At 67.3% G+C, this 53,686-nt stretch carries 59 protein-coding genes (2 of these 59 cut by a window edge); 17 read left to right on the forward strand and 42 right to left on the reverse strand.

Annotated features, from left to right (window positions below; all coding sequences use genetic code 11):
* Positions 1-647 carry the 5' portion of an efflux RND transporter permease subunit gene (locus ACSFB7_RS23795; protein ID WP_435474557.1) on the reverse strand. Its footprint begins 2,473 nt before the window's first position, so 647 of the gene's 3,120 nt are visible here — the first part of the coding sequence; the start codon lies at positions 645-647; its stop codon lies off the left edge, out of view.
* A gap of 24 nt (positions 648-671) precedes the next feature.
* On the reverse strand, positions 672-2,225 hold the full coding sequence (locus ACSFB7_RS23800) for an efflux RND transporter periplasmic adaptor subunit (protein WP_435474558.1): 1,554 nt from the start codon (positions 2,223-2,225) through the stop codon (positions 672-674).
* Between the two features lie 272 nt (positions 2,226-2,497).
* Here ACSFB7_RS23800 and ACSFB7_RS23805 point away from each other — a divergent pair, with 272 nt between their 5' ends.
* The 6 genes from ACSFB7_RS23805 to ACSFB7_RS23830 are packed head-to-tail and all read left to right on the forward strand — an operon-like array spanning position 2,498 to position 7,302.
* The gene (locus ACSFB7_RS23805) at positions 2,498-3,019 is read left to right on the forward strand and encodes a DUF6622 family protein (RefSeq protein WP_435474560.1); all 522 of its coding nucleotides are present in this window, start codon (positions 2,498-2,500) and stop codon (positions 3,017-3,019) included.
* Positions 3,020-3,053: 34 nt separating this feature from the next.
* A complete protein-coding gene (locus ACSFB7_RS23810) occupies positions 3,054-4,013 on the forward strand; it encodes a sterol desaturase family protein (protein WP_435474561.1) in 960 nt (319 codons plus the stop codon).
* A 13-nt stretch (positions 4,014-4,026) separates the two neighbouring features.
* Positions 4,027-5,025, forward strand: coding sequence for an alpha/beta hydrolase (locus ACSFB7_RS23815; protein ID WP_435474562.1), 999 nt, complete (start codon positions 4,027-4,029; stop codon positions 5,023-5,025).
* Between the two features lie 46 nt (positions 5,026-5,071).
* The gene (locus ACSFB7_RS23820; RefSeq protein WP_435474563.1) at positions 5,072-5,371 is read left to right on the forward strand and encodes a 2TM domain-containing protein; all 300 of its coding nucleotides are present in this window, start codon (positions 5,072-5,074) and stop codon (positions 5,369-5,371) included.
* A gap of 59 nt (positions 5,372-5,430) precedes the next feature.
* Entirely contained in the window at positions 5,431-6,444 is a 1,014-nt protein-coding gene (locus ACSFB7_RS23825; protein WP_435474564.1) for a sensor histidine kinase, read from the forward strand.
* A 21-nt stretch (positions 6,445-6,465) separates the two neighbouring features.
* The gene (locus tag ACSFB7_RS23830) at positions 6,466-7,302 is read left to right on the forward strand and encodes a LytR/AlgR family response regulator transcription factor (RefSeq protein ID WP_435474566.1); all 837 of its coding nucleotides are present in this window, start codon (positions 6,466-6,468) and stop codon (positions 7,300-7,302) included.
* An 81-nt stretch (positions 7,303-7,383) separates the two neighbouring features.
* Here ACSFB7_RS23830 and ACSFB7_RS23835 read toward each other — a convergent pair whose 3' ends face one another.
* Positions 7,384-7,734: a hypothetical protein gene (locus tag ACSFB7_RS23835; RefSeq protein ID WP_435474567.1), complete on the reverse strand. Its 351-nt coding sequence runs from the start codon at positions 7,732-7,734 to the stop codon at positions 7,384-7,386.
* A 148-nt stretch (positions 7,735-7,882) separates the two neighbouring features.
* Here ACSFB7_RS23835 and ACSFB7_RS23840 point away from each other — a divergent pair, with 148 nt between their 5' ends.
* Positions 7,883-9,697, forward strand: a complete 1,815-nt coding sequence (locus ACSFB7_RS23840) for a glutamine--tRNA ligase/YqeY domain fusion protein (protein WP_435474568.1) — start codon at positions 7,883-7,885, stop codon at positions 9,695-9,697.
* A gap of 50 nt (positions 9,698-9,747) precedes the next feature.
* On the opposite strand, the gene ACSFB7_RS23845 is transcribed toward ACSFB7_RS23840, so the two are convergent.
* On the reverse strand, positions 9,748-10,050 hold the full coding sequence (locus tag ACSFB7_RS23845) for a hypothetical protein (RefSeq protein WP_435474569.1): 303 nt from the start codon (positions 10,048-10,050) through the stop codon (positions 9,748-9,750).
* A 156-nt stretch (positions 10,051-10,206) separates the two neighbouring features.
* Here ACSFB7_RS23845 and ACSFB7_RS23850 point away from each other — a divergent pair, with 156 nt between their 5' ends.
* On the forward strand, positions 10,207-10,758 hold the full coding sequence (locus tag ACSFB7_RS23850) for a pseudouridine synthase (RefSeq protein ID WP_435474570.1): 552 nt from the start codon (positions 10,207-10,209) through the stop codon (positions 10,756-10,758).
* A 72-nt stretch (positions 10,759-10,830) separates the two neighbouring features.
* Complete coding sequence (locus ACSFB7_RS23855; RefSeq protein ID WP_435474571.1) at positions 10,831-11,760, forward strand: peptidoglycan DD-metalloendopeptidase family protein; 930 nt, start codon at positions 10,831-10,833, stop codon at positions 11,758-11,760.
* Between the two features lie 99 nt (positions 11,761-11,859).
* Here ACSFB7_RS23855 and ACSFB7_RS23860 read toward each other — a convergent pair whose 3' ends face one another.
* The 4 genes from ACSFB7_RS23860 to ACSFB7_RS23875 all read right to left on the reverse strand — a co-directional run bounded on the left by ACSFB7_RS23860 (position 11,860) and on the right by ACSFB7_RS23875 (position 15,645).
* Entirely contained in the window at positions 11,860-12,258 is a 399-nt protein-coding gene (locus tag ACSFB7_RS23860) for a DoxX family protein (RefSeq protein WP_435474572.1), read from the reverse strand.
* 13 nt (positions 12,259-12,271) lie between these two features.
* The gene (locus tag ACSFB7_RS23865) at positions 12,272-13,207 is read right to left on the reverse strand and encodes a M14 family metallopeptidase (protein ID WP_435474574.1); all 936 of its coding nucleotides are present in this window, start codon (positions 13,205-13,207) and stop codon (positions 12,272-12,274) included.
* Between the two features lie 121 nt (positions 13,208-13,328).
* A complete protein-coding gene (locus ACSFB7_RS23870; protein ID WP_435474575.1) occupies positions 13,329-14,531 on the reverse strand; it encodes an ammonium transporter in 1,203 nt (400 codons plus the stop codon).
* Positions 14,532-14,709: 178 nt separating this feature from the next.
* The gene (locus ACSFB7_RS23875) at positions 14,710-15,645 is read right to left on the reverse strand and encodes a LytTR family DNA-binding domain-containing protein (protein WP_435474577.1); all 936 of its coding nucleotides are present in this window, start codon (positions 15,643-15,645) and stop codon (positions 14,710-14,712) included.
* A gap of 155 nt (positions 15,646-15,800) precedes the next feature.
* Here ACSFB7_RS23875 and ACSFB7_RS23880 point away from each other — a divergent pair, with 155 nt between their 5' ends.
* Positions 15,801-17,051, forward strand: coding sequence for an acyltransferase family protein (locus ACSFB7_RS23880; protein WP_435474578.1), 1,251 nt, complete (start codon positions 15,801-15,803; stop codon positions 17,049-17,051).
* Here ACSFB7_RS23880 and ACSFB7_RS23885 read toward each other — a convergent pair.
* Positions 16,972-17,415 carry a PaaI family thioesterase gene (locus ACSFB7_RS23885; RefSeq protein WP_435474580.1) on the reverse strand — a complete coding sequence of 148 codons (444 nt, stop codon included), beginning with the start codon at positions 17,413-17,415 and terminating at the stop codon, positions 16,972-16,974. The genes ACSFB7_RS23880 and ACSFB7_RS23885 overlap by 80 nt on opposite strands.
* 240 nt (positions 17,416-17,655) lie before the next feature.
* Between ACSFB7_RS23885 and ACSFB7_RS23890 the strand changes: the two genes are divergently transcribed.
* Positions 17,656-19,293 carry a DUF4139 domain-containing protein gene (locus ACSFB7_RS23890; RefSeq protein ID WP_435474582.1) on the forward strand — a complete coding sequence of 546 codons (1,638 nt, stop codon included), beginning with the start codon at positions 17,656-17,658 and terminating at the stop codon, positions 19,291-19,293.
* A gap of 318 nt (positions 19,294-19,611) precedes the next feature.
* Here ACSFB7_RS23890 and ACSFB7_RS23895 read toward each other — a convergent pair whose 3' ends face one another.
* From ACSFB7_RS23895 to ACSFB7_RS23920, 6 genes are all read right to left on the reverse strand, one after another.
* Positions 19,612-21,795, reverse strand: a complete 2,184-nt coding sequence (locus ACSFB7_RS23895) for a TonB-dependent receptor (protein ID WP_435474584.1) — start codon at positions 21,793-21,795, stop codon at positions 19,612-19,614.
* A gap of 41 nt (positions 21,796-21,836) precedes the next feature.
* On the reverse strand, positions 21,837-23,330 hold the full coding sequence (locus ACSFB7_RS23900; RefSeq protein WP_435474586.1) for an ABC transporter permease subunit: 1,494 nt from the start codon (positions 23,328-23,330) through the stop codon (positions 21,837-21,839).
* Between the two features lie 14 nt (positions 23,331-23,344).
* Complete coding sequence (locus tag ACSFB7_RS23905) at positions 23,345-24,745, reverse strand: DUF3526 domain-containing protein (RefSeq protein WP_435474588.1); 1,401 nt, start codon at positions 24,743-24,745, stop codon at positions 23,345-23,347.
* Positions 24,746-25,109: 364 nt separating this feature from the next.
* The gene (locus ACSFB7_RS23910; protein WP_435474589.1) at positions 25,110-25,817 is read right to left on the reverse strand and encodes an ABC transporter ATP-binding protein; all 708 of its coding nucleotides are present in this window, start codon (positions 25,815-25,817) and stop codon (positions 25,110-25,112) included.
* Positions 25,818-25,997: 180 nt separating this feature from the next.
* A complete protein-coding gene (ykgO, locus tag ACSFB7_RS23915) occupies positions 25,998-26,147 on the reverse strand; it encodes a type B 50S ribosomal protein L36 (protein WP_013542562.1) in 150 nt (49 codons plus the stop codon).
* Positions 26,148-26,259: 112 nt separating this feature from the next.
* A complete protein-coding gene (locus ACSFB7_RS23920) occupies positions 26,260-26,718 on the reverse strand; it encodes a Fur family transcriptional regulator (protein WP_435474592.1) in 459 nt (152 codons plus the stop codon).
* Positions 26,719-26,902: 184 nt separating this feature from the next.
* On the opposite strand from ACSFB7_RS23920, the gene ACSFB7_RS23925 reads away from it, so the two are divergent.
* Entirely contained in the window at positions 26,903-27,742 is an 840-nt protein-coding gene (locus ACSFB7_RS23925) for a hypothetical protein (RefSeq protein WP_435474594.1), read from the forward strand.
* Positions 27,743-27,763: 21 nt separating this feature from the next.
* Here ACSFB7_RS23925 and ACSFB7_RS23930 read toward each other — a convergent pair whose 3' ends face one another.
* Both ACSFB7_RS23930 and ylqF read right to left on the reverse strand, forming a co-directional pair.
* On the reverse strand, positions 27,764-28,231 hold the full coding sequence (locus ACSFB7_RS23930; protein ID WP_435474595.1) for a hypothetical protein: 468 nt from the start codon (positions 28,229-28,231) through the stop codon (positions 27,764-27,766).
* Positions 28,231-29,208, reverse strand: coding sequence for a ribosome biogenesis GTPase YlqF (ylqF, locus tag ACSFB7_RS23935; RefSeq protein WP_435474597.1), 978 nt, complete (start codon positions 29,206-29,208; stop codon positions 28,231-28,233). The genes ACSFB7_RS23930 and ylqF overlap by 1 nt, the downstream gene beginning before the upstream one ends.
* Positions 29,209-29,633: 425 nt before the next feature.
* On the opposite strand from ylqF, the gene ACSFB7_RS23940 reads away from it, so the two are divergent.
* Complete coding sequence (locus tag ACSFB7_RS23940; RefSeq protein WP_435474599.1) at positions 29,634-30,062, forward strand: CBS domain-containing protein; 429 nt, start codon at positions 29,634-29,636, stop codon at positions 30,060-30,062.
* A 117-nt stretch (positions 30,063-30,179) separates the two neighbouring features.
* Positions 30,180-30,539 (forward strand): HPF/RaiA family ribosome-associated protein, encoded by a 360-nt coding sequence (locus ACSFB7_RS23945; RefSeq protein WP_435474601.1) that lies wholly within the window; start codon positions 30,180-30,182, stop codon positions 30,537-30,539.
* On the opposite strand, the gene ACSFB7_RS23950 is transcribed toward ACSFB7_RS23945, so the two are convergent.
* The 8 genes from ACSFB7_RS23950 to ACSFB7_RS23985 all read right to left on the reverse strand — a co-directional run bounded on the left by ACSFB7_RS23950 (position 30,526) and on the right by ACSFB7_RS23985 (position 36,988).
* The gene (locus ACSFB7_RS23950) at positions 30,526-31,668 is read right to left on the reverse strand and encodes an alpha/beta hydrolase (RefSeq protein WP_435474603.1); all 1,143 of its coding nucleotides are present in this window, start codon (positions 31,666-31,668) and stop codon (positions 30,526-30,528) included. The genes ACSFB7_RS23945 and ACSFB7_RS23950 overlap by 14 nt on opposite strands.
* On the reverse strand, positions 31,665-32,147 hold the full coding sequence (locus ACSFB7_RS23955; RefSeq protein ID WP_435474735.1) for a MerR family transcriptional regulator: 483 nt from the start codon (positions 32,145-32,147) through the stop codon (positions 31,665-31,667). The genes ACSFB7_RS23950 and ACSFB7_RS23955 overlap by 4 nt, the downstream gene beginning before the upstream one ends.
* On the reverse strand, positions 32,134-32,562 hold the full coding sequence (locus ACSFB7_RS23960; protein WP_435474605.1) for a nuclear transport factor 2 family protein: 429 nt from the start codon (positions 32,560-32,562) through the stop codon (positions 32,134-32,136). Before ACSFB7_RS23960 ends, ACSFB7_RS23955 begins: the two co-directional genes overlap by 14 nt.
* 102 nt (positions 32,563-32,664) lie before the next feature.
* Positions 32,665-33,600: an SDR family NAD(P)-dependent oxidoreductase gene (locus tag ACSFB7_RS23965; protein WP_435474607.1), complete on the reverse strand. Its 936-nt coding sequence runs from the start codon at positions 33,598-33,600 to the stop codon at positions 32,665-32,667.
* 114 nt (positions 33,601-33,714) lie between these two features.
* Positions 33,715-34,095 carry a response regulator gene (locus ACSFB7_RS23970; protein ID WP_435474609.1) on the reverse strand — a complete coding sequence of 127 codons (381 nt, stop codon included), beginning with the start codon at positions 34,093-34,095 and terminating at the stop codon, positions 33,715-33,717.
* A gap of 146 nt (positions 34,096-34,241) precedes the next feature.
* Complete coding sequence (gshA, locus tag ACSFB7_RS23975; RefSeq protein ID WP_435474611.1) at positions 34,242-35,798, reverse strand: glutamate--cysteine ligase; 1,557 nt, start codon at positions 35,796-35,798, stop codon at positions 34,242-34,244.
* A 164-nt stretch (positions 35,799-35,962) separates the two neighbouring features.
* Positions 35,963-36,280, reverse strand: coding sequence for a putative quinol monooxygenase (locus ACSFB7_RS23980; protein WP_435474613.1), 318 nt, complete (start codon positions 36,278-36,280; stop codon positions 35,963-35,965).
* A 45-nt stretch (positions 36,281-36,325) separates the two neighbouring features.
* Entirely contained in the window at positions 36,326-36,988 is a 663-nt protein-coding gene (locus ACSFB7_RS23985; RefSeq protein WP_435474615.1) for an alpha/beta hydrolase, read from the reverse strand.
* Between the two features lie 118 nt (positions 36,989-37,106).
* Here ACSFB7_RS23985 and ACSFB7_RS23990 point away from each other — a divergent pair, with 118 nt between their 5' ends.
* Complete coding sequence (locus ACSFB7_RS23990) at positions 37,107-37,415, forward strand: hypothetical protein (protein WP_435474617.1); 309 nt, start codon at positions 37,107-37,109, stop codon at positions 37,413-37,415.
* Positions 37,416-37,424: 9 nt separating this feature from the next.
* On the opposite strand, the gene ACSFB7_RS23995 is transcribed toward ACSFB7_RS23990, so the two are convergent.
* The 4 genes from ACSFB7_RS23995 to ACSFB7_RS24010 all read right to left on the reverse strand — a co-directional run bounded on the left by ACSFB7_RS23995 (position 37,425) and on the right by ACSFB7_RS24010 (position 41,708).
* The gene (locus tag ACSFB7_RS23995) at positions 37,425-38,414 is read right to left on the reverse strand and encodes a Bug family tripartite tricarboxylate transporter substrate binding protein (protein WP_435474619.1); all 990 of its coding nucleotides are present in this window, start codon (positions 38,412-38,414) and stop codon (positions 37,425-37,427) included.
* Positions 38,415-38,529: 115 nt separating this feature from the next.
* Positions 38,530-39,702, reverse strand: a complete 1,173-nt coding sequence (locus ACSFB7_RS24000) for an FAD-dependent oxidoreductase (RefSeq protein WP_435474621.1) — start codon at positions 39,700-39,702, stop codon at positions 38,530-38,532.
* Positions 39,703-39,713: 11 nt separating this feature from the next.
* A complete protein-coding gene (locus ACSFB7_RS24005) occupies positions 39,714-40,649 on the reverse strand; it encodes a tryptophan 2,3-dioxygenase (RefSeq protein ID WP_435474623.1) in 936 nt (311 codons plus the stop codon).
* 81 nt (positions 40,650-40,730) lie between these two features.
* Entirely contained in the window at positions 40,731-41,708 is a 978-nt protein-coding gene (locus tag ACSFB7_RS24010; RefSeq protein ID WP_435474624.1) for an AraC family transcriptional regulator, read from the reverse strand.
* A gap of 113 nt (positions 41,709-41,821) precedes the next feature.
* Here ACSFB7_RS24010 and ACSFB7_RS24015 point away from each other — a divergent pair, with 113 nt between their 5' ends.
* Positions 41,822-42,298, forward strand: a complete 477-nt coding sequence (locus ACSFB7_RS24015; protein WP_435474626.1) for a Fur family transcriptional regulator — start codon at positions 41,822-41,824, stop codon at positions 42,296-42,298.
* A gap of 37 nt (positions 42,299-42,335) precedes the next feature.
* On the opposite strand, the gene zigA is transcribed toward ACSFB7_RS24015, so the two are convergent.
* The 13 genes from zigA to phnG all read right to left on the reverse strand — a co-directional run bounded on the left by zigA (position 42,336) and on the right by phnG (position 53,569).
* Complete coding sequence (zigA, locus tag ACSFB7_RS24020; protein WP_435474628.1) at positions 42,336-43,529, reverse strand: zinc metallochaperone GTPase ZigA; 1,194 nt, start codon at positions 43,527-43,529, stop codon at positions 42,336-42,338.
* Positions 43,530-43,627: 98 nt separating this feature from the next.
* Positions 43,628-44,194, reverse strand: a complete 567-nt coding sequence (locus ACSFB7_RS24025; protein ID WP_435474630.1) for a fatty acid desaturase CarF family protein — start codon at positions 44,192-44,194, stop codon at positions 43,628-43,630.
* A gap of 180 nt (positions 44,195-44,374) precedes the next feature.
* Complete coding sequence (locus ACSFB7_RS24030) at positions 44,375-44,929, reverse strand: phosphonate degradation HD-domain oxygenase (RefSeq protein ID WP_435474632.1); 555 nt, start codon at positions 44,927-44,929, stop codon at positions 44,375-44,377.
* Positions 44,930-44,938: 9 nt separating this feature from the next.
* Entirely contained in the window at positions 44,939-45,742 is an 804-nt protein-coding gene (phnE, locus tag ACSFB7_RS24035; protein ID WP_435474634.1) for a phosphonate ABC transporter, permease protein PhnE, read from the reverse strand.
* A gap of 40 nt (positions 45,743-45,782) precedes the next feature.
* Positions 45,783-46,727, reverse strand: coding sequence for a phosphonate ABC transporter substrate-binding protein (gene phnD / locus ACSFB7_RS24040; RefSeq protein ID WP_435474636.1), 945 nt, complete (start codon positions 46,725-46,727; stop codon positions 45,783-45,785).
* An 81-nt stretch (positions 46,728-46,808) separates the two neighbouring features.
* Complete coding sequence (gene phnC, locus ACSFB7_RS24045) at positions 46,809-47,699, reverse strand: phosphonate ABC transporter ATP-binding protein (protein ID WP_435474638.1); 891 nt, start codon at positions 47,697-47,699, stop codon at positions 46,809-46,811.
* Between the two features lie 93 nt (positions 47,700-47,792).
* A complete protein-coding gene (locus tag ACSFB7_RS24050; RefSeq protein ID WP_435474640.1) occupies positions 47,793-48,947 on the reverse strand; it encodes an alpha-D-ribose 1-methylphosphonate 5-triphosphate diphosphatase in 1,155 nt (384 codons plus the stop codon).
* Positions 48,944-49,657: a phosphonate C-P lyase system protein PhnL gene (phnL, locus tag ACSFB7_RS24055; RefSeq protein ID WP_435474642.1), complete on the reverse strand. Its 714-nt coding sequence runs from the start codon at positions 49,655-49,657 to the stop codon at positions 48,944-48,946. Before phnL ends, ACSFB7_RS24050 begins: the two co-directional genes overlap by 4 nt.
* On the reverse strand, positions 49,654-50,442 hold the full coding sequence (gene phnK, locus ACSFB7_RS24060) for a phosphonate C-P lyase system protein PhnK (protein ID WP_435474644.1): 789 nt from the start codon (positions 50,440-50,442) through the stop codon (positions 49,654-49,656). The genes phnL and phnK overlap by 4 nt, the downstream gene beginning before the upstream one ends.
* On the reverse strand, positions 50,439-51,317 hold the full coding sequence (locus ACSFB7_RS24065; RefSeq protein WP_435474646.1) for an alpha-D-ribose 1-methylphosphonate 5-phosphate C-P-lyase PhnJ: 879 nt from the start codon (positions 51,315-51,317) through the stop codon (positions 50,439-50,441). The genes phnK and ACSFB7_RS24065 overlap by 4 nt, the downstream gene beginning before the upstream one ends.
* Positions 51,314-52,417 carry a carbon-phosphorus lyase complex subunit gene (locus ACSFB7_RS24070; RefSeq protein ID WP_435474648.1) on the reverse strand — a complete coding sequence of 368 codons (1,104 nt, stop codon included), beginning with the start codon at positions 52,415-52,417 and terminating at the stop codon, positions 51,314-51,316. Before ACSFB7_RS24070 ends, ACSFB7_RS24065 begins: the two co-directional genes overlap by 4 nt.
* A gap of 1 nt (position 52,418) precedes the next feature.
* Entirely contained in the window at positions 52,419-53,069 is a 651-nt protein-coding gene (phnH, locus tag ACSFB7_RS24075) for a phosphonate C-P lyase system protein PhnH (protein ID WP_435474650.1), read from the reverse strand.
* Entirely contained in the window at positions 53,066-53,569 is a 504-nt protein-coding gene (gene phnG / locus ACSFB7_RS24080) for a phosphonate C-P lyase system protein PhnG (RefSeq protein ID WP_435474652.1), read from the reverse strand. Before phnG ends, phnH begins: the two co-directional genes overlap by 4 nt.
* Positions 53,570-53,644: 75 nt before the next feature.
* Between phnG and phnF the strand changes: the two genes are divergently transcribed.
* Positions 53,645-53,686: the start of a phosphonate metabolism transcriptional regulator PhnF gene (gene phnF, locus ACSFB7_RS24085; protein ID WP_435474653.1), read on the forward strand. It continues 723 nt past the right edge of the window; 42 of the gene's 765 nt are visible here — the first part of the coding sequence; it begins with the start codon at positions 53,645-53,647; its stop codon lies off the right edge, out of view.

The following is a 53,686-nucleotide window of genomic DNA, read 5'->3' on the forward strand; positions in this document are numbered from 1 at the left end:
GCGCCGTTGGAGTTGGCAGCGCTGATGGCAGTGCGCAGCGTGTCCAGGCCGATGCCGTTGGCAGCCAGCGCCTGCGTGTTGGCCTGGATGCGAACGGCCGGGCGCTGCCCGCCGCTGAGCGACACCAGCCCCACGCCCGAGACCTGGCTGATCTTCTGCGCGAGCCGCGTGTTGACGAGGTTCTGCACATCGGTCAGCGGCAGCGTGTCGGAGGTGATGGCCAGCGTGAGCACCGGCGCGTCGGCCGGGTTGACCTTGGCGTACACCGGCGGCGCCGGCAGGTCGGCCGGCAGCAGCGAGCCGCCGGCGTTGATGGCGGCCTGCACCTCTTGCTCGGCCACGTCGAGCGTCTGGCCGAGCGAGAACTGCAGCGTGATGATCGACACGCCCGCCGCGCTGGTCGAGCTCATGCGGTCCAGGCCCGACATCTGGCCGAACTGGCGCTCCAGCGGCGCGGTGACGGTGTTGCTCATCACCTCGGGGCTGCCCCCGGGGTAGAGGGTCTGCACCTGGATGGTCGGGTAGTCGACCTGCGGCAATGCCGACAGTGGCAGGAAGCGAAACGCCACCAGGCCGGCCAGCACGATGGCGACCATCAGCAGCGAAGTCGCCACCGGTCGAAGAATGAACGGACGTGAGGGGCTCATCGGTGGCAGCGCTTTCGGCGAACCTCAGCGCATCGTGCCGCCGGATGCGGCAGGCGGCGTGCCCGGCCGCACGACCGGGGCGGCTGGCGGAACGGAAGCGCCGGACTGGTTGGGTTGCACGGCGGGGGCTTCGCCGCCGCCCGAGCCCGAACCACCGGAACCCGCCGAGGCACCTGCCGCGCCCGCACCACCCGCACCGCCTTCGCGGCGGCCCGCGCCGCCACTGCCGTTGGCACCGCGCTCACCGCGATGCCCGCCGCCACGTCGCGCGCCCGATGCGGCACCCGAGGCCGGCGTGGCCGGCCGCTCCACCGAGGTCTGCACGCGCGCACCGTCCTTCAGCCGGTCGCCGCCTTCGGTCACGACCCGCTCGCCGGACTCCAGCCCGGACATGATCGCCACGTTGTCCACGCTGGACTCGCCGCGCTTGACGGGGCGTTGCGACACGGTGTTGTCGCTGTTGATCACATAGACATAGTCGCCGTTGGGTCCGTGCCGCAGCGCCGTGACCGGCACCACCACCGCGCTGTCGACGGTGCGCAGCAGCAGCCGCAGGTTGACGAACTGGTTCGGGAACAGGCCGTTGTCGGCGTTCGAAAAACGGGCCTTGGCCTTGACGGTGCCGGTCTGCGTATCGACCAGGTTGTCGAGCGTGGCGAACATGCCCTTGGCGAGCCGGCGCGTGCGCGTGCGGTCGAAGGCCGTGGCGTCGAGCTGGGCGCCCTGCGCAAGACGCTCCTGCACCTCGGGCACGCGGTCTTGCGGAATGGCGAACTCGACGTCGATCGGCATGATCTGGGTGATGGTGGCCACGCCGCCGGTGGCACCGGTCGTGATGTAGTTGCCCGCGTCCACCGGCCGCAGGCCGATGCGCCCGCTCACCGGTGCGGTGATGCGGCTCCATGTCAGGTTGAGTTTGGCCGTGCCCTCGTTCGCGCGGTCGATGGCGACCGTGCCTTCGAGCTGCTTGACCAGCGCGGCCTGCGTGTCCACGTCCTGCCGCGCGATGGAGTCCTGCCCGAGCAGGGTCTGGTAGCGCTTGAGCGTGACGCGCGCCGCATCGAGCGAGGCCTCGTCGCGCAGCCGCGCGCCCGTGGCCTGTGCCAGCGCATTCTGGAAAGGCTGCGGGTCGATGGTGGCCAGCACGTCGCCCTTCTTGACCATCTGCCCTTCCTGGAACAGCACGGCCGTGAGCACGCCCGACACCTGCGGCTGCACCGTGACATTGGCCAGCGGCGTGACCGTGCCCAGCGCTTCGAGCTGGACCGGAATGTCGGCCCGCGTGGCCGTGGCCGCACCGACCGTGCTGGAAGCCGCACCGCCCGCGGCACCGCCACCGCCGCGCCCACCGGGCCCGCCCGCGCCGGGACCACCCGGACGGCCGCCGCCCGGACCCCCCGGGCCACCCACGCCGGCCACCGGCGTCTTGGAACGCTGGATCAGGTACCAGGCACCGGCCCCCAGTGCCGCGAGCAGCAGCAAGGTCAGCAGGGTCCCGACCCAGCGGCGTCTGCGCACCGAAGGATGTGTGGGAGACACGTTGGCGGGCAGAGGATCGGGAGGGTTGTTGGAATCCATGGGCGGTGCGAGCGAGAGGGGCAGAGGTGCGACCTAGAGTACAGCGCCGAATGGTAGTCGCGCAGTTGGCTGCGCCGTAAAGCGGCGGTAAAGCTCCCGCCCCGAGGCCGCCGCGGGGCCACCGTTCGCGCCGCCCTGTGGCAACTGGCGCCGCCACAGGGCATTCCGTCGCACGCCGATGGCGGGCGGGGGTGGCCGCCGGCACAGTCCACCCCATCGCTTTTCGATCCTTCTTTTTTCAGCTTCCCTTCATCTTTCAACGGAGTGCCACCATGCTGATGCAAGTCATCCTCCATACCCCCAAGTGGGTGTTCGCCGTTCTCGTGCTGCTGGTCTGGCTGGGCGCCAAGCAGTTGCTGGCCAACAGCGTGAGCCTGAGCCGCGTCACGCTGATGCCGCTCATCATGGGCGGGCTGTCGGTGTTCGGCGTGATCTCGGCCTTCGGCGACTCCATCGGCGCCCTGCTCGGCTGGGCCGCTGCCGCGGCCGTGATGCTGGCCGTGCTGCTGCAACGCCCCCTGCCCGCCACCACCCGCTACGACGCGGCACAGCGCCGCTTCCACCTGGCCGGCACCCCCGTGCCGCTGATGCTGATGATGGGCATCTTCCTGACCAAGTACGTGGTGGGCGCCGCCCTGGCCATGCACCCCGAGCTGAACCACCAGGCCGCCTTCGCGGTGGTGGTTCCCACGGTGTACGGTGCCTTCACCGGTGTCTTCGCGGCCCGCGCCCTGCGCCTGTGGAAGCTGGCCATCGCGACCGACTCGATGGCGGCCGGCGCCCGCGCGGCCTAAGATCATTGCCCGGCCCCAGCTTCCAGGAACCGCCATGAACGTGCTCTTGCTGATCCTCAAGATTTCGGTCACGGTGGTGCTTGTCGCCTCGATCGCAGAGGCGCTGGTGCTCTCCTGGCGCAACGGCTGGCGCAGCTACGACTGGAAGGCGGCCGGCATCTCGGTGGTCGACTTCCTGGTGCGCGAATACCCGCTGCGCTGGCTGCTGCCGCTGGCCTTCTGGACCGGCGCCATGGACTGGTTCTACGCCCACCGCTTCTTCACGCTGCCGATGGACCACTGGAGCGGCTGGGCCGCCTGCTTCATCGGCCAGGAGTTCTGCTACTACTGGTACCACCGCGCGGCGCACCGGGTGCGCTGGTTCTGGTGCACCCATTCCATTCACCATTCGCCGAACCAGCTCAACCTGTCGGCCGCCTACCGCTTCGGCTGGACCGGCCGCCTCACCGGCACGCTGGCCTTCTTCATGCTGGCGCCGCTGCTGGGCATGCCGCCCCGGGTGGTGCTGCTGATGCTGACGCTGAACCTGCTGTACCAGTTCTGGATTCATGCGACCTGGATTCCGCGCCTCGGACCGCTGGAATGGATTCTGAACACGCCCTCGGCACACCGCGTGCACCACGCCTCGAACCTCGAATACCTCGACGGCAACTACGGCGGCGTGCTGATCGTGTTCGACCGCCTGTTCGGCACCTACATCCCCGAGCGCGCCGACCTGCCCTGCCGCTACGGACTGGTGAACCCGATCACCTCGAACAACCTGCTGGAGATCGAGTTCTCGCAGTGGCGCGCGCTGTTCCGCGACCTGGCCTCGGCCCGCTCGGTGCGCGCCTTCGTGGGCTACCTCGTCAAGCCGCCGGGCTGGCGGCCCGATGGCCCCGGCGAGACCACCGAAGAACTGCGGCAGCGCGCCGCGTCTTCTTCGTCGTCACCGGCACCCGCCGACATGCCGCACCTGTCCGGCGAACGCATCGCGGGCAACCAGCCCACCTGAAAACCTCGACATCATGAAACTGCGCACCGCCGCCCTTACCGTTTCGGCCGTCGTGGTCCTGCTGCTGGCAGCCACCGGCGCGGCCGTGACCTTTGGCGGACCGACCCGCCCGAAGCCGATGCAGAGCATCAGCGACCCGTTCAGCAACGTCGATTTTTCCGCCGTGCCGCCGCTGCAGCGCTACCCGGCGCGCGACGGCGCCCAGCTCGCCTACCGCAGCTATGCCGCCGGCGGCGGCCAGTCCCCGCGCGGCAGCGTGGTGCTGGTGCACGGCTCGTCGGCCAACAGCCAGAGCCTGCATCCGCTCGCGCAGAGCCTGGCACAAGCGGGCTTCACCGTGTATGCGCTCGACGTGCGCGGCCACGGCGAATCGGGGCCGCGCGGCGACATCGGCCATGTCGGCCAGCTCGACGAAGACCTGCAGGATTTCGTGCACGCCCTGCAGCCCGCCAAGCCCCGGACGCTGGCCGGCTTTTCGGCCGGCGGCGGCTTTGCGCTGCGCATGGCCGGCGGCCCGCGGCAGGCGCTGTTCGACAACTACCTGCTGATGGCGCCCTACACCAACCGCCATGCGCCCAACTACCGGCCCGATGCCGGCGGCTGGGTGTCGGTGGGCATTCCGCGCGTGGTGGCGCTCACGCTGCTCAACCGTGTCGGCATCACCGCGTTCAACCATCTGCCGGTGATCGACTTCGCGGTCAGCGACGCGCCGCGCGCCGAACTCACGCCCTCGTATTCCTATGCGCTGGTCACGAACTTCCAGCCCAACGCCGACTACAAGGCCGACATCCAGGGCATCCGCAAACCCGTCGCCGTGCTGGTGGGCGCCGACGACGAAGTGTTCATTGCCGACAAGTTCGCCCAGGTGTTCGCCGACGCCGGCCGGCCCGACATTCCGGTCACGCTGGTGCCCGGTGCCGGCCACATCACGCTCACGCTCAATCCGGCGGCGCGCGCCGCGGCCGTGGCCGCCATCGAAAAGCTCGACGCGGGCGCCGCGCCGGGGCCCTGATGCGCCGCCGCCAGTTTCCGGTCCGCTTATGCTGAGGAGCATCGCCATGAACCACTACCCCGCTTCCAACGCCACCCCGTCCGACATCGAGAAGCTCGCGCGCCGTCGCGCCGGCGCCAAGATGGGCTGGTACATCCACGCCCTCGTCTATGTGCTGGTGAACATCGGCCTGGTCACGCTCTCGGCCGCCAGGGGCCACACCTGGGCGATGTACCCGCTCATGGGCTGGGGGCTGGGCCTGCTGGTTCATGGCGCCGTGGTCTGGTTCATCGCGCCCGGCGGCGGTTTTTACAACCGGCTGCTGGAACGCGAGCGCCGCGCGCTGCGCGCCGGGGATCGCGGATGAGCCTGGGCCCGACGCCGTCCGCAACCCCTCCCCGGTTCAATGTCCAAAACCTTCGGGACATGCTGCGGCATGGCCTGGTCACCGCTGTCTTCTGCTGCATCATCGCCGCCGCGCTGACCATCACCCAGGACGGCGGCTGGGCCAACCACCTGGTCTATTCGATGGCGATCGGCACCGTGAGCTGGCTGTGCATCGACACCGGCCGGCTGTTGTTGAGCGGGCGCCACGAGATCCTGTGGCCGAAAGGGCCCTGGGGCTTCGTGCTGGTCGCGATCGGCGTGACTGTCGGCTTCTTCGTGGGCAACCTCATCGGCGACGCCTGGAGCGGCGCCCCCGCCTTCGACTTCCTCGACTTCCGTGGACACAAGCTGGCCACCGCGGTCGTCATCACGATCACCGCCACCATCGGAATGTGCTTTTTCTTCTACAGCCTCGGCAGGAGCAAGCACCTGCTCGGCCAGATCGAGCTGGCGCAGCGCAACGCCACCGAGGCGCGGCTCAAGCTGCTCGAAACCCAGCTCGAACCGCACATGCTGTTCAACACGCTGGCCAACCTGCGCGTGCTGATCACCGTCGATCCGCCGCGTGCCGTGGCCATGCTCGACCGCCTCAACAGCTATCTGCGCATGACCCTCAGCGGCTCGCGCGCGCTGTCGCATCCGCTGTCGGCCGAGTTCGACCGGCTGGGCGACTACCTCGAACTGATGTCGGTGCGCATGGGCGAGCGCCTGCGCTACACGCTCGATTTGCCCGACGAACTGCGCAACACGCCGGTGCCGCCGCTGCTGCTGCAGCCGCTGGTGGAAAACAGCATCCGCCACGGGCTGGAGCCCCAGGTGGAAGGCGGCGAGATCACCGTGCGTGCGCGCAGCGACGCGGGGCAGCTCGTGATCGAGGTGAGCGACACCGGCGTCGGCCTTGACGCCGCCCGGCCCTCCGAAGGCAGCGGCTTCGGGCTCGAACAGGTGCGCGAGCGCCTGGCCACCGTGTACGGCACGCAAGGCCGGCTGAGCCTGGCGCCCGCACCCACAGGCGGCACGCGGGCCACGCTGAACCTGCCCTTGCCCGCCTGAACATTCCACGAGAAGAAGACGATGCACCCCACCGCACTCATCGCCGAAGACGAGCCCCTGCTCGCGCAAGCCCTCAAGGCGGAGCTGGCCGCCGCATGGCCCGAACTGCAGATCGTTGCCACCGCCGGTGACGGCCGCAGCGCCGTGCGCGAGGCGCTGCGCCTGCTGCCGCAGGTGCTGTTCTTCGACATCCGCATGCCCGGCCTCGACGGCCTGGGCGCCGCCGCCGAACTGGCCGACTGCTGGCCCACCGACGAGGCGCCCATGCCGCAACTGGTGTTCGTGACCGCCTACGACGAATACGCCGCCCGCGCCTTCGAGGCCCAGGCCATCGACTACGTGCTCAAGCCGGTGCAGCCCGAGCGCCTGCGCAAGACCGTCGGCCGGCTGCAGCAGGCGCTGGCCGCGCGACAGTCGTCATCGGCAGCCACACCCGCCGTGGCCGACGAAGCCCTTGAGCGAACGCTCGCGCAATGGCGCCAGGTATTGAGCGCCGCCGGCACCGGCGCGGCCACCCCGCCGCCCGCACCGCTGCGCATGATTGCCGCCAGCGACGCCGGTGGCAGCACCGTGCGCATGGTGCCCATCGACGAGGTGCTGTATTTCGAGGCCGCCGACAAGTACCTGCGCGTGCTGACCGCCACGCACGAATACCTGATCCGCACGCCGCTCAAGCAGTTGCTGCCCCAGCTCGACCCCGACACCTTCTGGCAGGTGCACCGGGCGGTGGTGGTGCGCAGCGCGGCCATCGAGTCGGTGCACCGCGACGAGGCCGGCAAGATGCACCTGACGCTGCGCGGGCGGCCCGAGAAGATTCCGGTGAGCCGCCTCTACGCCCATCTGTTTCGCGCCATGTGAAAAGCCGACATGCGGCGCCCATGAAAAAGCCGGCCCTTGCGGGGCCGGCTTTTTTCATTCAGTCACGAATGCTGTGGCGAATTAGCGCCAGTGGCCATGGCCATGGCCGCGGTAGTAGCCGCGACCGTAGTAACGCGGGCCGTAATAAGCCGGCGGACCGTAGTAGACCGGGGCCGGACGGTAGTAGACCGGCGGCGGGTTGTAGTAGACCGGCGCTGGCGGCGCGTAGTACACGGGTGCCGGCGGGTAGTAAGCCGGTGCCGGTGGATAGTAGGCGGGACCGCCCACGCCCACCGCCACGCCTGGCACGCCGACACCGATCGACCAGCTCACGTCGCTGCGGGCGCTGGCCGAAGTGGCTGCAAACAGTGCACCGGCTGCCACGACACCTGCGGCGGCCCATTTGAAGAAAGTAGAACGTGTGAGGCTCATGATGTTGGACTCCTTGTTTCGAGAGCTGCGTTCGGGTGTGAACCGCCCATGTGTGTATTGAACGCGGCAAATGCAAAGGGGGTGCACTGGGCAATGTGAAGAGCGTTGCCAAAGGTAACGCTCCAGGGGCGCCCTCTAGAATGCCCCGATGACCTCCCCGACCGACAAAAACGGCGCCAAAACGACCGCTGCACCGAGCAATTTCCTGCGCCACGTGATCGAGAACGACCTCGCACAGGGTGCCTATTCTGGCCGCAAGTGGGGCGGCTCGCCCGGCGACGCCGCGCACCACGCCCAGGGCATGCCCGACCCGGCCAAGGTGCGCATGCGCTTCCCGCCCGAGCCCAACGGCTACCTGCACATCGGCCATGCCAAGAGCATCTGGCTCAACTTCGAACTGGCCAAGGAATACGGCGGCGTGAGCCACCTGCGCTTTGACGACACCAACCCGGAAAAAGAAGACCAGGAATACGTCGACTCCATCCGCGAAGCGGTGAAGTGGCTCGGCTACGAAACCTACCTGGCCGACCGCCCGAGCGCCCCCGGCACCCTGCAGCCGCACGAGTACTTCGCCAGCAACTACTTCGACTTCATGTACGAAGCCGCCGAGTACCTGATTGGCGCCGGCCTGGCCTACGTGGACGAGCAAAGCGCCGAGGAAGTGCGCGCGAACCGCGGCGACTTCAACACCCCCGGCACCGACAGCCCCTTCCGCAGCCGCACGCCCGCCGAAAACCTGGAGCGCTTTCGCGCCATGCGCGACGGCCAGGTCGCCGATGGCGCCGCCATCCTGCGCGCCAGGATCGACATGGCCAGCACCAACATCAACATGCGCGACCCCGCGCTGTACCGCGTGCGCCGGGCCCACCATCACAACACGGGCGACAAGTGGTGCATCTACCCGATGTACACCTACGCGCACCCGATCGAAGACGCGCTGGAGCAGATCACCCATTCCATCTGCACGCTGGAATTCGAAGACCAGCGCCCCTTCTACGACTGGCTGCTCGATCGCCTCGCCGAAGGCGGCCTTGTCGCCAGCCCGCATCCGCGCCAGTACGAATTCGCGCGCCTGAACGTCACGCACGTGATGACCAGCAAGCGCAAGCTGCGCCAACTGGTCGAAGAAAAGTACGTCGACGGCTGGGACGACCCCCGCATGCCCACCATTGCCGGCCTGCGCCGCCGCGGCTACACGCCCGAAGCGCTGCGCCTGTTCTGCGAACGCAGCGGCACCACCAAGTCGGGCGGCTGGATCGACTACGCCAGCCTCGAAGCCGCGCTGCGCGACAGCCTCGACCCCATCGCCCCGCGTGCCATGGCCGTGCTCGACCCCGTCAAGCTCGTCATCACCAACTGGGGCGAACTGATGGGCGGCGACGACGTGCTCGACGACTGCTCCGCCCCTGTGCATCCGCACCACCCCGAGATGGGCAAGCGCGAGTTCAAGCTCGGCCGCGAAGTGTGGATCGAACGCACCGACTACGAAGAAGTGCAGCCCAAGGGCTTTTTCCGACTGTTCCCCGGCAACAAGGTGCGGCTGAAGTACGGCCACGTCATCGAGTGCACCGGCGGCACCAAGGACGCCGACGGCAAGCTCGTCGAAGTGCAGGCCACGCTGGTGCCCGACACCAAGAGCGGCACGCCCGGCGCGGATGCGATCAAGGTGAAGGGCAACATCACCTGGGTGGCTGCGGCCGATGCGGTGCAGGCTGAAGTGCGCTTGTACGAGCGGCTGTTTGCTGCTGCGAACCCGGGCAGCGGCGAGCTGCTGGACGAGTTGAACAAGGACAGCCTGTCGACCTGCCTGGCATTCGTGGAGCCGTCGCTGGCCAACGCCGAGCCCGGCGTCGGCATCCAGTTCGAGCGGCATGGCTACTTCGTGCGTGACACGAAGGCCGGCGCGGAAGGCCCGCGTGTGTTCAATCGCGCGGCGGGCATGCGGGATAGCTGGGGCAAGTAACCAACCACGCCCGGCCGGGGCCGCAATGGCTCCGGCTTTCTCATTGAGCTTTATTCGGGCCGCTTGTAGACCACGCCCAGCACCGCGCTGTTTTCATCGGTGGTGCACACGGCGGAACGGCCTTGCGGCCCGACCCTCAGGTTGATTGCATAGACGCCATCGCGCGGCGTCGTGCCGCTGTCCACGGCAATGCTGGCTGGCGGAACCCTGAGTTCACGCGAGGCCGCCGCCACCCAGTTCTTGATGCTCGCGTCGGGCGCGCCGCCCACACGCACCGAGGTGCTGTTGCACGCGGTCAGCACGAGGCCCGCGCCCACCATCCACGCCACTTTGCTGAAACTTCGCATCGTCATTGAAGACCCCGGTGTTTGCTGGATCGACACGGACCCGAAGACTCGATTGAAACCACGCGGGCAGGCACGCCTTGCAGGACAGCAACGCCACTTCATGTGGCCCGCCACCGTCTTCCATCGGCCGCAGTCCGCAGACCCCGGCTATCCTGCGCATTCATGAATCTTCCGAGCCCTTCTTCCCGCCTGATCCGCTTCAACAAGCCTTACGGCGTTCTCAGCCAGTTCACGCCCGAGGGACGCTGGCGCGGCCTGAAGGACTTCATCGACATCCCCGGCATCTACGTGGCCGGCCGCCTCGATGCCGACAGCGAAGGCCTGCTGCTGCTCACCGGTGACGGCAAGCTGCAGGCGCGCATTGCCGATCCGCGCTTCAAGATGGAAAAAACCTACTGGGTGCAGGTCGAAGGCGTGCCCACCGAAGAGGCGCTTGCCACGCTGCGCGCCGGGGTCCAGCTCAACGACGGCCCCACCCGCCCGGCCAGGGCACGGCTGCTCGATCCGCCGCCCGAGGTGTGGGTGCGCGAGCCCCCCATCCGCGAACGCAAGAGCATCCCCACCGCATGGATCGAACTGGCGATCAGCGAAGGCCGCAACCGCCAGGTGCGGCGCATGACGGCCGCCGTCGGGCTGCCAACGCTGCGCCTGATCCGCGCCGCCATCGGGCCGCACACGCTCGACGGGCTGGCGCCGGGAACCTGGCGGGAATGACGCGGCCACGTGCCCATCTGCCTGCGCATCGATCAACAACCACACATCAATTTCATTGGACGCCTGTTGCCCATGAGCACTTCTTTTTCTCCCCTCCCCGGCTCTTCTTGTTCCACAGCCTTGAACCGGCGTGCCGCCATGCTCGGCGCGCTCGGCCTGCTGGCACTTCCCGCAACGCGCGCCGATGCGGCCAGCCCCGCAAAGAAAGCACAGCAACAGCCGCAACAACAAACGCACGCCGCCGTCTGGCCCCACGCGTCACAAGTGCCGGGCGGCGTCGCCCGCCTGTCGCTGGGGCCGGCGGCCGCGCGCCCCACGGCGTTCTCGGGTGACGTGCCGCTGCTCGTGCTCGGCGACGCGATCGAATGGACCGCGCTGGTCGGCATCCCGCTCGCGGCCACGCCCGGCGACGCGAGCATCACGGTCCGCACCGAAAGCCGCCCCGAACGGCAGATCGGCTACACGATCGCCCCGAAGCAATACCGCGAGCAGCGCCTGACCGTGGCACCGCGCACCGTCGATCTGGCGCCCGAAGACCAGGCGCGCTACGAACGCGAACGTGACCACCTGACCACCGTGATGGCCACGCTCACCGACATGCGCCCCGACACCGCGCTGCAGATGCGCGTGCCCGTGCCGGGCCGCCGCTCCAGTTCGTTCGGCCTGCGCCGCGTGTTCAACGGGCAGTCGCGCAATCCGCACAGCGGCATGGACATCGCGGCGGGCACGGGCACGCCGGTGCTGGCGCCGCTACCGGGGAAGGTGATCGATACGGGCGACTATTTCTTCAACGGCGGCACCGTGTGGCTCGACCACGGCGGCGGCCTGCTGACGATGTATTGCCACCTGAGCCGTATCGACGTGAAGGTGGGGGATGTGCTGAAGACCGGCGAGCGGCTGGCTGCAGTCGGCGCGACCGGGCGGGTGACGGGGCCGCATCTGCATTGGTCGGTGATGCTGAATCGGGCGATGGTGGATCCGGCCTTGTTCGTTGCGGCCTGAGTGCTCATCTAGCACGCAAGCTACGAAATCACCACCGTCGGTGAACCGCACCACCTGCTGATCTGCCTACGCCAGTCGTCGTCCCGCTTTGGGCTGCGATCAATCGCGGCGCGGCGTCAGCATCGTGCTCCAAGCAATCAACGCCAACAACGCCACCTGAACCGGCAGCCGCAACACCAGCGCCCAATACGGCACGCTCGCGAACAGCTCTGCGCGCTGCAGCATGTAGACATTCGCAGGCGTCACGGCCAATGTCAGCAGGAACAGGCCGATACCCGCAGCCCGTCGCGTCGACCGCCACAGCAGTCCGGCCGCGCCCAACAGCTCGAACACCCCGCTCACCCACACGGTCTCGCGCGGCCAGGGAATCCAGGGCGGCACGATGCGCATCTCGATGTCGGTCGCGACGAAATGCGCGACGCCGCCGATGGCGAACCACAGGAAGATGAAGACCAGGCCCGCCACGCGCCAGCGGTTCATGGCGGGCGCGGCGGTCATCGGTCTATCGACTTCAGAGCGGCTTGGTGAGGTACACCGCCTCGCGGCCCACGATCGTCCGTTGCGCGGGCATGAAGATCGTGCAGTCATCGCACGGCGCGCGAATTTCGTCCGGGCCGTTGGTGGCGATCAGCTCGCCCTTGGCAAAGGTCTCGAAGCCGATCAGCGGGCGCACGAAAGCAAAGTCTTCCGACTTGATGACGTGCGTCTGCAGCAGTTGGAAGCGGCGCTGCTCACCGGGCACGGGCACGGCCGGGTCTTTGTCGATGAGGCCGAAGTGCGCCAGGAAATCGAGCGAGATGGCAGTCGCCAGTTTCGACGCCGAGCGCAGGAAGTGCTGGCCGCATTCGGCCACCAGCGCCACGCCCTTGCCTTCAGGCAAGCCATGGCTGCCGTGCTGGATCAGCGGCGTGCCGGAGCCCAGGCCATCGGGCATCACGAGGTGCACCGAGGGGCGGCCGATGGCCATTGCCGCTGCGGCGTTGCGCTCGAAGGCGGGGTACACCCAGAACGGAATGACGGGCTGGCTGGTCGAATGGATGTCGAGGATGTGGTCGGCCGCGCTCACCACTGGGCGCAGTTCGCGGGCGCGGCGCAGCTCGGGGCTGTCCTCGGTGCCGTCGAGCCACTCGGGCGACCAGACGCGGTTGAGGTTGTGCACGAGCTGGCGGCTGTCGAAGGGCAGCGCCTCGTTGAAGGACTCGTACGCCGCCACGTTGGCAAAGCTCACGGTGAGCGTGCCGATCTTCGGGCGCACGTTGGTGTCGAGCAGGTGGGTGGCGGCAGTCATGCCGCAGATCTCGTTGCCGTGCGTGAGCGCATTGATCAGCACGTGCGGGCCGGGCTTGCCGGACTCGAAGCGGTGCACGTAGTCGATGCCGGTGTTGCCCTTGCGATAGGCCGAGAGGTCGCGGGGCAGGACTTCGAGAGCGGGGGGAGATTGGGTCATGGGGCTGTTGGAATTGAATCGGAGCAAAGCGGTCGGGCGAGTTTGCTACAGATGGCAATTTTTCGCCCCGCACACCACGGCCGGCCCTCCCACCGCGACGAACCCGTTGCTCCCGCCCAAGCTACCAGTTGACTTCGCGCTCCGGCGTGGCCGAGATGTGGTGAATCGACAAGTCGGCCCCGTCGTATTCCTCTTCCTGCGACAGCCGCAGGCCCATCGTCGCCTTGAGCGCGCCGTACACCACCGCGCCCGCCAGCCCGGCCCATGCCACGCCGATGACGGTGCCGATGAGCTGCGCCCACACGTTCACACCGCCGATGCCGCCCAGCATCTGCGTGCCGAAGATGCCGGCCGCGATGCCGCCCCAGGTGCCGCACAGGCCGTGCAGCGGCCACACGCCGAGCACGTCGTCGATCTTCCATTTGTTCTGCGTGAGCGTGAACATCTTGACGAAGATGGCGCCCGCCACGCCGCCCACCACCAGCGCGCCCAGCGGATGCATCAGGTCGGAGCCGGCGCACACGGCCACGAGCCCCGCGAGCGGACCGTTGTAGACGAAGCCCGGGTCGTTCTTGCCCATGGCCAGCGCAACCAGCGTGCCGCCGACCATCGCCATCAGCGAGTTGACGGCCACGAGCCCGGAAATCTTGTCGATGCTCTGCGCGCTCATCACGTTGAAGCCGAACCAGCCCACGCACAGCACCCAGGCACCGAGTGCAAGAAAGGGGATGTTCGACGGCGGATGCGCGCTGAGCGAGCCGTCGCCCCGGTAGCGGTTGCGGCGCGCGCCCAGTAGCAGCACGGCCGGCAGCGCAAGCCAGCCGCCCACGGCGTGCACCACCACCGAACCGGCGAAGTCATGAAACTCGTGGCCGGTGAGCGAGGCGATCCAGCCCTGGATGCCGAAGTGCTTGTTCCAGGCGATGCCCTCGTACAGCGGATAGACGAGGCCCACGATCACCGCGGTGGCGATCAGCTGCGGCCAGAACTTGGCCCGTTCGGCGATGCCGCCCGAGATGATGGCCGGGATGGCTGCCGCGAAGGTCAGCAGAAAGAAGAACTTGACCAGCTCGTAGCCGCTTCTTGCCGACAGTTCGGTGGCACTCACGAAGAAATGCGTGCCGTAGGCCACGCCATAGCCCACCAGGAAGTACACGATGGTCGACACCGAGAAGTCGACCAGGATCTTCACCAGCGCATTGACCTGGTTCTTCTTGCGCACGGTGCCCAGTTCCAGAAAGGCAAAACCGGCGTGCATGGCCAACACCATGATGGCGCCGAGAAGGATGAACAGCGCGTCTGCGCCCTGTTTGAGTGCGTCCATTGGAGCTTCTTGCAGTTTTTGGTTTGAATTGGTGCGTCGCACCCGAATTGCTCGGGCCGCCGGCGCAAGAAAGCAAAATTGGTGCCTGACAGCTCGTTGATGGTGCAGAACGAACCATTAGCGGGACACATCGCCCCGTTTTCGCACCGGAACAGGCCGACCGGTGGGCCGGCGTGGTTCAGCCAGCGCCGGCGCGCAGCGCGTCCCGGTAGCGTCGGCTGCAGGGCACGGTGGTGCCGTCGTGCATGTGCAGCCGGGCGTCGCCGCCGTCCAGTGGCTCGATTTCCTTGATGCGCCCCAGGTTCACCGCGTGGCTGCGGTGCACGCGCACGAAGCGGGCGGGGTCGAGCTGGGTCAGGAAGTCGGTGAGCGTGGCGCGCAGCAGGTAGTCGTGGCCGTTGACATGCAGGCCGACGTAGTTGCCTTCGGCCTGGAGCCAGTCGATGTCGGTGGCGGCGATGAGGAATTCGCGGCGCAGCTTGCGAACCAGAAAGCGCTCGGGGCGGGCGACGGGCTGCGGCGGGGGCAACTCTGGCATCGAGGGTTCGAATCCCTCCGGTTCCGCCAAAGTCGAAATCGGCGCGACTACCCCCTCCTCCGGCGCATCGAGCACCCGCGCCTCGCCCTGCAGCCGCAGCACGAACAGCCGGTAGGCCCAGATGCCGAAGACCATCGACACGTACGCGCGCACGTCCTTCAGGTATTCATAGCCCCACTGGCTGCTCCAGTCCGCGAAGTCGTAGTGCTGGCCGACCGCCGCATAGGCCATCGCCCGCAGCGCGAACATCGCCATCACGTGCACCACGCTGAAGGCCACGCTGGCCACCGCATGCGCCGCCAGGTAGCGCAGCAGGTGCCTGCGCGGCAACGGCGACAGCCAGCGCTCGACCGCCACGATGGCCGGCACCAGCGCCAGCAGCACGAGGTGGCTGGAACCCTCCCACACCAGGATCTCCCAGGTGGCGTGCGGCACGGCGCGCCCCCGCGCATCGACCAGCGCCACCGAGATGTTGAACGCGGCCTGCAGCGTCATCAGCACGATCCAGAAACCCACCTCCACGTAGCGGCGGATCGGCTCGTAGCGTTCGTACAGGTTCTTGCGCGGGTCTCGCATGCGGGGAATTCTCGCGAAATTGGCCCTTGGGGTCGGCCGATTTCGTCCCTGCGGGGCACCGCTCGTCACAAAGCGGGGGCGTTCCGTCCCCTCGCCACCCCCGGCCGGGGCCGCGGGCCCGAGCATCGCGGCTTCTTCGCTTCGAGGAGCTTGCGATGACCGCAACAACCAACCACCAGCCCAACCCGCGCCGCCACGACATCGACGCGCTGCGCGCCCTGACCTTCCTGTTCGTCATCCTCTATCACGTGGGCATGTACTACGTGGCCGACTGGCCCTGGCACCTGAAAAGTCCGTACGCGGCCGAATGGCTGCAGTGGCCGATGCGGATGCTGAACCTCTGGCGCATGGACCTGGTGTTCCTCATCTCGGGCGTGTCTCTCGGCTTCCTGAGCCGGGGCCAGGGCACCTGGGGCCTGCTGCGCAGCCGCGGTGTGCGGCTGATGCTGCCGCTGGTGTTCGGCATGGCGGTGATCGTGCCGTACCAGGCCTACGCGCAGGGCGTGGCCAACGGCATGGTGGCGCCGGGCTTCGGCGCCTTCCTGCTGCGCTACCTGTCGATGGCCGAGCCGTGGCCGAAGCGCGCCTTCGACGGCGCGGAGTTCGGCATCACCTGGAACCACCTGTGGTACCTGCCCTATCTGTTTGCCTACACGGCCGTGATCGCGCTGCCGCTGCCGCTGTGGAACTCGGCCGCCGGCCAGTGGATGCGCCGCCGCTTCAACGGCCTGCGCGGCTGGAAGCTGTTGCTGCTGCCGGTGCTGCCGCTGCTCGCCTGCACGACGCTGCTGGCCCCGCACTTCCCGCCCACCCACAACCTGGTGCGCGACTTCTATCTGCACGGCCTCTACTTCACGATGTTTCTCTACGGCTACTGGATGGGCGTGGACACCGGCGTATGGCAAGAGCTGGAGCGCTTGCGCCGGGTGTCGCTGGCGCTGGTGGTCGCGCTGATCGCCACGTACATCGCGCTGCGCGTCGGCGCCAAGGGCCCGGCCTCCGGCCTGCTGGTGGACGCATTGCGCACGCTCTACTTGTGGCTGACGGTCGCAACCATCCTGGGCCACGGCCATCACCACCTGAACCGCCCGTGGCCGTGGCTGCGCTGGGCCAACGAGTCGGTGTACCCGTGGTACGTGCTGCACCAGACGCTGATCATCGTCGGCGTGGCGCTGCTGGCACCGCTCGCGCTGGGCCCGGTGCTGGAGCCCGCGCTGCTGGTGGCGCTGACGATCCTCGGCTGCTGGATGCTGACCGACGGACTGATCCGCCGCAGCAACTGGCTGCGCCCGCTGTTCGGCCTGAAGCTGCGGCGCCGCGCCAAGCCTATGCAGCAGCAGCCGGCTGCTTCGACTGAAGCTCTTCCACCGGAACCAGGATGGCGTTCCCCGTCGCCACGAGCTTGAGCGCGTCGTCGCCCTTGCCTTCGGGCTGCGCGAAGAGTTCGGCCGCAACGAACACCTGCTTTCGGCCGGCCTTGATCACCCGGCCGCGCGCCACGAAGACCTGGCCGATGGCGGGCGAGATGCAGTTCACCGAGAAATGCGAGGCCAGCACGCGGCCCGCCAGCGTGGCGGCCGCGTAGCCGCTCACGGTGTCGAGCAGCGCGGCGATCATGCCGGCGTGCAGGAAGCCGGCGTACTGGCCCATGTCTTCGGCGCGCCAGTTCATGCGCAGCTCGGCCTGGCCGTCGCCGGCGTGCGTCACTTCGAAGCCGGCCCAGCGGTTGAAGGCGGCGGATTGGTTGATGGTCTTGATCGTGTCGAGCATGGAAGGTCTCCTTGGCGTGGCGATGCGGGTGGGCGATGGGTACGGGGGCACTCTAAGAAGCGCGGGCGCCGTGCATCGTCGCGCGCGCGACGGACAACGCCGTTGCGGTTGCATTGGCGACAGCAACGCCGCGCGCCGCACGCACCCCGGCGAAAGTTTTTTGACCCTGCCTTAACCCCGTTCCGCGCGCCCGGCCGTATGAGTGGAGACAAATCCATTCACTTCCTCCGAAGGCCCTTCATGAAAGCACCGTCCTCCGCCCTTCTTCTGCGCGCCACCGTTGTTGCCGCCGGCTGGCTGGTCCTGAGCGCCAGCGCCCAGGTGCCGGGCACAGCAGCCGACAGCTCGCGCATCACCCAGGTCAAGGTCTACCCCGGCAGCGCCACGGTGGAACGCGTCGCGCGCATTGCGGCCGGCAGCCGCTCGGTCACCTTCGCCTGCCTGCCCGCGGGGCTGGACGTGCAGAGCCTGCAGGTGTCGGCCGACGCGTCAGTACGCGTCGGCGAAACATCGGTACTCAGCGAGGCACGCGAACTGTCGGCCCGCTGCTCGACCAGCGCGCTCGACGGCCGCATCCGCGAACTGGAAGACCAGAAGGCCGCGCTGCAGGCCGAGACCGATGCGCTGGGCATGGTCACCGGTTACCTCAAGGGTTTGTCGGGCGGCAGCGGCGAATCGGCCCAGGGCGCTCGCGCCCCGATGGATGCGCGCAACCTCGCCGCGATGACCGAGGCGATGCGCCGCACCGGGCAGGACTCGCTGCTCAAGCAGCATCAGATCCAGCGCAAGCAGACCGACATCGACCGCCAGCTCAACCCGCTGCTGGCCGAGCGCACGCGCTCGCAGGGCAACGGCGGCCAGGTGGTGGCCGTCACCGTGACGCTGGCCGCCAGTGCCGACGCCGACGTCAAGCTCAGCTACCAGGTCAACGGCCCCGGCTGGACGCCCACCTACCGCGCGCTGCTCGACACCAACACGCGCAAGGTGCGCATCGAGCGGCAGGCGCTGGTGGCCCAGTCCACGGGTGAAGACTGGCGTGGCGTGAAGCTGGTGCTGTCCACCGGCCAGCCGCGCCGCGAGACCACGGGCCGCACGCCGGGCGCGTGGCGCATCGGCATCGAGCCGCCGCCGCGCAAGCTGGCGGCGCAGGCCGACGAGGTCTACATGGCGGCACCTGCCGCGCCTGCCATGGCACCGCTTGCCGCCAAGCAGATCACCGTGGATCGCCGCGAGCCGGTGTTCGACGTGAGCGTGTTCGACAACAGCTTCGCCACCGAATTCGCGGTGCCGCAGAGCATCGACGTGCCCTCCAACGGGCAGCGCGTGACGATGGCACTGGGCCAGCATGAAGACACGGCCAGGCTGGCGGTGCGTACCAGCCCGCGCGTGGACGCCAGCGCGTTCCTTGTCGCCGAACTCCCGCAACCCACGGGCGTGTGGCCGGCCGGCCCGATGCAGCTCTATCGCGACGGCAATTTCGTGGGCAGCGGCCGTTGGACTGCGCCGAGCGACGCAAACCTCACGCTGTCTTTCGGGCGCGACGAGCTGGTGCGGGTGCAGGCCGAACCCGAGAACGACAACCAGGGCACGGGTGGTTTTGCAGGTTCGCGTGCCGAGCGCAAGGTGCAGCGCGCCTACGTGGTCGAGAACCGTCATCGCACGCCGATCGCGGTGCAGGTGCTCGAAGCGGCGCCGGTGTCGGTCGACGAGCAGGTGCGCGTGGCGTCGAAGTTCTCGCCTCAGCCTGCCGAGCTGGCGTGGAACAAGCAGTCCGGCCTGACGATGTGGCGCTTCGATCTCGACGCGGGCAAGACTGCGCGCGTGACGGCCGACTACACCGTCAGCTATCCGAAGGACGCGCGGCTGCAGATGCGCTGAAGCAGCGCTTCGGGGGTTTGTGGGGCGGGATGCGGGGTCATTCAGGGCGAGTGCGAATGACACCAGGAGCTCCCCTCCGCGAATGTCCCCCGCTTCGCTCCTCCTTTATTTCGCTGCGGGGAGCACCTGGTGTCATTCGCACAGGGGCACGCTGCTGGTTTGCACTGATCAACCACCGCTCTGTCCAACGCTCACGCCGATACGGGGCTCTTTTTCGCGAAATAAAGGAGGAGCGAAGCGGGGGACATTCGCGAAAAAGAGCACCGTGTCGGCGTGAGTGTCGCCCTGAACAGCAGCAGCGCCCAAACCAAAAAAGACTCAGAAGTCGAACTTGGCCGACAGCTCAAACGTACGACGCGGCGCCAACAGCACCTGGCTGGTAGCGCGTCCAGCCCAGCTAGCGTAGAGCTTGTCGGTCAGATTACGCACGCGGAAAGTCAGCAGAGCCTTCTGCAGCCGATAGCTAACCGCCGCATCCATGGTCGTGTAGCCGTTGATGCGAATCTGGTTGGCGGTGTCCGTGAACATGTGGCCAGTGCGGTTCAGCGACATGAAGTACTCGAACTTCGAGTTGTCGGGCCGGTAGGTCGCGAAGATATTGGCCACGCGCTCAGGCACGTTCGGCGGCGTGTTGCCCACGCGCGAGACGCCACCCGCCTCGATCAAGGTGTCGAAGCGCGCATCGAGCGCCGCGAGGTTGCCCGCCAGCGTCCATTCGCGGGTCGGCCGCCACACGGTCGACAGCTCGATGCCGCGCGAAGACTGGCGCCCGTTGTTCACCGTGTTGGCGGCGTTGTTGGGATCGCGCGAGAGCACGTTGTCCAGCTCGATCTTGTAGACCGCGGCCGTCCACTCCAGGTTGGCTTCGGGAATGCTCTGCTTGAAGCCGACCTCCGCCTGCTTGCCGCGCGACATCGGAAACGCCGCGTTCGACGCCGACAGCAAGAACAGCGAGTTCACCGGCAGCGTGGCGTTGGTGTACTGCGCATAGATGCTCGACTGCGGTGTGATGTCGTACACCGCGCCGAGCCGGCCCGAGGTCGAGCGGTAGCTGGTGCCGAAGCGGTTGAGCGTGCCCAGGTTCAGGTCGAGGATGCTGCGTTCGACCTCGGAGCGGTCGTGGCGCAGGCCGCCGACCAGCGTGAGGTTACGGATCGGCTTGAGCGCGTCTTCCATGAAGACCGACGTGACCTTCACATTGGACGTCGTGTTGGTGCGGTTGCCACCGCCCACGCTGAGTGCGGGGTTCTCGTCGAACAGGCCCACGTACGGGTTGAACACCGACACCCGCAGCGCATTTGCGGTGCTGGCGCTGCTGTTCGAGAAACGGCGCTGGCTGCCGAAGCGCGTCTCGCTGTACTCGCCACCGATCACGAACCGGTTGTCCATGCCGCCGAGCGTGCCCTTGTGGGTGGCGTCGAAGCGGTTGAGCCAGAAGTCCTGGTCGTGCGTGATCATCGTCTGGTCGCGCCCGATGTTCGCCGGCCGCTCGAAGGCCGCGAACTCCGAGTTGCGGAACATGCGGTTCGACTTGTTGGCCGAGAACTCGTTGCGCCACGACCAGCCACCACCGAGCTGCCCCGTCAGGCGCGCGCGCAGCCAGTAGGTTTCGGACGAGTTGTCGTCGTCGAGCACGTTGTAGTTGATGTGCGTCATGCGCCGGTCGATCACGCGGCCGTCGGGCGTGCTGGCCACGCCGGTGGGTTGCGTGGCAAAGCTGCGCGGCACCAGCGGCGTGCCCCAGTAGGCCTGGTTGTTGTCGCGCAGGTAGTCGAAGGCCAGGTCCAGCCGGACCGAGCCGCCGAAATCGACCATCAGCCCGCTGGTGAAGTGGTCGATGCGCTCGCCGTTGCGATCGATGGTGCCCACCTTGGTGTCGTTGCGGCTGTAGTCCAGTCGGTAGGCACTGGCATCGCCGAGGTTGCCGCCGAAGCCGAAGGCCGCGCGCGTGGAGCCGTAGCTGCCGTAGGACAGCAAGGCTTCCTTGTGCGGGTTGTCGCGGTCGGGCCGCTTGGTCACGAAGTTGATGACACCGCCAATGGCGCCTTCGCCATCGAGCACCGAGGCCGGGCCTTTCAGCACTTCGATGCGGTCGTAGTTCCAGGTGTCCTGCACCCGGTTGACCACGCCCGCGCCGGAGCTGCGAACGCCGTCGTACAGATACATGATGCTCGTGAAGCCGCGCGTGGACAGCGTCGTCGGTGACGACGGCGGCCCGCCGCCCGACAGGCCGGCCATGCCGCGCAGCGCTTCGCTGAAGGTGCGCGCGCCGCGCTGCTGGATCGCGTCCTGCGACAGGATTTCTACCGAAGCCGGCGTCTCGCGCACCGACAGGCCGAGCCGCGACGCGGTGCCGCTCGACTCTTCGAGGTGCAGGCTGTTGGCATCGCGGCTGCCTTCGATGGTGACGGTGCCAAGCTCGGCGTTGGCTTGCTGCGCGTAGGAGGCCTGAAAGACGGTGGCGGCGGCCACCGCCATGGCCGTGCGGATGAACGAGGTCATTGGATTGCTTCTGAAGGCTGGAGGGAAAACGGAACGGACACTCAGGCGACGGAGAAGCGGCGCAGCCGCCACGCGGCCACACCGAACAGCAGCAGGCTCGGCAGCAGCAGTTGCAGCACGGCCAGTACGGCCTGATGGCGCATGAGGCTGGTGGGCTCTTCCTGCCATGCGAAGGCGGGAATGCGGTCGAAATCTGCTGGCATCAGCGCATCGCGTGCATCGATGCGCGGGAAGAAGAAAGCCTTCCACGCCTCGTGGTACGCCACCGTCTGCGCATCGAAGCGCGCATGGCGCCGCGCGCCGGTGCCGGCCAGCGCGGTCATGCCTTCGTAGGCCACCGCCGCTGGCGACACCACGCCGAAGCGGCCCAACAGCACCTGCTGGTGGGCCTGCTGCGTATCGAAGCGGTCCAGCTCGGGGCGAATGGCTTCGTCGACCTCGCGTTCGATGGCGTACATGGCCAGCGCACGGCCGGCAATTTCGATCTTGCCGTCGCGCGGCACGAGGATCACACCGCGGCCGACGTGCTGGTAATCGGCGCTCAGCAGGTCCGCGTGCCGCTTCATCGCCTCGGCCGTGACCACGCGCTGGCGCGTGGCGAGTTCGGTGCGCGAAGGCGCGGGGCTGGCTTGCGTCACGGCAAGGTTCAGCAGCACCGGTGCCACCAGCACCAGCAGCACCCACGCGATGACCAGCACCATCGCATTGGTCGCCGACGAGGCACCGAAGGCATTGACCGCCACCACCAGCGCAAACCAGAACAGCGCATACGCGCCCACCAGCAGCGCCCACCACAGCGTGGCGCCGCCGACGTCACCCGATGCATCGACCCAGCCCACCTGCCGCGCGATCAGCAACACCGCCACCGGCAGCAGCACCGCCGGCCCCAGCAGCACGGCGGCGCGCACCGACAGCTTGCCCGCGAGCAGCGTGCGCAGGCGCAGCGGTTGCGACAGCAGCAGGCGCAGCGTGCCGTTCTCGCGCTCCGCCGACAGCAGGTTGTAGCTGAGCGCGAAGATCAGCAGCGGCAGCAGGTAGACGATGACGAAGGCCAGGTCGAAGTGCCCGCTCATCAGGTGCCACGGGCTTTCGATGTCGCTCGGGTTCATGAACACCACGCGGCTCTGGTTCGTGACCTCGTACTGGCTCGGGAACAGGTCGCTCTGCCCCAGCGCCACCGGCCCGAGCGGCGCGGTCGGCAGGATCACGTGATGGCCGCCGTAGCTGCTTGCCATGCGCGACGGGTCGGCCGGATTCTGGAACGGCGTGGGTTGTGCGGTGCCCGCGAGGATGGCTTCGAGCTGCACGCGCTGTGCGGCGCGGGTGTCGCGGTCGGCCTGCGCAACGGCGGCCTGCGCGCGGTCGCGGTGTGCGGTCTGCAGCAGGCCGTTGCCGAGGGCGTAGGCCACCAGCAGCAAGAACAGCGCGCCGACGATCCAGAGGCCGCGCTCGGCGAGCATCAGGCGGCATTCCTGGCGCATCACGGCCAGCAGGCGCCGGCCCTGGGAAGATTGAAGAGGGATGGTCATGGTCATGCTCGCGGCCTCTCTCACAACGCGCGCTGGCGCACGGTGGCAAAGGCCGCGAAGGCGGCGGCCAGCAGCAGCGCCACGCACAGCACGGCGAGGCTTCGCACCTGGTGCAGCAGCGCCCATGCCGCGCCTGGCGGGTGGTAGTCGAAAGGCGGCACGGTGGCCCACAGCTCGTGCGGCGCCTGGTAGGCAAAGTGGCGGTCGCCCAGCGGATCGGCATGCGCCACGAGGTCCTTGCTCATCAGGTCCTGGATATCGCGGCGATGCAACTCGGCCTCGGTCGTGAAGCTGCGGTGGTGCGCGAAGTCGGTGCCGGCCATGCCCATCGAGAAGCTGCGGATCGCGAGGATGGGCAGCAGCAGGCCGCTCCATTCCTGCACCGTCTGCTGTCGCTCCCAGGTGTTCCACAGGCGCCCGTAGTGGCGGTCGTACACGGCGTACGACGACTGGTCGTCGAGCTGCAGCGCCAGCCCCCACTTGGACAGCGGCACGTCGCGGCCCCAGCGCTCGGTGGTGCCGAAGTTCTTCTGCCAGACCTCGTCGGACACGGCCTTGCGCTCGGCATTCAGTGCCTGATCGAACTCCAGCCGCGTGGGGCTGGGAAACCACGCGCGCGACAGCTCCGACAGCACGCGCGGCGCCATCACCGCCTGACCGATCCACAGCGCGAGCAGCACGGTGATTGCCATGCGCGAGGTGGACGATGCCGCCGACACGCCCAGCACCAGGAACACGAAGATGCCAAGGTAGATGGCGTAGCCGAAGGCCCATGCGGCCAGCCGCAGCAGTGCGTCGAGCCGCTCGCCCGGACCCGCGCCGACAGCCACTGCGATGGCCGCGATGATTGCGGCGGGCACCAGCAGCACCGCCAGCGAAGCCACCAGTGCCAGCGCCTTGCCGCCCAGCAGGCGCAGCGGCGGAACACCCAGGCTCAGGGTCTGGCGCAGGATGCCTTGCTCGCGTTCGCCCGCGAAGGCGTTGAAGCCGAGCACGATCACCAGCAGCGGCCCGAGCACCTGCAGGATCCATCCGACCGACAGGTTGCCGAAGCGCTGCAGGCCGGTCGCATCCTGCGCGGCGTTGAACTTCACTTCGCTCTGCCGATGCGCCTGCAGCCACACGGTGCTGCCGATGTAGGGGTTGATGCCCGGGTCCATCATGGCGAGCGCGGCTTCGGGCTTGAAGGCATGCATGCCCTGGTGTGCGGCGTCGTGTGGATGGCGCTTGTCTTGTTGCAGCCAGTCGCGGTAGTCCATGGCCTGTGCAGCGTGCTGTTCGGCACGCGCATCGCGCTGGTGTGCCCAGCCCACTGCGAGTGCGGTGAGCAGCAGAACGAGCACCAGCCCGCCGGCCCAGTAGAGGCGCCCGTCGCGCAGGCGTTCGAGGAATTCGCGTCTTGCGATCCAGTTCAGCGACATATCAGTGATCCATCTCGCGTTGTGTTGCGAAGTTCTTTTGTTCTGAGGCGTGGGTTTTGAAGCGCTGTTGTTCGGGGCGGGTGCGAATGACACCAGGAGCTCCCCTCCGCGAATGTCCCCCGCTTCGCTCCTCCTTTATTTCGCTGCGGGGAGCACCTGGTGTCATTCGCACAGGGACACGCTGCTGGTGATCGCCGATCAACAACCGCTCTGAGCGCTCACGTCGATACGGTGCTCTTTTTCGCGAAATAAAGGAGGAGCGAAGCGGGGGACATTCGCGAAAAAGAGCACCGTGTCGGCGGGAGCGTCGCCCTGAACAGCAGCAGCGCCCACCAACACAAGACATGCAAAGAGAAAGCGTCATCTATGCCTTCATGTGCTGGAGGTAGAGCGACTGCAGATCGGTACGCGCAATCTGCGCCTCGCCGTTCAGGCTCTCAACAAGCTGCCCGCGCTTCATGATCCCTACCCGCGTGGCCGTCTGCTGCGCATGGAACAGGTCGTGCGTAGTAGTGAGCACAGCCACGCCGTTGTCGGCGGCGCGCCTCAGCAGGCCCGAGAACTCGCTGGCCGCTTGCGGGTCGAGTCCCGAAGTGGGCTCGTCGAGCAGCAGCGCCTTCGCCTGCTTGGCCAGCGCCACGGCGATCCACACCTTCTGGCGCATGCCCTTTGAATAGGCGGATACACGCTTGTCCGCCGCCGCATGGTCGAGCCCCACCTCCGTCATCAACTCAAGCAACCGGCTGCGCGGCAGCTCGCGGCCCAACGCCAGTCCGGCGAAGAAGCGCAGGTTCTCCAGCCCCGACAACGTGCCGTACAGCGTGACCTGCTCGGGGATGTAGGCCACGTACTGCTTGGTGGCGACCGGATGGCGCGTGACGTCGATGCCGTTGATCTCCACCGTGCCGGCGGTCGGCGCAATGAAGTTCAGGAACAGGTTGATCGTCGTCGTCTTGCCGGCACCGTTCGCGCCCAGCAGGCAGTAGATGTCGCCGGCGCGGATATCGAGGTCGAGACGATCGAGTGCGGTGTGCGTTCCGTACTGTTTGGTGAGGCCGATGGCTCGGAGCATGAAGAGGTTCCGGTTTTGAAAAAGACGCGCGCAGGCCAGCCCCGGCACGGGTGCGCCGATGCGTGAATTCAGTGGTGGTCTTGAAGCTGGCGAGGACCGCCAGCGCGCGAAAACAAAAAGCAGGATTCGCCGGAAGGGGCCGCGGCGGCGCATCGGCGCGCCGCGCCCTTCAGGCTGCGATCAGCGCTTGTTCTTGTTTTTCGCGCCGCCCTGCCTGGCCTTGAAGCGTGGGTTGGACTTGCAGATGACGTAGGTGCGGCCGCGCCGCGTCACCACCTGGCAATCGCGGTGGCGCTTCTTTGCTTCTTTGAGGGAGGACAGGACTTGCATAGGTAGGCCATGAGGACGAAGACCCGCGACTATACGTTATTGGGAATTCATTCTCAATAGCATTGAGAACCTGACCGCCACCCTACCCGGCCATGCAGCCGGCGGCGGTGCGTCAATGCGCCTTCGGTGCGCGTGCCTTGCTGTCGCCTTTGCCCGTATTCGCGCAGGACGCGCACAGCCCGTGCAAGGTCACTTCGTGGCTTCGCACCTGGAAGCCCTTGGGCACGAGGTCGTCCATCGGCCCCGGGCAGGCGTGCAGCAGAAAGACCTGCCCACAGCCCGCGCAATGAAAGTAGTGATGGTGATGATCGGTCTCTTCGCCGTCGTGATGCGAATGGCGATGCGCGTCGGGCTTGCACGCCACTTCGTAGCGCGCCGGTTCGCCCGGCAGTTCGACCTTGGCGATCTCGCCGTCCGCCAGCAGCAGCGACACCTGCCGGTACACCGTCGACAGGCTGATTTCGGGAACGATCTCGCGCGCATGCGCCAGGATCTGGGGAGCGGTCAACACGCGACCGGCGTCGCTGAAGGCGGAGAAAACTGCGTTGCGCTGGCGCGTGAGTCGTTGCATGTTTCGATGATAGTTGGCGGGCTGTTTTGCTTCAGCCGATGGTGCGAACGACCTTGCCTTCGGCGTCCTTGATCGAGGCCTTCGCGCATGCGGCTGCCGGCGCGCCTGCGCCGGGCCTTCAGTCACGCGTCAGGCCGGCGTGGCATCCTCGGGGGCCGAAACGTTTTCCCTGGGAGAAAAAATCGTGAGTTGGATCCATCGACGGGGCGTCCTGGCCCTGTCGGCCGCAAGCGCCGCCTCTGCCCTGCTCGCCGCCGCCGGCTGCGGGCAGAAGAGCGCGCCCGCAACCGCAACCGCAACCGCCACCGCCGCCCCGCCGGAGCCGCCCGGCCCGGGCAGCCTGGAGATCACGCAGGATGACATCGACACGTTCCGCCGCAGCCGGGCCGAGTGGATCAACTGCGAATCCGGCGCCCCCGCCATCGTGCCCGCCGACATGTCGCTCGAACAGTTCGGCGACCTGCTCGACGGCGGCCAGTCGCCGGCCTTCGACCGCTTCGTGAACGTGGCGTCCGCCTTCTTCCTGCATGCGAGCTTCGCGGCGGGGCACTACACCTTCTTGCCGCCGTTCGAGAAGCGCACGAGCTTCGACGTGAAGGACGAGCACATCCGCCTGCTGCAGCGGGCGAACTGGCAGACCTTCCTGATCGACTGCAAACGCCCGTATGGCGACTTCACGCATTTCGAGATCGACATGGCCGACATCCTCGGCGTGCCCGTGACGAAGGACGCCAAGGGCCTGGCGCAGATCGGCAAGGACGCCGAAAAGCGCATGGACGCATTGCACGCCGACATGCTCTTTGCGCTGCAGGCCTACATCCGCTTCGCGCGACTGAACCCGGGACGCTATGTGGTGCCCGACCGGCGCTTTTCGCTGCACCTGAGCCGGCCGCTGTGCCGGCCGGTATCGGCCACGCGCATCGCGATGTACCAGCGCGCGCTGAAGGCTGCGGGGCCGACGCCGGATTCGCACCGGCTGGCGGCGCTCAGCGAAGCGGCTGCAGGGCTGTTCGCACTGGACTGAGCCGGGTTCGCCTTGACCGGCCTACTCGACCAGGTTCTGGCCGATGCGCCGGGCTTCGCTGGCCAGCGCGTCGTAGTCGCCCTGCACGAATGACCGCACGATGCCGTCCACGTCCGCGCGCTCGTGGATCTCGAAGCTGATCAACTGCGTTTCCTTCGAGAACCAGCCCTTCTTCATTTCCCGGCTGAAGAAGAACTGGTAGTAGTGCAACTGCTCGTGAAAGACGCCGCCGACACCCAACTGCACCTTGATGTCGTCGGCGCACAAGACCAGCGCGGGCAGCGGGCCTTCCTGCCGCACCAGCCAGGCGGCCATCACGTCGCTCCACGGCAAGGCGTCCAGCTCGCGCAGGAAGCCTTCGGCATCGGTGGGCTTGCGCTCGTGTTCCTGCGCGCTCATCTGCCGCACGTAGGCCGCAACGCTCACCAGCCCCGGATGGTCTTCCGAGTCGGTGTCCAGGCCGCCCTTGCGGAAGAAGACGCTGGGCATCAGGCGCCGTCGCCTTCCGGCTTGGACTCAGGCGCATCCTCGGGCTTCTGCTTGCCCTTCTTGCCGCGCGCCGCCTTCTTCGCGGCGCGCTCGGCGTCGATGCGCTGGCCTTCGGCCAGCCACTGCAAGAACTCCTGCGGCGTTTCGAGCGTGACGCGTCCGAAGTTGCCGGCGCGGAACTCGTGCATCACGATCTCGGCCGCCTTCTGCAGATTGACCTTGCCCTTGCCCAGCAGCGCGCCGCGCTTGCGGCCGATGGTGTCGAGCAGCGCCTCGTCCTTCATCTCGGCCATGGTGGCGTCGTCGAGTTCCACCAGCTTGAAGCGCGATGCCACACCCGCCGCGTAATGGGTCTTGAGGTAGTTCAGCAGCTCGAGCGCCACTTCTTCCTCGTCGAAGGCATTGCGGCCGATCGCGCCGCTGGCCGCGAGGTTGTAGCCGCTCTTGGGCACCACGATGCGCGGCCACAGCATGCCGGGCGTGTCCCACAGGTAGAAGTCGTCGGCCAGCGTGATGCGCTGTTCGAGCTTGGTGATGCCGGCCTCGTCGCCGGTCTTGGCCTTGCGCCCGCCGGTGAGGGTGTTGATGAGGGTCGACTTGCCCACGTTGGGAATGCCGCAGATCAGCACGCGCATCGGCTTGGCCATGCCGCCGCGCCGGGGCGAAAGCTCGTGGCAGGCGCGCACGATCTGCTGCGCGGGCATGGTCTGGCTCGCATCGAGGCCGATGGCGCGCGTGTCGGGCAGCGCGTTGTAGTGCGCGAGCCAGAGCAGCGTGCGCGCCGGGTCGGCCAGGTCCTGCTTGTTGAGCACCTTGAGCGTGGGCCGGCCGGCCGTGAGCTCGGCCAGCATCGGGTTGGCGCTGGAGCCGGGCAGGCGCGCGTCGAGCAGTTCGATGACCACGTCGATGTCCTTCACCCGCTCGGTGATGGCCTTCTGGGTCGTGTACATGTGCCCGGGGAACCACTGGATCGCCATCGGTGGGTGCTCTTTCTTTCGCGCTGTCTGGAAGGGGTTGGCCGAAGGCCGGGTGAGGATTGTGGCCCGCGAACCTGAACGGCAGCTTGCCGCTATCTTTTCGATAGCTGGAGGCGGCCATTCTGCCTTCATTGCGGGGACGGTCGATCCTGGAATTTCCGCGCTGCGGCGCGCCCGGGCATGCACGTCGTGGCGATGGGCACGCCGGCGCGCATCGGCTCGCATGGCTTGCGTTGGCTCGGCCTCGGCCACGCCGCACGCGTGCGGGCCGCATCGACGGCTCAGCCTTAAGTTCTCGCGCGGCGCACACGCGCAATCCCCTAGAGGGTTTTGCATTGCGAGGGGCCATTGCACCCCTATCATTTGTCCGAGTGCGGCGCATGAGCGTCGGTGTGAATCGAAACTTTATTCATGGAGTTACCGCGATGAAACCCGTCTCCGAACTGCTCAAGCGTCATGATTCCGCGGCCTGGCGCACCTCGCCCGACACCAGCGTGTTCGACGCGCTGGCCACGCTGGCCCACTTCGAGGTGGGCGCGCTGATGGTGATGGACGGCGAGAAGCTCGTCGGCTTTCTTTCCGAGCGCGACTACACCCGCAAGGTGGCGCTGCAAGGCAAGAATTCGAAGGAGATGAAGGTCTCCGAGATCATGACGCCCGACGTGATGACCGTCACCCCGCAGACCCGCACGCGCGCCTGCATGACGCTGATGAGCCAGCGCAAGTTCCGCCACCTGCCGGTGGTGGACGGCGACAAGGTGGTGGGCATGATCTCCATCCAGGACTTGATGGACGACATCATCTCGGACCACGAGGCGACCATCGAACAGTTGACCACGTACATCCAGAGCTGAGCAAGCAAAACGAATTGCGGACCCTGCCCGGCTCGTGGGTAGGTAAAAGGCCTACGGACACGGGGCGCTTCAGGGCGCACAGTGGGCACTCGTTCATCCATCCAGCAGGGACATTGCATGCAGATTCAGGTCAACACGAGCAACGGTATCGAGAACAAGGACACGCTGGAACGCTGGGCCGACACGGAGATCAAGCAACACCTGAGCCGCTTCGTCGAAGACGTGACGCGCGTCGAGGTGCATCTGAGCGACGAGAACCACGACAAGGCCGGCGGCGGCGACAAGCGCTGCGTGATGGAAGCCCGCCTTGCACACCACAAGCCGCTGGCCGTGACGCAGCACGCCAACTCGCTCGACGAGGCCTTCCGCGGCGCGGCCGACAAGCTCAAGCGCCTGCTCGACAGCACGCTGGGCCGCCTGAACAACCACCGCGACCGCGACTCGATCCGCAAGGACACGAGCTTTACGGCCGAGTAGCGCTTTCCCGCAGAAAGCGAAGCAGCAGGCGGCTCACCTCGCCGGGCTGCTCCTGCTGTACCCAGTGGCCTGCGCCTTCGATGAGGTGCACGTCGCGCATCCGCATGCAGGCCGACGCTTGCATCGCCTCGAAATCTCCGGGCTTCTGGTAGATGCCCCAATCGCTGCGACCCGCAATGAAGCACGAGGGCACGTCGATCGTGTGGCCCGCCCAGGCCTGCATCTCGGCGATGAAGCGACCGCTGGTGCCGCAGCGATACCACTGCAGTCCGCCCTGGAAGCCGGTGCGCGCGTATTCGGCGGCGTAGGTGGCGAGTTCGTCATCGGATAGCCAACGGCAGGCGGCGATCTCGGGTGACGGCATTTCTTCGGCCACGGTCTCGGCCATCGTCTGGTCGGCGCGCATCACGTAATAGCTCGGCAGGCGGGCCAACTCGACGGCGCTCATCGCAGCGAGCCTGAACGGCTGGTTCTGCGGCCAGTCGGCGCTCTTGTGGTGGTAGTAGGCGCGCAGGAAAGCGTGCAGGCCTTGCGGCGCGTGCTGCATGTGGTCGTTGGCCTCTCGCGTCGAGTAGTACCACTGGTAGTGCTGGCGCGGCGGCTGCAGCGCGGCAAGGCCGTCGAGCAACTGCCGCGTGGCCTCGGCGAGCCCCGCCGTCGCAGCGGGCGGCGGACCGCCGAAGGGCGCACTCATCAGCACGAGCGAGCGAAACACATCGGGCCGTGTCAATGCGCACCACGCCGCCACGGGCGAACCGAAGTCATGCCCAACCACGGCCGCCACCGAGTCATGGCCCAGCGCAGCCACCAGCCCAAGTGCATCGCGCACGAGGTTGAGCAGGCGGAATTCATCCAGCCCCGCGTCGTAGCCCTGCTGCCAGCCGGTGGTGCGGCCGTAACCGCGCTGGTCGGGCGCGATCACGTGGTAGCCCGCCTCGGCCAGCGGCAGCATCACCTTGCGCCAGCTATAGGCCAGCTCCGGAAAGCCGTGAAGCAGCAACACGCAGGGCCGGCCCGGCGTCTCGAAACCCGCTTCGAGCAGATGCACCGACAGGCCATTGCCATTGTCGACCTGGCGCGAACGGATGCCCGCAGGCAGCGGCAAGGGAGCGAGGGTGGTGTCAGTCATCGGGCTTTCCCCTTGCGTTTGTTCGGCGGCTTGAGGCTGGGCGTCTCGACGGGAATGAGCGGCGGCCGGTGGCCGCTTGCCATCCATTCGTCGTAGAAATCGATCTTGCGGTCGACCAGCGACAGCGCCCTCTTCCACTCGGCGATGGTCTCGGTCACGCGCGTGCGGTGCGCCGCGAGCAAATTACGCCGCTCGCGCAGCGTGACCTTGCCCTGCACCGCCAGCGCGGTGTATTCGCGCATCTCGGCGATCGACATGCCGGTGCGCCGCAACCGCTCCATCAGGTCGAGCCAGCCCACGTGCAGCTCGCCATAGAGGCGCCGGCCGCCGTCGTCGCGCGCCACGCCGGGCACCAGGCCCTGCGTCTCGTACCAGCGGATGGCGTGCACCGTGCGGCCAGTGCGCGTGGCCAGCTCGCCGATGTGAAAGGGCGTGCCCTTGGCCGCCACCGGTGCGGCGACCGCCTCACTGGCCGGCATGGGCAACGGCCGAAGGCGCATCGAGCGCCTCCTGCACCAGTGCGGTATCGAAGTACTCCGTCAGCTCTTTCACCTGGCCTCCTTCGAGTCGGTAGATGTAGCAGTAGCGGTTGTTGTAGCGCTTGCCGGCCTTGGTGGGCACGTCGCCGCTGAAGAGCACCACCACGCGGTCGTCCTCGGCAATGATGCGCTCGGTCTTGCTCACGTAGGGCCCCGCGAATTGCGCGAAGAGCGGCTTCAGCAGCTCTTCGCGAATCGCCTTCTTGCCCGCATAGGTGCGCGACCACGGCGTGCTGCCTTCCAGTGTCCAGCGGGCGTCTTCCGCCAGGCTGTCGACGAAGACCTGGCCGTTGCCCTTGTCCAGCTCGGCATGGATGCGCTGGACCAGGGCCTTGTTGTCGACGGTGGTGTTCATGGCGTGATTTCCTCGATGAATGATTGAACCGGAATGCCCGGCAAATTCATTGGAAATGCTCGAGTGCACTCGAGGTCAAGCGCCATGAACGGCCTGGCGCGCTCAGCCTTTGAGAGCGCCCGCGCCGGCCTTCGCCTTGGCGACCTCGTTGCCGCCTTGCGCGGCGCCGCTCTGCGGCACGGCTTCGCCATCGCGCGAAGTCACTTCGGCCAGCCGTTCGGCCAGTTGCTCGGGCACGTCGGGGCCGATGCCGAGCCACGCGCCTTGCGTCAGCGTGATGTGGGCGGCTTCGAACACGCCGGCACCGGCGCACAGCACCGTGCGGTTGGGCGCGTCCTGCGAGGCCAGCACCAGCATGGCGGGCACCACGGCCTCGGGCCGGAAGGCTTCGAGCATGTCCTTGGGGAACAGGTCCTCGGTCATGCGGGTCGCGGCGGTGGGCGCCAGGCAGTTCACGCGGATGTCGTTCTTGGCGCCTTCGATGCTCAGCGTCTGCATCAGGCCCACCAGCGCCAGCTTGGCCGCGCCGTAGTTGCTCTGGCCGAAGTTGCCGTACAGGCCGGTGGACGAGGTGGTCATCACGATGCGGCCGTACTTCTGCTCGTTCATGAGCGCCCAGACGGCCTTGGTGCAGTTCACGGCGCCCATCAGGTGCACATCGACCACGAGTTGAAAGTCGGCCACTTCCATCTTGGCGAAGCTCTTGTCGCGCAGGATGCCGGCGTTGTTGATCAGGATGTCGACGCGGCCCCAGGCATCCACCGCCTGCTTGACCATGGCCTGCACGGCCACGAAATCGGTGACCGATGCGCCATTGGCAATGGCTTCGCCGCCGGCGGCCTTGATCTCGTCGACCACCGCCTGGGCAGCGCTCACCGAGCCGCCGGAGCCGTCGCGCGCGCCGCCCAGATCGTTGACCACCACCTTGGCGCCGCGTGCCGCCAGGGCCAGCGCATGCTGGCGGCCCAGGCCGCCGCCCGCGCCGGTCACGATGGCCACACGGCCCTTGAAGTCAATGCTGCTGTTGCTGCTGCTCATGGTGTCTCTGTCGCTTTCATTGGAGAGTTGCCGGTATTCGGTTGCCGCTGTGCGGCAGCGTGGCGTTTTACCCCAGAAAGGCGCGGTGACGCAGTCACCGGTGCGCGGCCCCAGTCACCCGTGCGACGAGCGGACCAGGTCGCAATAGGCCACCAGCTGGTCGAGTTCGGCCGATTTGTCGAAGAAGGCATCGGCGCCCAGTTGCTCCGAGCGCTGGCGCATGTCGGCGGTGGCGTAGTTGCTGAGCACCACCACCTTCTGGTGCGGTGCGCGGTTGCGGCATTCGTGGATCACGCCGAGCCCGTTGCCGCGCTTGAGGAACAGGTCGACGATGGTCAGGTCCCAGTCGTCGCGGTGCAGGCGCAGCCAGTCGACGGCCTCGTCCTCGGTGCTGGCGGAGGCCACGACCTGGGCATCGGCCACGTCTTCCAGAAAACCGACGAGGTTCTCCCGGATCACGGGGCTGTCCTCCACCAGGTAGGCCTTGACAGTCATGAGGATTCCACCGGGTCGGAGCTTGCGCGATGCATGGCCACGATCCTCGCAGCCCCGGCGAAAAGCGCGGTGGGCCATGCAGGTGAAACCCTGTAGGCCATCAGCCAGCGCTGCTGTCGTCTATGGATGTCGTCGGGTAAAGAAGACTACGCAGCAACCGCCATGCGGCCACGCGCCATGCCCAGGCGCGCGGGCGAGACGTACTGCTCGCGGTAGATCTCGAAGGGCAGCGTGTCGGCCGCCTCGATGCGCTTTTGCTCCTGGATGGAGTCGGCCGTCATCTGCTCGAACTCGGCCTGTTGCGCGGCGGAGAACGGCAGGCCCAGCAACGCGGCGCGGGTCTGTTCGGACTGGGCGCGCACGAAGCCGACGAAGGAGTTGCCGTGCTGCTGCTCGATGGCCGCGAGCACGCGGGCCGAAGGCAGGCTGTCGGGGTCTTGCAGCGCCGCCTTGGCGGCACGCACCGCGTCGGCGTGCTGCGTGCCGCCGTGGGCGGCATCGAGTGCGGCGGCGATGGGCAGGCATTGCTCGACCAGCTCCAGGCCCCAGTCGGCCAGTGCCACTTCGCTGCCGCCCCGCGCGAGAAGCAGGCCCGGCTCGCGGCCGCGCGCGGCGGTCAGGTGCTGGTTGCGGGCGAGGTCGGCAATTTCCTGCGGGGTGTCGTCGGGGCTGTCGCTCAGCAGGCAGTGCAGCAGGAACACGTCGATGAAGCGCATGGTCTGCGCATTGATGCCGACGGTCTCGAAGGGATCGAGGTCCATCAGCCGCACTTCGACGTATTCCACGCCGCGCTCGCGCAGCGCATGCAGCGGGCGCTCGCCGGGGTTGATCACGCGCTTGGGGCGGATGGTGCCGTAGAACTCGTTCTCGATCTGCAGCAGGCTGGTGCCGAGCTGGTTGTAGTCGCCGCCCAGGTTGCGGATGCCGATGGATTCGTAGGCCGGCCACGGGCGCGTGAGCGCGTCCTGCAGCGAAGCGCCGTAGCCGTCCAGGCTGTTGTAGCTCACGGCCAGCGAGGCCTGCGCGTCGCTCTGGTAGCCCAGGCGGCCCATGCGCAGCGAGGTGCCGTGCGGCATGAACATGCTGCCGTCGCCCAGCGGCTGCAGCTCGTGCGGGCGGCCCGCGACAAAGCTCGAACACAGTGCCGGCGAGGCGCCGAACAGGTACAGCAGCAGGAAGGCGTGGCGGCGGAAGTTGCGGATCAGCGCGAAGTACTGCTCGCTCGACACATCGGGCAGCGACCAGTTGTAGTGAATGCCCGAGATGGTCTGCATGCGGCGGCCATAGCGGTGGCTCAGGCCCATGCGGTAGACGCTCTTGGCGCGGCCCACGTTCGACGAGCCATAGCGGCCGATCGGAATGGTTTCGTCGGTCGGCAGGCCGCAGGGCATGCTCGACACCCACAGGCGCTCGTCGCCGAGCGTGTCGAGCACGCGGTAGGTGAACTGGTGCACCCGGGTCAGCTCTTCGAGCGCCGATTCGACGCCCGCATGCACGCCCGTGATGAGTTCGAGCTGCGATTCGCTGAAGTCGGTCGTGATGTGCGGATGCGTGAGCGCGGAGCCCAGCGCCAGCGGATGCGGCGTCAGCGCGAGCTTGCCGTCCGGCAGCGCGCGCAGGCTTTCCTTCTCTATCCCGCGGCGCATGCCTTTCAGTCGTGCGGCTGAAAGTGCACCCAACCTCTCCTGCAATCTGTTGCTCATATTGTTATCACCCATCAATCTTCTGAGGGGCTGGAAGGTAGCACGGGCGCGCGGGCACTGCTCGTGCAGGGAATCCCGGTGTCGGCTACCCTGCAGCGCGCTACCTTTTCAATAGCAGACAACGGCTGGTGCATGGTCGTTTGCCGGTTTTTGGGGCCTGCGATTCAGGCCTTGGCGCGGCCCGCCGACAGGTCGATCTCGTCCGACTGGTAGACGTGGATCTCCGGCGTGCCGTCGGCCATGGCTGCCAGCGCCTTGCCGAAGGCGCGCGAGGCATCGACCCGAAAGTGCGCCTGCAGCACGGCCATGTCGCTCCAGCGCTCCACGAAAGTCAGGCGCAGCGGGTCTTGCACGTCGGTCGTGACTTCGTGCGAGATGCAGCCGGGCTCGGTGCGCGAGCGCAGCACATGCTCCAGGCTGATGGCCAGCATGGCCTGCAGGGTGTCGGGCTTGGCAAGGGCGTGTCCGATGACCAGGATCATTTCGTTGTCTCCTTTTCTCTCGTGGGCCTGCGCGAGGGGGCCTCTTCAGCCCAGCACGCGCAGCAGGAAGCGGTTCAGGTCGGCAATTTCTTCCATGCAGACCGAATGCGCCATCGTGTACTCATGCCACTCGACGGTGTAACCCAATGCTGCGAGCGCGTCGCGCGATTGCATGGCCCGTGCGATGGGCACCATCGGGTCTTGCCGGCCGTGGCCGAGGAACACCGGCGTGTCGTGGTTGGCCGCATGGCGCTCGGCCGCGGTGCTGGCCGCCAGCGGCAACCAGCCCGACATGCCGACGATGCCCGCCAGGCGCTCGGTGTGGCGCAAGCCGGTCAGCAGCGCCATCGCGCAGCCCTGCGAGAAGCCCGCCACCACGATGCGGCCGGCGGCAATGCCACGGGCCTTTTCATTGGCGATCACCGCCTCGATGGTGGCTTGGGAACGGCGCAGGCCGGCCGCGTCTTCCTGCACGTTGAAATCGGGGCCCGCAATGTCGAACCACGCCGGCATCTGGTAGCCGTTGTTGAGCGTGACCGGAATCACCGGCGCATTGGGGAACACGAAGCGCACCGGGCCCACGCCCGACAGGTCGAGTTCATTGGCAATGGGCACGAAGTCGTTGCCGTCGGCGCCGAGGCCGTGCATCACGATCACGGTGGCGGTGGGGTTGGGGGCGGTTTCGATTTCGATGGGAGGACGGGACATGGTCGGGCAAAGGTATTCAAAGACGCGAATGACCAGACCTTAGCGCATTCGGGCAGTTGGCTGACTTGCCCGCCGCCCCTTCCCACCCAAGATGGCTGGAAACAAAAGGAAAACCCGCGTGAGCCCATCCCCTCCCCTGGTCGAAACCAAGCTGGCCGGCGTCGTGCTGGTCTGCGGCGACTGCGAAGAGCGCAGCGACGGCCCCACCAAGCTGCAGGCCCGACAGGTCCGCAAGGAACTCAAGCGCGACCTGGTGCACCTGCCGGTGCGCCTGCGCGTCGTGCAGTCGAGCTGCCTGGGCCTGTGCCCCAAGAAGGCGATGGCGCTGGCGGCCGTGGCGCAGGGCCACGCCCCGCTGGCCGCCGAAGTCTGCCGTGACGATGACGTCGAGGCCTTCGCCAAGGCGCTGGCCAGGTCCGTCCGGTAGTCGGCCTTGTTATTCGGCCTTGATGCCGACCGCCTTCACGATCTGCGCATAGCGCTCGTATTCGGCATTCACCTGCGTCTGGAACTGGCGCTGCGGATGACCGGTCGCCTCGATGCCCTGCGCGGCAAGTTCCGCCCTGGCGGTGGGTGCCTGCACGATGCGCCCGGCTTCGGCCGCGATGGCGTCGAGCACCGGCTGCGGCGTGCGCGCCGGCGCGAACAGCCCGAACCATGTGCCCGAGCGGTAACCCGCGTAGCTTTCGCCCACGGTCGGCACTTCGGGCAACAGGGCATGGCGCTTCTCCCCGCTGGTGCCCAATGCCACCAGCCGGCCGCTGCGGATCTGCGGCAGCGCAGGGCCCACCGCAATGAACATCACGTCGACCTGCCCCGCGATCACGTCCTGCATGCCCAGCGGGCCGCCGCGGTACGGGATGTGGGTGACGTAGATGCCGGTCTTCTGCTTGAGCAGCTCCATGCTGAGCTGCTGCGGACTGCCGTTGCCGGCCGAGGCGTAGTTCAGGTGGCCCGGGTGGGCCTTGGCCGCGCGGACGAAATCGGCCACGGTGCGAAAACCCGTCTTCGGGTTCGCCACCAGCACGAAGTCGATCTGGCCGAGCGACACCACGGGCACGAGGTCGCGTCGCGCGTCATAGGGCAGGCCAGCCTGGATGTTGGGGAGGATGGTGATGGGCCCGTCGGCGCCGACCAGCAGCGAATAGCCATCGGGCTGTGCCTTGGCCAGCCCATCGGCCGCCAGGATGCCCGCCGCCCCGGCGCGGTTGTCGACCACCACCGGCTGCTTCCACTGCTCCGACAGCCGCTGCGCCAGGTAGCGCGCCAGCACGTCGGGCGAACTGCCGGGCGTGTTGGCGACGGTGATGTGAACGGGCTTCGAGGGGTAGGCGGCCGGTTGCTGCTGCTGCGCTTGCGCGCCCGCAGCCAGCAAGGCACCGGCCCACAGTGCAAGGAAGGGTTTCAGCAGGGAATGGGCGCGCATGGAAGAAAGGCTCTCGGTTGCGGAAGGCAAAGCGCGCGATTCTGTCGCGTGCCCACCGCCACGCAAACGACGTATTCGTCAGATGCTTAGCTGCATCCGGGCATATGCAGGCCCGTCAAACCGGTGGCGCGCGCAGTGCATCGAGTTCGCGATAGAAGGCGTCGACCTGCTGCTGGGCCGTGGCCTGCATCGCTGTGTTGCGGCGCGCACAGCTTGCGGCGTCTTCCATGGCGCCCGCCTCGCCGACCTTGCGTGAGGCGTCCTGCACGAACCGGCACATCGGATGGCGTCGGCGGCCAAAGGCCTGCAGGGTCTGCTCGCCGATGCCATCCGCTGCAAGCATCTCGGCGAGCACCACGGCATCCTCCACGGCCATTGCACCGCCCTGCCCCATGAACGGCGTCGAAGCGTGCGCCGCATCGCCGATCAACAGCACGCGGCCCGCGTGCCAGGGCAAGGGCGCCTGCACCTCCTCGACCGCCGTGTAGAGCACTTCCGAATCCGCCGAGAGCTGATCGAGAAACTGACGCGCCGGGCCGCCGAATTCCGCGAATCGCTCGCGCATGAGCGCGGGCCATTGCTCCCTTGGATACCAACGGTCAGCCGGTTCACTCACCGTGCCGAAGATGTAGAGCCTGTCGTCGCTGATCGGCATGATGCCCAGCCGCTTGCCGACGCCCATCATCATGATCTTCGCGTCCAGCGCGCGCGGCCGGTCATGCACGCTGCGCCACACGCCGAAGCCGGTGTAGCGCGGCGCCACGGGTCCGGTCACGGCCTCGCGCACTTGCGAGCGGATGCCATCCGCGCCGACGACGAGGTCGAAGCGCTGCGTCGATCCGTCGGACAGCATGACCTGCGCGTGATCGCTCCCTGCAGGCGAATGGATCGCCGTCACCGTCGTCGCCAGCCGGATATCGACGCCGAGCGCATCGAGCCGGCCCGCGAGGATGCGGTGCATTTCCGCACGCTTGATGCCCAGGATCGGCACCGTGCCGCCGTGCGAGCGCGGATAGAACACATCGACGATCGGCGCGCCGTGGTGGTCGAGGTAGACGTTCCTGCCATCTGCGATGCCGAAGCCCGCATCGAGGATCTGCGACATCACCCCAACGCTGCGCAGCGCCTCCAGCCCGTTGCTGTAGATGAAGATGCCCGAGCTCTGGAAGCGCCACTCGGCCTGCTTCTCTATCAGCGTGACGTGCATGCCCTTGTCGGCCAGCGCAATGGCAGCGGAGCAGCCCGCGATGCCGGCGCCGACGATCAGCACCCTGCTTTTTTCAGTCATGAATGGGCCGATCAGAGTTGAGTGCGAACAGACCACAGTTCGGGAAAGAACCTGTGATCGACCACGCTGCGCAGCCACCCCACGCCAGCCGAGCCACCCGTTCCCGGCTTGAAGCCGAGGATGCGCTCGACCGAAACGAAGTGCCGCCAGCGGTACTGCGAGAACACATCGGCAATGTCCATCAGCGCCTCGCCGAGCCGGTACAGATCGTTCTCCGGCGCCGGGTCGCCGTACACCCACAGCCACGCCGCCTCGACGCCCGGGTTCACCACATAGGGCGCCGACCAGTCGCGCGACAGCGCCTCGGGCGGCACGGCCACATCGCGACGGTGCAGCAGCACCAGCACGTCGTCGTACAGGCTCGGCGAATTCAGCGCCTTTTCCATGTAGGGCCACACGTCGGGGTTGTTCGCATGCGCGCGCGCCAGCGGTACCGACTTGTTGCCCAGGATGAACTCCACATGCCGGTACATGTACGACTGCTGGCCCGAAGCGATGCCCAGCGTGTTGCGGAACTGGTTGAACTCGTGCGGCGTGATCGTGGAGAGCACGTCCCAGGTCTTGCCCAGGAACTCCAGCAGCGCGCGCACCCGCGGCACCAGTTGCAGCGCGCCGGCCACATCGTCGGCGCGGATGCGCGCCTGCATGTTGACCAGCTCGTAATGGATGGCCTTGAAGGTCAGCTCCTTGCAGTGCGTGATGCACATGAAGACCATCTCGTCGTGGCCTTCGCTGCGCATGTGCTGGATGCTCAGCAGCAGGTCGTTGCGCTGGTGCTCCAGGTAGGGGTTGCTGCTGCCCTCGAAGCGCAGCAGCGGCTCGCCGTCGGTGTTCTTCACCGTGGCTTCGCGCTGCTGGTTGTCGCCGGACGCGATCGACTTGACGAGGGAGTTTTCGAGCGCGGGGTTGCGGACTTCGGGAAGGACTCTTTTGCGTTGGATGGCCATGCGCCGATTGTTCGGCGCACATGCAAGCACCTCAACCTCCGGCACGCCGGATTTGGGCACCGATCGTCCGGAGCGGCAAGCTCAGTCGGGGCCAGGCCTGTCGTGCTGGCGCGCGTAGGCGCTGGGCGTCATGCCCGTCCAGCGCTGGAAGGCGCGAGAGAACGCCTTTTCCGATGCATAGCCCACGGCTTCGGCCACTTGATGCAGGCTCAGTTGCCGGTTCTTGAGCTTCTCGGCCGCCAGCGTCATGCGCCAGGAGCCCAGGTAGTGCATGGGCGTCACGCCCACCAGCGCGCGAAAGCGCTCGCTGAAGATGGTGCGCGACAGGTAGCTGGCCTGCGCCAGCGTCGCCACCGACCACGGGTGCTCGGGCCGCTCGTGCATCAGCGACATCGCGCGGGCAATGCTCTCGTCGTCCAGCCCGCGCAGCCGGCCGGCCTGCTGCGCCTGCTGCGTCTGGGGCTGGGCGTACAGGTGCTCGCACAAGATGTGCACCAGCAGCAGGTCGGCCATGCGCGCCGCCGACAGTTGCCAGCCCGGCCGCTGGGCGATGGTCTCGTTCACCAGCGACTCCATGGCCTGCGCCAGCGATGCAGTCGTTGGAATCTGCCCCTGGCGCAGCACGATCAGCGGCGGCAGGCTGGCCATGATGGAGCCCAGGCCCTGCGCGGGCATCCAGAGGTGCAGCGAGAACAGCTCGGTCGCCGCGCCGCCGCCGCCATGCGAGAACACGATCGGGTGGTCGCCGTGCCGGCCGACCGAATGGGCGGTGATCAGGTCGCGAAAGGGTTCGGCTTCAAGCCCGGGCGCGGACGACACGGTGTGGGCGCTGCCCTGCGGCAGCATCGCGATGTCGTGCGGCGCCACGGCCACCGGCTCGGCGCCGTCCACTGCGATCCAGTAGGGCGCGCCGGTGCACATGCGGATCAGCGGGCCGGCCACGCCGGTCGAATGCAGCGCCCAGGGGGCCGTCAGGGAAAACCGGGCCGTGACCGCCCGCTCGGACCTGTACGTCGCAAGCACGTGGCTGAGTACGTCGCCGCCCCGCTCTGTGTCCATGCTGTCCGTGCCGCCCGTTGATCTCGATGCGGGCGATTATCTGGCATGGCAGGCGGGCGATTTTTCGTTGTTCCGCGCATGAGGCGCGGGGATGCAACACAATGTCGTTTCGCATGAAGACTATGAACCCGCACCCGAAGCCCCCTCTCGCCGCCGCTGCATTCGACAGCGAATCCCTGCTGCGCGACAGCGGCCTGCGCGTGACGCGCGCCGCGCAAACGGTGCTCGAGCTGCTCGAACACAACTCCCAGCCCCTGACGCACGAGGAAGTGGCGGCCGCCTACACCGCCGCCACGGGCGAGGCGCCCGACCGCGTGACGATCTACCGCGTGCTCGACCGGCTGGTCGAAGCCGGCCTGTGCGACCGCCGCGTGGGGCCCGACCGGGTCAACCGCTTCTCGCGCCACGTGGAAACCGCGTCGGGCAACACCTTCGAATGCGACCAGTGCCACAAGGTGCTGGCCCTGCCGTCCGACCCCGAACTGCCCAAGGTGATGGGCCGGCTGGGCAAGGCGCTGCGCAAGCAGGGCATCGATACGCGCCACACGGCGCTCACGCTGCACGGCACCTGCGGCGACTGCGCGAGGTAGCCTCCCCCTTCACGCACCGTCGCGTACAGGCCCCTGCCTATGCATTCCAGGACGGGAAGGGGTCCGAAAAGTTCTGCCACCACGAGGCACCGAAGCGCATCTCGTTTTCCGTGAGCAGGCAGGCATCGAGTTGCGCACGCAAGGCGGCTTCGTCCATGCCGATGCCGATCAGCACCAGTTCCTGCCGGGCATCGCCCGTGGCCGGGTCCCAGTTCTTGCGGATCAATTCGAGCGCATCGAGATCGGTCGGCCAGTGCTCGCGCGGCACCGCCGCCCACCAGAAACCCGCCGCGCCGTAGCGGCAGGCACCGCCGGCCTGCGACCATGAGCCCGCCCGCGTGGCGCGGCTTGCAAGCCAGAAAAATCCCTTGGAGCGCACCACGCCTTCCCATTCGGTCTGCACCAGCTTCCAGAACCGCATCGGATGGAACGGCAGCCGCGAGCGGTAGACAAAGCTGCGAATACCGTATTCCTCGCTCTCGGGCTGGTGCTCGCCGCGCAACTCGGCCAGCCAGCCCGGCGCCTGCTCGGCCTGCTCGAAGTCGAACAGGCCGGTGTCGAGCACGCGGTCGAGCGCCACGCGGCCGAACTCCGACACCTCGATGCGCGCGCGCGGATTCAGGCTGTGCAGAATGGCCATCAGCCGCTCGCGCTCCTGCGCGGTGACAAGATCAATCTTGTTGACCACCAGCACGTCGCAGAACTCGATCTGCTCGATCAGCAGGTCGACCACCGTGCGCGTGTCCTCATCGCCGAGCGACTGGCCGCGCGCGCCCAGGCTGTCGGGCGAGCCGTAGTCGCGCAGGAAATTGAAGGCATCGACCACCGTCACCATGGTGTCCAGCCGTGCCACGTCGGCCAGGCTCTTGCCGTCTTCACCGGCGAAGGTGAAGGTCTCGGCCACCGGCAGGGGTTCTGAAATGCCGGTGGACTCGATCACCAGTTGGTCGAAACGCCCCTCCTTGGCGAGCCGGCCGACCTCGATCAGCAGGTCTTCGCGCAGGGTGCAGCAGATGCAGCCATTGCTCATCTCGACCAGCTTCTCGTCGGTGCGGGACAGCTCGGCGCCGCCGTCGCGCACCAGCGCGGCGTCGATGTTGACCTCGCTCATGTCATTGACGATCACCGCCACGCGGCGCCCCTCCCGGTTGTGGAGGATGTGATTCAGCAGCGTGGTCTTGCCGGCGCCGAGAAAGCCGGACAGCACGGTAACGGGGAGACGGGCGGTCATCGTGGCGAACTCCATATATGCAACAGTATTGCATTATATGAATCATCGCAACAATGTTGCACTACATGGCGACCGACCGCCCTTCCCTCTTCTCAGGCTCAGGCCGCCCGCGCGACCGCCTTCACGGAAATGTCCGGCTTGCGCTTGCACCCCAGCGTCTTCTCGATCACGTACTCCACGCCCTTCCAGAAATTGATTTCTTCCAGCAGCGGGTTGAGGAAATTGGTGATCGAGCAGTAGTGCGAATTCTTCTGCCCTGCATGGTGCTGCGCATGGTGGCGCTGCGTCTGCAGCAGCCTGAGCTTCTGCAGCATCGTGATCAGGCGGCCGTTTTCATGCGGCGCGCGGTGCGCCCACTTGTGGACCTGGTTGGCGTTGATGCTGATCACCGTGAACAGCCACACCTTCCAGGTCAGCGCCTTGAGCCACCAGGCGCCCATCAGCACCAGCGCACCGGTCAGCACCAGGTCCCACGAGCTGGCCCACCAGCCGCGCAGCACAAAGGCGCGGGGCCGCACGTGGTGCTCGATGTTGGCCTCGCCGATCCATCGGCCGACCACGGGTGTTTCCTTGCGAACGTAGGCGTCTTCCGCCCAATGCACGAGACCACTGATGAAGTCGGCCAGAAGAACCACGCCGACGAACTGGAACACAAGATCTCTCATACAAGCGACGCGGGAGCGTCATGGACTTTCCGGAGTTGAACACGCATGCCTTGGAGCGGTTCGCACAAGGGCGAGGGCATTGTTTCCGGGCCGCGGGCTTTCGCGGCATTGCGCTTGCGCAGTATCTTCCCGCGATGCCTGATGTGCAGTGCGGCGCTACTTCAGCGCACTGCGGCGCGCCTACAGCGCGACCTGCGCCATCTTCTGCAGATAGTGCGCCAGCGGCGGCGTCACCCTGCCCTTGACCTTCGCCAGGTCGTCATAGCGCCGCACACGCAACGATTCTTCGGCGAACGGTGCGCGCATGAAGGCTTCGGCTTCTTCCTGCGTATGGCGCCCGCCCTGCAGTTCCAGGCTGTGCTTCGACGCCGGCGACAGCGTGTCCCAGTAGCCCGCATCCACTGTGCACAGGCAGCGCTTGGCATCCACATGCAGGCGGATCGGCGCCAGCACGCCGGGCGGAAACACCCCGTGCAGGAAAGGCAGCGCGATGTATTGATGCAAGTCGTCGCGCGCCCTCGGCGCTGAGGTTTCTTCCCGCGCGTTCTCGGGCGCGAGCAGATGGCCGAGGTCATGCAGCAGCGCCGCCACCACCGTCTCTGTGCTCTCGCCAGCTTCCTCCGCCAGCGCCGCGCACTGCAGCGCATGGTCGAGCTGGCTCACGGCTTCGCGGCCGTATTGCTGCTGGCCAGGTCCGGCCAGCAGTTGTGCGATGTCATCCAGTGTCAGGGCCATGGGCAGCGCCTAGATCAGCACCTTGCGGATGCGCGCCGACACCAGGTCGATGGCGCTCACGCTCACCACGATGATGATCATCACCGCGCAGGTCTCGGCGTACTGGAAGCCGCGAATGATCTCCCACAGCACCACGCCGATGCCGCCCGCGCCCACCATGCCGACCACCGACGCCGAGCGGATGTTCGACTCGAAGCGGTACAGCGCATACGAAATCCACAGCGGCATCACCTGCGGCAGCACGCCATAGACGATCTCGTGCAGCGCGCTCGCACCGGTCGAGCGAATGCCTTCCACCGGTTGCGTGTCGATGGCCTCCACCGCCTCGGCGAAAAGCTTGGCCAGCACGCCGGTCGTGTGCACCCAGAGCGCCAGCACGCCGGCAAACGGCCCCAGGCCCACGGCCACCACGAACAGCATCGCGAACACCATCTCGTTGATGGCGCGGCAACTGTCCATCAGGCGGCGCATCGGCTGGTAGACCCACCACGGCACGATATTGGCCGAGGCCAGCAACGCCAGCGGCACCGCCGTCACCACGGCCAGCACCGTGCCCCACAGCGCGATCTGCAGCGTGACCACCATCTCCTGCAGGTACATGCGCCACTGCGTGAAGTTCGGCGGAAAGAACTCGGCGGCATAGGTCGCCATGTTGCCGCTGTCGCGGATCAGGTCGAGCGGCCGCATGTCGGCCCCCTTCCACGAGGCGAGCAGCAGCACCAGCAGCACGGCCCAGGAAAGCTGCCACGCCAAGTTGCGCTTGGGAACCACCGCGGCAAGCGGCGGGCGGGTCATTGGAATCGTCGAGGCCATGGCGATCGGTCTGTGGTGAGGGTGCTGCTGCGCTCGGCGATCAGTTCAGCGCGGCCAGCTTCTTGTCGATGTCGGCCAGGCGCGTCTTCTTGTCGGCGTCGCTCAGCACGGTGTCGGCTTCGATCTTGGTGCGCTGGCCGAACAGGTCGAGCTGGCGAATCGGCACCAGTTGCTTGTCGCTCGATTCCTTGAAGCCCGAGAGCTTGGAGATCTTCATGACGATCTCTTTCTCACGCGCATCGGTTTTGGCGTAGTTGAAGAAGAAGTTCTTCAGCTTCGTCTTGGTGGCTTCGGGCAAATCCTTGCGCATGACCAGCGGGTCGAGCGGAATCAGCGGCGAGGTCCAGACGATCTTGATGTCCTTGAACTTCTCGGGGAAGCGCTCCTTGACCTTCTCCAGGTTTTCGCTGTTGTTGGTCGCCACGTCGACCTGCTTGTTGGCCACGGCCAGCGAATTGGTTTCGTGGTTGGCGCTGCGCGTCACGCGGAATGCGGTCTTGGCGTCGACCTTGTTCTGCGCGAAAACGTAGAAGCCGGGCACGAGGTAGCCCGAGGTCGAGTTCGGGTCGCCGTTGCCGAAGCTCAGGTTCTTGGCGTTCTTCAGCACGTCGTCGAGCGTGTTGAGCGGGCTTTCTCGGTTGACGATCAGGTGCGAGTAGTAGCCCTGCGTGCCGTCGGCATTGACCATCTGCGCAAACACTTCGCCGCTGGCGCGGTCCACCGCTTCCATGGCCGACTTGTTGCCGAACCAGCCGAGCTGCACCTTGTTGAAGCGCATGGCTTCGATGATGCCGGCGTAGTCGGGTGCGAAGAAGGCCGTGACCTTCAGGCCGGTCTGGCGGCTCATGTCGTCGATCAGCGGCTGCCAGTCACCCTTGAGATTCTGCGTCGCCTCCGTCGAGATGATGCCGAAGTTGATGTCCTGCGCAAACGCGCCGACCATGCCCAGGCCGAGGGCCAGGGCTGCACAGAGTTTCTTGATCATGGATGACTCCAAAGTGGAACGTTGGGAAAGAAAACGGGGCACGCAGCAGCGCGCGCAAGAGAGAGAAAGAGAAAGAAAAAGTCAGGCGACCTTGGCCGGGCGCGCGCCCCATGGCATCGCCACGGGCGACGGTGGCAGCACATGCACGCTGGCGCCGTCGGCGGTCGGCTCAACGGGTGCGGCGGGCACCGCGGGCCGCAGCAGTTCTTCGGCCTGCACGCCATACAGCTCGTGCAACAGCGCGGGCGTGAGCGCCGACGAAGGTCCGTCGAACACCACCTGGCCCTGGTTCAGCGCCACCACGCGCGGGCAATACTTCATGGCGATCTCGACCTGGTGCAGCGACACGACCACGGTACAGCCGTCCTCGCGGTTGATGCGCGCCAGGATCTCCATGACCTTTCGCGACGACTCCGGGTCGAGCGAGGCAATGGGTTCGTCGGCCAGCACCACCTTGGCGCCCTGCACCAGCGTGCGTGCAATGGCCGCGCGCTGCTGCTGCCCACCCGACAGCGTGGAAGCACGCTGCGCATGGCAGTCGGCAATGCCCACGCGCGCCAGTGCTTCCAGGGCCAATGCGCGTTCCTGCGCGGTGAACAGGCGCATCCAGCTGCGCCACCACGGCATGCGGTGCAGCGAGCCCACCAGCACGTTCACCAGCACGGGCAGCCGCGCGACAAGATTGAACTGCTGGAACACGAAGCCCACCTGCGAGCGCACCTTGCGGATGTCGCGATGGATGCGGCCGCCCTGCTGCACGCAGCGCCCGTCGATCTCCACCAGCGACTGCGTCGCGCCGTCGGCCGCCACCAGTCCAGCGATGTGCCGCAGCAGCGTCGACTTGCCGGAGCCCGATGCGCCGATGAGCGCCACCATCTCGCCGCGCGCCACGTCGAGGTTGATGTCGCGCAACGCATGCCGCCCGTTGGCGAAGTGCTTGTTGAGCTGGCGGATATGCAAAAGAGTGTTCATGGCAGGCTTCAAAGTCGTCTAGACAAATGCAGTCTCGCCAACCGGTATGACGCGACAGCGACACTTCGGCGACGAGCGCATGTCATGCATGTTTCAGATGACGCGGCGCCCTTCGCGCCAGACGCCGCGCACCAGCGGATGCCGCGTGCCGTCGGGCAAGGTGCACATGCGCACCTGCACCAGGTCCGCACGCAAACCGGCTTCGAGCACACCACGGTCATGCAGCCGCGCGGCGCGTGCCGGCGCCTGCGTCACCATGGCCACGGCTTGCGGCAGGGTGACGAGTTCGTCGCCCACCAGCCGCATCGCCGCGCCCAGCAGGCTGCTCGGCACATAGTCGGAAGAAAGAATGTCGAGCAGGCCGTCGCGCGCCAGGTCGGCCGCCGCCACATTGCCCGAGTGCGAGCCGCCGCGCATCACGTTCGGCCCGCCCATCACGTTGGCAAGGCCATGCGCGCGCGCCGCGCGTGCCGCTGCCAGCGTGGTCGGAAACTCCGACATGCTCGCGCCCTCGGCATGGGCCTGCTCCACATGCGCCACCGTGGTGTCGTCGTGGCTGGCCAGCGCAATGCCGTGGGTGCGGCAGTAGTCGACGAAGTGCCGGCGGTGCGGCTGCGCATATTCGGTCTGCAGCCTGGCCGACTGGGCCACGCGCATCTCGAACTTGCTGTCGCTCCAGCCCTTCTTGCCGGTGTAGTACACACGCGCCAGCTCGATGTCTTCCCACTGCCGCTGGCCCGGCGTGTGGTCCATCAATGAGATCAGCGACAGCCGCGCGTGGCCGCGAAAGGGCTCGAACAGCTCGACGGTGTTGGGCGCGGGCAGCTCGCAGCGCACATGCAGGTGATGGTCGGCGCGCAGCAGGTCTTGTGCGGCGCAGGCATCGAGCATGGCCAGCGTTGCGCCCCAGGTGCTGCCGCGCAGACTTTCCGGGTCGGCCTCGCCCACGCCGAGCGCATCGAACACCGTGGTGATGCCGGCGGCAGCCACCTCGGCGTCATGCGCCAGCAGCGCCGGCAGCGGGTTCCAGTGCACCTTCGGGCGCGGCATCAGGTGGCGCTCGAAGTTGTCGGTATGGATCTCCACCAGGCCCGGCAGCAGGTAGTCGCCGTCCAGGTCGATCGAGCCTTCGGCGCTCGGGCCGCCATGAATCGCGTCGATGCAGCCACCGGCCACCGACAGCGAACCCGACACCACCTCGCTCGGCAGCACCATGCGTGCGTTGGCGAACACCATGCCTGCGCTCATGACTGGCTCCTGAATTCACCGACATTGACGCGGCGCGTGGCCACTGCCGCGCCCACCTCGGCATCGTGAAAGATCCCGACCGTGGCGGCGCCGCGCGCCGTGGCCTCGCGGATCAGCGCGATGACGGTGTCGGTGTTGGCCGCGTCCAGCGACGCGGTCGGTTCGTCCAGCAACAGCAGCGGCTTCGGCTTGATCATGTTGCGGGCGATGTTGATGCGCTGCTGCTCGCCGCCCGAGAAGGTGGCGGGCGGCAGGTGCCACAGGCGCTCGGGAATGCGCAGGCGCGTGAGCCAGCGGCGCGCTTCTTCGCGCGCGGCCTCGATGCCGGCGGGGTCATCACCGGCATCCTCGGCCAGCGGCTCGGCCACCACGTCGAGCGCCGGCACGCGCGGAATCACGCGCAGGAACTGGCTCACGTAGCCGATGGTGTCGCGGCGCAGGCGCACCAGCTCGCGCGGCGTCACCTGCGTCACGTCGACCGGGCCGTCTTGCGACTGCACGGTGATGTGGCCTTCACTTGCGCGGTAGTTGGCATAGATGAGCTTGAGCAGCGTGCTCTTGCCCAGGCCCGAGGCACCGTCGAGCACCACGCATTCGCCGGCGGACACGCTCAGCTCGACCTGGTCGAACACCGACAGCTCGAGCTGGTTCTGGTGGTGCAGCGTGAAGCGCTTGGCCACGCCCTGGATGTGAAGCAATGGAGTCGTCATGGTGTCAGTACCGAAGAAACGAGCAGTTGGGTGTAGGCGTGCTGCGGGTCGTCCAGCACCTGGTCGGTCAGGCCGGACTCGACCACGCGGCCGTGCTGCATCACGACCATGCGGTGCGCGAGCAGCCGCGCCACGGCCAGGTCGTGCGTGACGACGATGGCGGCCAGTTGCATCTGCCGCGTGAGCTGGCGCAGCAGGTCGAGCAGGCGCGCCTGCACCGACACGTCGAGCCCCGAGGTGGGCTCGTCCATGAACATCAGGCGCGGTTGGGTCACGAGGTTGCGCGCGATCTGCAGGCGCTGGCGCATGCCGCCCGAGAAGGTGCGCGGTGCGTCGTCGATGCGCTGCGGATCGATCTCCACGCGCTGCAGCCATTCGGCGGCGGTGGCGCGCAGGCGGCCGTAGTGGCGCTCGCCCAGGCCCATGAGCCGTTCACCGACGTTGGCACCGGCCGACACGTCCATGCGCAGGCCGTCGGCCGGGTTCTGGTGCACGAAGCCCCAGTCGGTGCGTGCCAGCAGGCGTTGCTGGGCTTCGGTCATCGAGAAGATGTCTTGCAGCCCGCCGCCGCGCACCTGGAACTCGACGCTGCCCGCATCGGGCTTGTCGCGCGCCGCAATGGCGTTGAGCAAGGTCGACTTGCCGGAGCCCGACTCACCGACCACGGCCAGCACTTCGCCGGGCCAGAGATCGAAGGACGCGTCCTGCAGCGCCACGCGGTCGCCGTAGCGCTTGCCGATGCCGCGCACGCGCAGCAGAGGAGGATGGGAAAGTGCGGCGTTCATGCGGGGACCTGTTGTTCTTCAGGCGCGGCCTGTTCGGTCGATGCCTGCTGGCGTGACTGGCAGTAGTCGGAGTCCGAGCACACGTGCATGCGCGAGCCCCGGTCGTCGGTGATGATTTCGTCGAGAAAGCTGTCGGTCGCGCCGCACAGCGCGCAGGGTTCGTCCCAGCGCTGCACCTCGAACGGGTGGTCTTCGAAGCCCAGGCTCTCGACCGGCGTGTAAGGCGGCAGCGCGTAGATGCGCTTTTCGCGGCCGGCGCCGAAGAGCTGCAGCGCGGGGTTCATGTGCAGCTTGGGGTTGTCGAACTTCGGGATCGGCGACGGCGACATCACATAGCGGCCGTTGACCAGCACCGGGTAGTCGTAGGTGGTGGCGATGTGGCCGTAGCGCGCGATGTCTTCGTACAGCTTCACATGCATCAGGCCGTATTCGGCCAGCGCGTGCAGCGTGCGCGTGGTGGTCTCGCGCGGCTCCAGCCGCTGCATCGGCTCGGGCACCGGCACCTGGTAGACCAGCACCTGGCCTTCGGCCAGCGGCGCTTCGGGAATGCGGTGGCGCGTCTGGATCAGCGTGGCATCGGTGGTGCGCGTGGTGGTCTCCACGCCCGTGGTGCGCTGGAAGAAGCGGCGGATGTTGACCGCGTTGACGGTGTCGTCCGAGCCCTGGTCGATGACCTTGAGCACGTCCTTCGGCCCGATCACGGCCGCCGTGACCTGGATGCCGCCGGTGCCCCAGCCGTAGGGCAGCGGCATCTCGCGCGAGCCGAAGGGCACCTGGTAGCCGGGAATGGCCACCGCCTTCAGGATGGCGCGGCGGATCATGCGCTTGGTGCGCTCGTCGAGGTAGGCGAAGTTGTAGGTGGTGGCAGTGGTCATGGCTGTTCTCCCGTGGCGTCTTCGTTCCTGCCGGAGGACGCGCGCATCTTTCGCACGAGTTCGAGTTCGGACTGGAAGTCGACGTAGTGCGGCAGCTTCAAGTGCTGCACGAAGCCCGAGGCTTCGAGGCTGTCGCTGTGCGAGAGCACGAACTCCTGCATCTGCGCGGGCGCTTCGACCGGCTCGCCCAGTTCTTCGGCACGCAGCGCGCGGTCGACCAGGCTCATCGCCATGGCCTTGCGCTCGCTGTGGCCGAAGGCCAGGCCGTAGCCGCGCGTGAACTGCGGCGGCTCGGTCTTGCTGCCGGCGAACTGGTTCACCATTTCGCATTCGGTGAACTCCATGTCGCCGATGGAAATGGTGAAGGGCAGCTCTTCGGGCGCCAGTTCCAGCTCGACGCTGCCCACGCGGATCTCGCCGACGAAGGGATGGCTGTGCGAGTAGCCGCGCTGCGTTGAATAGGCCATGGCCAGCAGGAAGCCCTCGTCGCCGCGCGCCAGGTTCTGCAGGCGCGTGGCGCGGTCGGCCGGAAAGCGCAGCGGCGTGCGCGTGAGGTCCACCGGCGCCGGATCACCGGGCGGCACCTCATGGGTTTCGATCAGGCCTTCGTGGTTCAGCAGGTCGACCACGCGCGGCGTGACGGTGGGTGCGGCCGCGCCCTCGCGCGCCTCGGCCTGTGGCGACGGCTGGGCATTGGCCAGCAGCGTGAAGTCGAGCAGGCGCTGCGTGTAGTCGTAGGTCGCGCCCAGCACCTGCCCGCCGGGCAGGTCCTTGAAGGTGGCGGAGATGCGGCGGTCGAGCTGCATGCGTGCGGTGTCGAGCGCAACGCTGGTGCCCAGGCGCGGCAGCGTGGCACGGTAGGCGCGCAGCAGGAAGATGGCTTCGACCATGTCGCCCGCCGCCTGCTTGATGGCGAGCGCGGCCAGCTCGGGGTCGTACACCGAGCCTTCGGTCATCACGCGATCGACCGCGAGCTTGAGCTGTCCACGGATCTGCGACACCGACAGCTCGGGCATGCCCGCGTCGCCGCGGCGTTGTTCGGCCAGCAGCTCGTAGCTGCTGAGGATGGCGGCTTCACCGCCCTTGACGGCAACGTACATCTCAAGCCTTCCCTTCTTCGATGCGCGCTTCGATGCGCGTGGTGCGCGGCAGGCCGACGATCTGCTGCGGCGCGGCCAGGAACAGGTCGATGCCGCGCGGAAATCCGGCGTGGTTCGCCGCCCATTGCGCGGTGAAGTCGGAGGCGCCGGGGTGCGGCAGGCCATCGACCTCGATCCGCGTGCTGTGCTGGATGCCGGGGCCGCGCAGCGTCCAGCCTTGTGCGTTGCCTTCACCGCCTTCGGTCAATGCAGCCACGTCGAGCACGCAAGTGGCCGACTGGTCGGGGTAGGCATCGCTGCCGTGGGCGAAGCTACCGAGCGGCGGGCATTCGTCGCCCTGCGCGACCCAGGCGAACTGCGCGTTTTCCGGCGCATCGACCAGCACGCAGCCGGTGTGAAAGCGCAGCCATGCGGCGGCATCGCTGCCCGCCAGAGAGGGCGAGAGCCAGAGGGTGCAATCGGGATCGAGCAGGGCCAGCAGCAGCGCGGCCGATGCGGCATGGCCGCGCGACGGTGTCTGCGCATCGTGCGGCAACGCAATCACGCGGCCGGGATGCGACAGCGCCTGCAGCGCCGCGCGAAACACCGACTGGCTGCCCAGTGCCGCGTCGGAAAAGCCCGCACCCAGCTTGGAGAGATCGTGCGCGTTCATTCGTCGCCCTCCTCTTCATCGGCGCCACCGGCTTCGCGTGCGACGGTGAAGAACTCGACCTTGCTGCTCTGTGCGCGGGCGTGGCGGCGGGCGCGTTGCAGCGCGAGGTGGCGGCGCACCGGCACCAGCAGTTGCGTATTCAGCAGGGCCTGCTGTTCGGGGTCCTGCAGCAGCGCATCGGCCACCGCCGCCAGTTGTGCATGGCGGTGCGAGCGGCCCAGCACGTAGGCAACGCCGACGGCCGCGCTCGCATCGCCCAGGCGCAATGCGCAACGCGTCACCGTGACTTCGCCCACGTTGAATCGTTCACCCGTGCCACCGGCGCGGCCCTGCACCATCACCAGCCCGGTTTCGGGTGGGCGCAGCCAATGCGGCGCGCCCTGTGCGTGCGCGCCGAGTGCGGGTTCGAGCAGGTCGAGCGGTGCCCGTGCCAGCGTCGCCATCCACTGCGCCCGGTCGAGCGGGCGCTCCGTGGGTTCCGTGTCAAAAGCATGAAACATGAAAGTGATATTCTGAAAGTTGTATAGACAAATTGAACAACCGGCGCGAGCTTAGAGAGCGCGCAAGACGACTTCATGACAACCACAACAAGTCCTTCCGCATCGCTTCCAGCACGC

Origin of the sequence: Variovorax raffinosi (assembly GCF_051216615.1) — a bacterium.
GTDB lineage: Bacteria > Pseudomonadota > Gammaproteobacteria > Burkholderiales > Burkholderiaceae_C > Variovorax.

Bases quoted from the DNA above. Each gene is read 5' to 3' on its own strand.
- ACSFB7_RS23800 (WP_435474558.1), bottom strand. From the start codon at position 2,225: ATGGATTCCAACAACCCTCCCGATCCTCTGCCCGCCAACGTGTCTCCC.
- ACSFB7_RS23805 (WP_435474560.1), top strand. From the start codon at position 2,498: ATGCTGATGCAAGTCATCCTCCATACCCCCAAGTGGGTGTTCGCCGTT.
- ACSFB7_RS23810 (WP_435474561.1), top strand. From the start codon at position 3,054: ATGAACGTGCTCTTGCTGATCCTCAAGATTTCGGTCACGGTGGTGCTT.
- ACSFB7_RS23815 (WP_435474562.1), top strand. From the start codon at position 4,027: ATGAAACTGCGCACCGCCGCCCTTACCGTTTCGGCCGTCGTGGTCCTG.
- ACSFB7_RS23820 (WP_435474563.1), top strand. From the start codon at position 5,072: ATGAACCACTACCCCGCTTCCAACGCCACCCCGTCCGACATCGAGAAG.
- ACSFB7_RS23825 (WP_435474564.1), top strand. From the start codon at position 5,431: ATGCTGCGGCATGGCCTGGTCACCGCTGTCTTCTGCTGCATCATCGCC.
- ACSFB7_RS23830 (WP_435474566.1), top strand. From the start codon at position 6,466: ATGCACCCCACCGCACTCATCGCCGAAGACGAGCCCCTGCTCGCGCAA.
- ACSFB7_RS23835 (WP_435474567.1), bottom strand. From the start codon at position 7,734: ATGAGCCTCACACGTTCTACTTTCTTCAAATGGGCCGCCGCAGGTGTC.
- ACSFB7_RS23840 (WP_435474568.1), top strand. From the start codon at position 7,883: ATGACCTCCCCGACCGACAAAAACGGCGCCAAAACGACCGCTGCACCG.
- ACSFB7_RS23845 (WP_435474569.1), bottom strand. From the start codon at position 10,050: ATGACGATGCGAAGTTTCAGCAAAGTGGCGTGGATGGTGGGCGCGGGC.
- ACSFB7_RS23850 (WP_435474570.1), top strand. From the start codon at position 10,207: ATGAATCTTCCGAGCCCTTCTTCCCGCCTGATCCGCTTCAACAAGCCT.
- ACSFB7_RS23855 (WP_435474571.1), top strand. From the start codon at position 10,831: ATGAGCACTTCTTTTTCTCCCCTCCCCGGCTCTTCTTGTTCCACAGCC.
- ACSFB7_RS23860 (WP_435474572.1), bottom strand. From the start codon at position 12,258: ATGACCGCCGCGCCCGCCATGAACCGCTGGCGCGTGGCGGGCCTGGTC.
- ACSFB7_RS23865 (WP_435474574.1), bottom strand. From the start codon at position 13,207: ATGACCCAATCTCCCCCCGCTCTCGAAGTCCTGCCCCGCGACCTCTCG.
- ACSFB7_RS23870 (WP_435474575.1), bottom strand. From the start codon at position 14,531: ATGGACGCACTCAAACAGGGCGCAGACGCGCTGTTCATCCTTCTCGGC.
- ACSFB7_RS23875 (WP_435474577.1), bottom strand. From the start codon at position 15,645: ATGCGAGACCCGCGCAAGAACCTGTACGAACGCTACGAGCCGATCCGC.
- ACSFB7_RS23880 (WP_435474578.1), top strand. From the start codon at position 15,801: ATGACCGCAACAACCAACCACCAGCCCAACCCGCGCCGCCACGACATC.
- ACSFB7_RS23885 (WP_435474580.1), bottom strand. From the start codon at position 17,415: ATGCTCGACACGATCAAGACCATCAACCAATCCGCCGCCTTCAACCGC.
- ACSFB7_RS23890 (WP_435474582.1), top strand. From the start codon at position 17,656: ATGAAAGCACCGTCCTCCGCCCTTCTTCTGCGCGCCACCGTTGTTGCC.
- ACSFB7_RS23895 (WP_435474584.1), bottom strand. From the start codon at position 21,795: ATGACCTCGTTCATCCGCACGGCCATGGCGGTGGCCGCCGCCACCGTC.
- ACSFB7_RS23900 (WP_435474586.1), bottom strand. From the start codon at position 23,330: ATGACCATGACCATCCCTCTTCAATCTTCCCAGGGCCGGCGCCTGCTG.
- ACSFB7_RS23905 (WP_435474588.1), bottom strand. From the start codon at position 24,745: ATGTCGCTGAACTGGATCGCAAGACGCGAATTCCTCGAACGCCTGCGC.
- ACSFB7_RS23910 (WP_435474589.1), bottom strand. From the start codon at position 25,817: ATGCTCCGAGCCATCGGCCTCACCAAACAGTACGGAACGCACACCGCA.
- ykgO (WP_013542562.1), bottom strand. From the start codon at position 26,147: ATGCAAGTCCTGTCCTCCCTCAAAGAAGCAAAGAAGCGCCACCGCGAT.
- ACSFB7_RS23920 (WP_435474592.1), bottom strand. From the start codon at position 26,718: ATGCAACGACTCACGCGCCAGCGCAACGCAGTTTTCTCCGCCTTCAGC.
- ACSFB7_RS23930 (WP_435474595.1), bottom strand. From the start codon at position 28,231: ATGCCCAGCGTCTTCTTCCGCAAGGGCGGCCTGGACACCGACTCGGAA.
- ylqF (WP_435474597.1), bottom strand. From the start codon at position 29,208: ATGGCGATCCAGTGGTTCCCCGGGCACATGTACACGACCCAGAAGGCC.
- ACSFB7_RS23940 (WP_435474599.1), top strand. From the start codon at position 29,634: ATGAAACCCGTCTCCGAACTGCTCAAGCGTCATGATTCCGCGGCCTGG.
- ACSFB7_RS23945 (WP_435474601.1), top strand. From the start codon at position 30,180: ATGCAGATTCAGGTCAACACGAGCAACGGTATCGAGAACAAGGACACG.
- ACSFB7_RS23950 (WP_435474603.1), bottom strand. From the start codon at position 31,668: ATGACTGACACCACCCTCGCTCCCTTGCCGCTGCCTGCGGGCATCCGT.
- ACSFB7_RS23955 (WP_435474735.1), bottom strand. From the start codon at position 32,147: ATGCCGGCCAGTGAGGCGGTCGCCGCACCGGTGGCGGCCAAGGGCACG.
- ACSFB7_RS23960 (WP_435474605.1), bottom strand. From the start codon at position 32,562: ATGAACACCACCGTCGACAACAAGGCCCTGGTCCAGCGCATCCATGCC.
- ACSFB7_RS23965 (WP_435474607.1), bottom strand. From the start codon at position 33,600: ATGAGCAGCAGCAACAGCAGCATTGACTTCAAGGGCCGTGTGGCCATC.
- ACSFB7_RS23970 (WP_435474609.1), bottom strand. From the start codon at position 34,095: ATGACTGTCAAGGCCTACCTGGTGGAGGACAGCCCCGTGATCCGGGAG.
- gshA (WP_435474611.1), bottom strand. From the start codon at position 35,798: ATGAGCAACAGATTGCAGGAGAGGTTGGGTGCACTTTCAGCCGCACGA.
- ACSFB7_RS23980 (WP_435474613.1), bottom strand. From the start codon at position 36,280: ATGATCCTGGTCATCGGACACGCCCTTGCCAAGCCCGACACCCTGCAG.
- ACSFB7_RS23985 (WP_435474615.1), bottom strand. From the start codon at position 36,988: ATGTCCCGTCCTCCCATCGAAATCGAAACCGCCCCCAACCCCACCGCC.
- ACSFB7_RS23995 (WP_435474619.1), bottom strand. From the start codon at position 38,414: ATGCGCGCCCATTCCCTGCTGAAACCCTTCCTTGCACTGTGGGCCGGT.
- ACSFB7_RS24000 (WP_435474621.1), bottom strand. From the start codon at position 39,702: ATGACTGAAAAAAGCAGGGTGCTGATCGTCGGCGCCGGCATCGCGGGC.
- ACSFB7_RS24005 (WP_435474623.1), bottom strand. From the start codon at position 40,649: ATGGCCATCCAACGCAAAAGAGTCCTTCCCGAAGTCCGCAACCCCGCG.
- ACSFB7_RS24010 (WP_435474624.1), bottom strand. From the start codon at position 41,708: ATGGACACAGAGCGGGGCGGCGACGTACTCAGCCACGTGCTTGCGACG.
- ACSFB7_RS24015 (WP_435474626.1), top strand. From the start codon at position 41,822: ATGAAGACTATGAACCCGCACCCGAAGCCCCCTCTCGCCGCCGCTGCA.
- zigA (WP_435474628.1), bottom strand. From the start codon at position 43,529: ATGACCGCCCGTCTCCCCGTTACCGTGCTGTCCGGCTTTCTCGGCGCC.
- ACSFB7_RS24025 (WP_435474630.1), bottom strand. From the start codon at position 44,194: ATGAGAGATCTTGTGTTCCAGTTCGTCGGCGTGGTTCTTCTGGCCGAC.
- ACSFB7_RS24030 (WP_435474632.1), bottom strand. From the start codon at position 44,929: ATGGCCCTGACACTGGATGACATCGCACAACTGCTGGCCGGACCTGGC.
- phnE (WP_435474634.1), bottom strand. From the start codon at position 45,742: ATGGCCTCGACGATTCCAATGACCCGCCCGCCGCTTGCCGCGGTGGTT.
- phnD (WP_435474636.1), bottom strand. From the start codon at position 46,727: ATGATCAAGAAACTCTGTGCAGCCCTGGCCCTCGGCCTGGGCATGGTC.
- phnC (WP_435474638.1), bottom strand. From the start codon at position 47,699: ATGAACACTCTTTTGCATATCCGCCAGCTCAACAAGCACTTCGCCAAC.
- ACSFB7_RS24050 (WP_435474640.1), bottom strand. From the start codon at position 48,947: ATGAGCGCAGGCATGGTGTTCGCCAACGCACGCATGGTGCTGCCGAGC.
- phnL (WP_435474642.1), bottom strand. From the start codon at position 49,657: ATGACGACTCCATTGCTTCACATCCAGGGCGTGGCCAAGCGCTTCACG.
- phnK (WP_435474644.1), bottom strand. From the start codon at position 50,442: ATGAACGCCGCACTTTCCCATCCTCCTCTGCTGCGCGTGCGCGGCATC.
- ACSFB7_RS24065 (WP_435474646.1), bottom strand. From the start codon at position 51,317: ATGACCACTGCCACCACCTACAACTTCGCCTACCTCGACGAGCGCACC.
- ACSFB7_RS24070 (WP_435474648.1), bottom strand. From the start codon at position 52,417: ATGTACGTTGCCGTCAAGGGCGGTGAAGCCGCCATCCTCAGCAGCTAC.
- phnH (WP_435474650.1), bottom strand. From the start codon at position 53,069: ATGAACGCGCACGATCTCTCCAAGCTGGGTGCGGGCTTTTCCGACGCG.
- phnG (WP_435474652.1), bottom strand. From the start codon at position 53,569: ATGTTTCATGCTTTTGACACGGAACCCACGGAGCGCCCGCTCGACCGG.